Genomic DNA, 57,142 nt, shown 5'->3' with positions numbered 1-57,142 from the left:
AGCCTGAGCGCCAAGTCTGGTGGTGTCGGGCTCGAGCTGCTGCGTGATCACCTAAAGGCCTGCATGGGCTATGAACAAACGTCTGAAAGCAGCTTTAGTGCTCGCCGGCGACACCTTGAGGCGCTACGTCATGCCAGTGCTGCCCTCGAGCATGGGCGTGCCCAATTGACCCTGGCCGGCGCTGGCGAGTTGTTGGCCGAGGATTTGCGCCAGGCTCAGCAGTCGCTGGGTGAAATCACCGGTGCTTTCAGCTCTGACGATCTGTTGGGGCGAATTTTCTCCAGCTTCTGTATCGGTAAGTAGCCCTCCTGTTATTCACAGACAGGCCATTCGTGCCTGTCTGCTCCCTCCTTTTCTGAAAGAAACCTCCAGTGCCGAGCGGACGTCGTCTGCTTGAGCGCAATTCCTGTACCCGAATTTCAAGCAAACGGCGCTTTTCTGTGGATTAAGCCCTGTGAATAACCGCAGCTAAGGTCAGTTGATAACAGGGGTCGAAAACTGAACATAACCGCCTCTGTGGATAACCACCCCTTTCATCCACAGGCTTAAACCGGTTATCCAAGGGCCTCATTGGTACATGAACACAGGGTTTTAAATCTCTGTACATATTGAAAACAAAGGGCTACATAGATCTATCCACAGATAGTGGCCTGCATAGAAATAAACATAAAAACAAAGATTTAATAAATTTCTTTCTTTTTAATTTCTATAACTCCGAGTTTTCCACAGCTGGTTAATTTTTGTGCAAAGGGTTCTTTAGGAAGGGCGAAGTCCCTATACTTGTCGACCAGGTCCAAAAACCTGGGCTCAAACTATTCCTGAATTACCTACTTAAGCAGGCACGAGGTGCGTGGTGGATTTCCCTTCCCGTTTTGAAGTGATCGTCATCGGCGGCGGTCATGCCGGTACCGAGGCAGCACTGGCCTCAGCACGTATGGGGGTTAAAACCCTGTTGCTGACGCACAACGTGGAAACCCTCGGTGCCATGAGTTGCAACCCGGCCATTGGCGGAATCGGCAAAAGCCACCTGGTCAAGGAAATCGACGCCCTTGGCGGTGCGATGGCCATGGCTACCGATAAGGGCGGTATCCAGTTTCGCGTACTGAACAGCCGCAAAGGCCCGGCCGTGCGAGCAACCCGCGCGCAGGCAGACCGGGTTCTGTACAAGGCCGCTGTCCGCGAAATCCTGGAAAACCAGCCGAACCTGTGGATATTTCAACAGGCCGCTGACGATCTGATCGTCGAGCAGGAACAAGTCCGTGGTGTTGTCACCCAAATGGGTCTGCGTTTCTTCGCCGATTCCGTGGTGTTGACCACCGGCACGTTCCTTGGTGGACTTATCCACATCGGGTTGCAGAATTTTTCCGGTGGTCGCGCCGGTGATCCACCATCGATCGCGTTGGCTCACCGACTGCGTGAACTGCCTTTGCGTGTGGGGCGTTTGAAAACCGGTACTCCGCCACGTATCGACGGCCGGTCTGTGGATTTCTCGGTGATGGCCGAACAACCGGGCGATACGCCGATCCCGGTGATGTCGTTCATGGGCAACAAGGAACAGCATCCACGGCAAGTCAGTTGCTGGATTACCCACACGAATGCGCGCACCCACGAAATCATTGCCGCGAACCTCGACCGTTCGCCGATGTATTCCGCTGCCGGTGAGATCGAAGGCATCGGCCCGCGTTATTGCCCGTCGATCGAAGACAAGATCCATCGCTTTGCCGACAAGGAAAGCCATCAGGTTTTCATCGAACCGGAAGGCCTGACGACAAACGAGCTGTATCCGAACGGGATATCCACATCCCTGCCGTTCGACGTGCAATTGCAGATCGTGCAATCGATCCGCGGCATGGAAAACGCGCACATCGTGCGGCCGGGCTACGCGATCGAGTACGACTACTTCGATCCACGGGATTTGAAATACAGCCTGGAAACCAAAGTCATCGGCGGCCTGTTTTTCGCCGGGCAAATCAACGGCACCACCGGATACGAAGAAGCCGGCGCCCAGGGTTTGCTGGCCGGGACCAACGCTGCACTGCGTGCGCAAGGCAAAGAGGCCTGGTGCCCGCGTCGCGACGAGGCCTACATCGGCGTGTTGGTCGACGACCTGATTACCCTCGGTACCCAAGAGCCGTACCGGATGTTCACCTCCCGTGCCGAATACCGTCTGATTCTGCGTGAAGACAACGCCGACCTGCGCTTGACCGAAAAAGGTCGCGAACTGGGCCTGGTGGATGACGTGCGCTGGGCGGCTTTCTGCAAAAAGCGCGAAAGCATCGAACTGGAAGAGCAGCGCCTGAAAAGCACCTGGGTACGCCCGGGCACCGAACAGGGCGATGCCATTGCCGAAAAATTCGGCACGCCACTGACTCACGAATACAACCTGCTCAACCTCTTGAGTCGTCCGGAAATCGACTACGCTGGTCTGATTGCCGTGACCGGTGGCGGCGCAGAAGATCCACAGGTTGCCGAGCAGGTCGAGATCAAGACCAAGTACGCCGGTTACATCGATCGCCAACAGGATGAAATCGCCCGCTTGCGCGCCAGCGAAGACACCAAACTGCCTGTGGATATCGATTACACGAACATTTCCGGTCTCTCCAAGGAGATCCAGAGCAAACTCGGTGCGACCCGTCCAGAGACTTTGGGCCAGGCCTCGCGTATCCCGGGCGTAACGCCGGCAGCCATTTCGCTGTTGATGATTCATTTGAAAAAACGCGGCGCGGGCCGTCAGTTGGAGCAAAGCGCTTGAGTTCGTTGGTCACTTCGCAACACGCAGAAGAGTTATCCACAGGTGCCCGCCAACTTGGCGTCACGCTGACAGAAACCCAGCACGCGCAACTGCTGGGTTATCTGGCCCTGTTGATCAAATGGAACAAGGCTTACAACCTCACTGCCGTACGTGATCCGGACGAAATGGTCTCCCGTCACCTGCTCGACAGTCTGAGCGTGATGTCATTCATCGAAAACGGACGCTGGCTCGACGTCGGCAGTGGCGGCGGCATGCCTGGCATTCCGCTGGCCATTCTGTTTCCCGAGTCCCAGGTGACCTGCCTGGACAGCAATGGCAAGAAAACCCGCTTCCTGACCCAGGTCAAACTCGAACTCAAACTGGATAACCTGCAAGTTATCCACAGTCGCGTCGAAGCCTTCCAGCCTGCCCAGCCGTTCAACGGGATCATTTCCCGGGCGTTCAGCAGCATGGAGAACTTCAGCAACTGGACTCGCCACCTCGGCGATAGCGAAACACGCTGGCTGGCAATGAAGGGCGTTCATCCGGCCGATGAGCTGGTAGCATTGCCGGCAGACTTCCACCTCGATAGCGAACACGCCCTGGCCGTACCTGGTTGCCAAGGCCAACGCCATCTGCTGATACTGCGCCGCACGGCATGATTGGGAACACAAGCAAGAATGGCTAAGGTATTCGCGATTGCGAACCAAAAGGGTGGCGTGGGCAAAACCACCACCTGCATCAACCTCGCAGCATCCCTGGTCGCAACCAAGCGCCGGGTGCTGTTGATCGACCTTGATCCACAGGGCAACGCCACCATGGGTAGCGGTGTGGATAAACATGGCCTGGAAAACTCGGTCTACGACCTGCTGATCGGCGAATGTGATCTGGCCCAGGCCATGCACTTCTCCGAACACGGTGGTTACCAGCTGTTGCCGGCCAACCGCGACCTCACCGCGGCCGAAGTGGTGCTGCTGGAAATGCAGATGAAGGAAAGTCGCCTGCGCAGTGCGCTGGCGCCGATCCGGGAAAACTACGATTACATCCTGATCGACTGCCCGCCGTCGCTGTCGATGCTGACCTTGAACGCACTGGTTGCCGCCGACGGGGTAATTATCCCCATGCAGTGCGAGTACTTCGCACTCGAAGGTTTGAGCGACCTTGTGGATAACATCAAGCGTATCGCTGAATTGCTGAACCCGAACCTCAAGGTCGAAGGCCTGCTGCGGACGATGTACGACCCGCGCCTGAGCCTGATGAACGATGTCTCGGCGCAGCTCAAGGAACACTTCGGCGAACAGCTCTACGACACTGTCATTCCGCGCAACATCCGTCTGGCCGAAGCGCCGAGCTACGGCATGCCGGCGCTGGCGTACGACAAAGCATCGCGAGGCGCCGTTGCCTATCTGGCATTGGCGGGCGAAATGGTTCGTCGTCAACGCAAAAACTCACGCATCGCCGCTGCTCAGGCAACTTAAGGAATCCCCATGGCCGTCAAGAAACGAGGTCTCGGACGTGGACTGGATGCTCTGTTGAGTGGTCCGACTGTCAGTTCGCTGGAAGAACAAGCGGCGCAAGCCGATCAGCGTGAGCTGCAACACCTTCCCCTGGATCTGCTCCAGCGCGGCAAATACCAGCCGCGTCGTGACATGGATCCGCAGGCGCTCGAAGAGCTGGCGCAGTCGATCAAGGCCCAGGGTGTCATGCAGCCCATTGTGGTGCGCCCGATCGGCAGCGGCCGCTTCGAGATCATTGCCGGCGAACGCCGCTGGCGCGCCAGCCAGCAAGCCGGGAAGGAAACCATCCCGGCGATGGTTCGCGATGTACCCGATGAAACCGCGATCGCCATCGCCCTGATCGAGAACATCCAGCGCGAAGACCTGAATCCGATCGAAGAAGCGGTGGCCCTGCAGCGTTTGCAGCAGGAGTTCCAGCTGACCCAGCAACAGGTGGCCGAAGCTGTGGGCAAGTCACGGGTGACCGTGGCTAACCTGCTGCGCCTGATTTCCTTGCCGGAAGTTATCAAGACCATGTTGTCCCACGGCGACCTGGAAATGGGTCATGCCCGAGCTTTGCTCGGTTTGCCGGAAATTCAACAGGTTGAAGGGGCGCGACATGTTGTCGCACGCGGGCTGACCGTGCGCCAGACCGAGGCACTGGTTCGCCAGTGGTTGAGTGGCAAACCGGAGCCTGTTGAAGCGGCAAAACCGGACCCGGATATCGCCCGCCTCGAGCAACGCCTGGCCGAGCGCCTAGGCTCTGCGGTGCAGATCCGCCACGGAAAGAAGGGTAAGGGACAACTGGTGATCGGCTACAACTCTCTTGATGAGCTTCAAGGTGTGCTTGCACACATCCGCTGAAACAATTCCTCATGTAGCGTGAAGGCGGAAATCACTACCTGACAGTTGAATAGGGGCAGAACCGCCCCTATACTCTGCGCGCATTTTGTCGGCACAAATTATGCCAAGTTATTGAATTCTGGCAGCCGACCATTGGGGAGTAAAAGTGATGGAAACCCGCACGCCAAACCGCCTGCCCTTCCATCGCCTGGCAGTTTTTCCGGTGTTAATGGCTCAATTTGTCGTTCTGCTCATTGCCGCTTTGGCGCTCTGGCAACGGTATGGAGTCGTTGCCGGGTACTCGGGACTCTGCGGAGGCCTGATAGCCTTGCTTCCCAATATTTATTTCGCTCACAGGGCATTTCGGTTTACCGGCGCCCGGGCAGCTCAAGCCATCGTCCGGTCTTTTTATGCCGGCGAGGCGGGCAAACTGATTTTGACGGCGGTGCTTTTTGCATTGACGTTCGCAGGTGTGAAGCCATTGGCGCCGCTGGCTGTATTCGGCGTCTTTGTGCTGACCCAACTGGTCAGCTGGTTCGCTCCCCTGCTGATGAGAACAAGACTTTCGAGACCTTAGGGCGTTTGAGGCAACCATGGCAGAAACAACCGCTTCGGGCTATATCCAGCACCACTTGCAGAACCTGACCTTCGGTCAGCTCCCTAACGGCGGCTGGGGCTTTGCCCACACCGCAGCAGAAGCCAAGGAAATGGGCTTCTGGGCTTTCCACGTCGATACTCTCGGCTGGTCGGTCGCATTGGGTCTGATCTTCGTTCTTCTTTTCCGCATGGCGGCAAAGAAAGCGACTTCGGGTCAGCCTGGTGCTTTGCAGAACTTCGTTGAAGTATTGGTCGAATTCGTCGATGGCAGCGTGAAAGACAGCTTCCATGGCCGAAGCCCGGTGATTGCACCTCTGGCACTGACCATCTTCGTCTGGGTGTTCCTGATGAACGCCGTCGACCTGGTACCGGTCGACTGGATTCCTCAACTGGCCATCCTGATCTCCGGCGACCACCACATCCCGTTCCGCGCCGTGTCGACCACCGACCCGAACGCGACCCTGGCCATGGCCTTCACGGTGTTCGCGCTGATCATTTTCTACAGCATCAAGATCAAGGGCCTCGGCGGCTTCATCGGCGAGCTGACCCTGCACCCGTTCGGCAGCAAGAACATCTTCCTTCAGGCCCTGCTGATCCCGGTGAACTTCCTGCTGGAATTCGTGACCCTGATCGCCAAGCCGATCTCCCTGGCTCTGCGTCTGTTCGGCAACATGTATGCCGGCGAGCTGGTCTTCATTCTGATTGCTGTGATGTTCGGCAGCGGTCTGCTCTGGCTTAGTGGCCTGGGCATCGTTCTGCAGTGGGCGTGGGCTGTGTTCCACATCCTGATCATCACCCTGCAGGCGTTCATCTTCATGATGCTGACCATCGTCTACCTGTCGATGGCACACGAAGAAAACCATTAAGGCCAGTCTCGACTAGTCTGATGTCCCTCCCCGTTAAACGGGAGGGGGCTCTTAACGGGGCCTCTGAAACGATTTGTTTTACCGCTTTAAATTAAAAAAACCTAAACCATACGACGTAAAAGTCGGGAGGAAAGATGGAAACTGTAGTTGGTCTAACCGCTATCGCTGTTGCACTGTTGATCGGCCTGGGCGCACTGGGTACCGCAATTGGTTTCGGCCTGCTGGGCGGCAAGTTCCTGGAAGGCGCAGCGCGTCAGCCAGAAATGGTTCCAATGCTGCAAGTTAAAATGTTCATCGTTGCCGGTCTGCTCGACGCCGTAACCATGATCGGTGTTGGTATCGCTCTGTTCTTCACCTTTGCGAACCCGTTCGTTGGTCAAATCGCTGGCTGATTACTCGGATCTTCCGGGTAATTTGGTGTGATGGACAACGTAACTGCGAGGTGTTGGCGTGAACATTAATGCGACCCTGATTGGCCAGTCCGTTGCGTTCCTGATTTTTGTACTGTTCTGCATGAAGTTCGTATGGCCTCCGGTCATTGCGGCATTGCATGAACGTCAAAAGAAGATCGCTGATGGTCTGGACGCTGCCAGCCGAGCAGCTCGCGACCTGGAGTTGGCCCAAGAGAAAGCGGGTCAGCAACTGCGCGAAGCGAAAGCTCAGGCAGCTGAAATCATCGAGCAAGCCAAGAAACGCGGTAATCAGATTGTCGAAGAGGCTGTTGAAAAAGCCCGTGTCGACGCTGACCGTGTGAAGGTTCAGGCTCAGGCCGAGATCGAACAGGAACTGAACAGTGTCAAAGACATGCTGCGTGCCCAGGTGGGCTTGCTGGCAGTCGAAGGCGCCGAGAAGATCCTGGGTGCCACAATCGATCAAAACGCGCACGCAAAGCTGGTTAACCAACTGGCTGCTGAAATCTAAGCGAGGGCGATCATGGCAGAACTGACCACGTTGGCCCGACCTTACGCTAAGGCGGCCTTCGAGCACGCTCAGGCCCACCAGCAACTGGCCAATTGGTCAGCCATGCTCGGCCTGGCTGCAGCGGTGTCGCAAGACGACACCCTGCAGCGCGTGCTCAAGGCCCCGCGACTGACGAGCGCAGAAAAGGCCACCACGTTCATTGACGTGTGTGGCGACAAGTTTGATGCCAAGGCACAGAACTTCATCAATGTCGTTGCCGAAAACGACCGTCTCCTGCTATTGCCGGAGATCGCCGCTCTTTTCGACCTGTACAAGGCCGAGCAAGAGAAGTCGGTAGACGTTGAAGTGACCAGTGCTTTTGCATTGAACCAAGAACAGCAAGACAAACTCGCCAAGGTTCTCAGTGCACGACTCAACCGGGAAGTGCGCCTGCAAGTTGCGGAGGACGCTGCCCTTATTGGTGGTGTCGTCATCCGCGCCGGCGACCTGGTTATCGATGGCTCGATTCGCGGCAAAATCGCGAAACTGGCCGAAGCATTGAAATCTTGAGTTTGAAGGGGCAGCAGAGCAATGCAGCAACTCAATCCTTCCGAAATAAGTGAAATTATCAAGGGCCGCATCGACAAGCTCGATGTGACCTCCCAAGCCCGTAACGAAGGCACTGTCGTCAGCGTATCTGACGGTATCGTGCGGATTCACGGTCTGGCCGACGTAATGTACGGCGAGATGATCGAGTTTCCGGGCGGCGTCTTCGGTATGGCCCTCAACCTGGAGCAAGACTCCGTAGGTGCCGTTGTATTGGGCGCTTACCAGTCTCTGGCTGAAGGCATGAGCGCCAAGTGCACCGGCCGCATCCTCGAAGTTCCGGTTGGTAAGGAACTGCTGGGTCGCGTAGTCGACGCACTGGGTAACCCGGTTGACGGCAAAGGTCCACTGGGCAACACCCAGACCGACGCGGTCGAGAAAGTTGCTCCAGGCGTGATCTGGCGTAAGTCGGTAGACCAGCCTGTACAGACTGGCTACAAGGCTGTCGATGCCATGATCCCTGTCGGCCGTGGCCAGCGTGAGCTGATCATCGGTGACCGTCAGATCGGTAAAACCGCTCTGGCGATCGACGCGATCATCAACCAGAAGAACAGCGGCATTTTCTGCGTCTACGTAGCCATCGGTCAGAAACAATCGACCATCGCCAACGTGGTTCGCAAGCTGGAAGAAAACGGCGCCCTGGCCAACACGATCATCGTGGCTGCCAGTGCTTCGGAATCTCCTGCGCTGCAATTCCTGGCACCGTACTCCGGTTGCACCATGGGTGAATTCTTCCGCGACCGCGGTGAAGACGCGCTGATCGTTTATGACGATCTGTCCAAGCAAGCAGTGGCTTACCGCCAGATTTCCCTGCTGCTGCGCCGTCCACCAGGCCGTGAAGCTTACCCAGGCGACGTGTTCTATCTCCACTCCCGTCTGCTGGAGCGCGCATCCCGCGTTTCGGAAGAATACGTAGAGAAGTTCACCAACGGCGCAGTGACCGGCAAAACCGGTTCCCTGACCGCACTGCCGATCATCGAAACCCAGGCTGGCGACGTTTCCGCGTTCGTTCCGACCAACGTGATTTCCATCACCGACGGTCAGATCTTCCTGGAATCGGCCATGTTCAACTCGGGCATCCGTCCTGCAGTGAACGCCGGTGTTTCGGTATCCCGTGTGGGTGGTGCCGCTCAGACCAAGATCATCAAGAAGCTGTCCGGTGGTATCCGTACCGCTCTGGCTCAGTACCGTGAACTGGCGGCATTCGCCCAGTTCGCTTCTGACCTGGACGAAGCGACCCGTAAGCAACTTGAGCATGGTCAGCGCGTTACCGAGCTGATGAAGCAGAAGCAATACGCACCAATGTCGATCGCTGACATGGCGCTGTCGCTGTATGCCGCTGAGCGTGGGTTCCTGACTGACGTTGAAATCGCCAAGATCGGCAGCTTTGAACAAGCGCTGATTGCTTTCTTCAACCGCGATCACGCCGATTTGATGGCGAAGATCAACGTGAAAGGTGACTTCAATGACGAAATCGACGCTGGCATGAAAGCCGGTATCGAGAAGTTCAAGGCCACCCAAACCTGGTAAGCCGCAGCGGGAGCCGCAAGGCTCCCGCTTGCTAACCTGATAGGTGTTACATGGCAGGCGCAAAAGAGATTCGCAGTAAGATTGCGAGCATCAAAAGCACGCAAAAGATTACCAGCGCCATGGAAAAAGTGGCGGTCAGTAAAATGCGCAAGGCACAAATGCGCATGGCTGCTAGCCGTCCTTACGCGGAGCGCATCCGCCAGGTTATTGGCCATCTGGCCAACGCTAACCCGGAATATCGCCACCCGTTCATGATCGACCGTGAAGTAAAGCGAGTTGGTTATGTCGTAGTGAGCAGTGACCGTGGTCTGTGTGGTGGCTTGAACACCAACCTGTTCAAGGCTCTGGTCAAGGACATGGCGGTAAACCGCGAAAACGGCGTCGAGATCGATCTGTGTGTAGTTGGTAGCAAGGGTGCGGCTTTCTTCCGCAACTTCGGCGGTAACGTCGTAGCAGCTATCAGCCACCTGGGTGAAGAGCCGTCGATCAATGACCTGATCGGCAGCGTCAAGGTGATGCTGGATGCCTACCTGGACGGCCGTATTGACCGCCTGTCCGTGGTGTCCAACAAGTTCATCAACACCATGACACAACAGCCTACCGTGGAGCAGTTGATTCCACTGGTGGCAACCCCGGATCAAGAACTCAAGCACCACTGGGACTATCTCTACGAACCGGACGCCAAAGAGCTGCTTGACGGCTTGATGGTCCGTTACGTGGAGTCGCAGGTCTACCAGGCGGTGGTCGAGAACAACGCGGCTGAACAGGCTGCGCGGATGATCGCGATGAAGAACGCTACCGACAACGCCGGTGATTTGATCAGCGATTTGCAGCTGGTCTACAACAAGGCGCGTCAGGCTGCGATCACCCAAGAGATCTCGGAAATCGTCGGCGGCGCTGCCGCGGTTTAACGGTTCAAATATTCAGAGGATCCAGCTATGAGTAGCGGACGTATCGTTCAAATCATCGGCGCCGTTATCGACGTGGAATTTCCACGCGACAGCGTACCGAGCATCTACAACGCGCTGACTGTACAGAGCGCGGCCGGGACCACCCTGGAAGTTCAGCAACAGCTGGGCGACGGCGTGGTTCGTACCATTGCGATGGGTTCCACCGAAGGCTTGAAGCGCGGTCTGGACGTTGTCGACTCTGGCGCAGCCATCTCCGTACCGGTCGGTAAAGCGACCCTGGGCCGGATCATGGACGTCCTCGGTAACCCGATCGACGAAGCTGGTCCGATCGACACCGAAGAGCGTTGGGGCATTCACCGTCCAGCGCCTTCGTTCGCTGAACAGGCAGGCGGCAACGACCTGCTGGAAACCGGCATCAAGGTTATCGACCTGGTTTGCCCGTTCGCCAAAGGCGGTAAAGTCGGTCTGTTCGGTGGTGCCGGCGTAGGCAAAACCGTAAACATGATGGAACTGATCCGTAACATCGCCATCGAGCATAGCGGTTATTCCGTGTTCGCCGGTGTGGGTGAGCGTACTCGTGAGGGTAACGACTTCTACCACGAGATGAAGGACTCCAACGTTCTGGACAAAGTGGCACTGGTTTACGGTCAGATGAACGAGCCGCCGGGTAACCGTCTGCGCGTAGCACTGACCGGCCTGACCATGGCCGAGAAGTTCCGTGACGAAGGTAACGACGTTCTGCTGTTCGTCGACAACATCTATCGTTACACCCTGGCCGGTACTGAAGTATCCGCACTGCTGGGCCGTATGCCTTCTGCAGTAGGTTACCAGCCGACCCTGGCTGAAGAGATGGGCGTTCTGCAAGAACGTATCACTTCGACCAAGGAAGGTTCGATCACTTCGATCCAAGCGGTATACGTACCTGCGGACGACTTGACCGACCCGTCGCCAGCGACCACCTTCGCCCACTTGGACGCTACCGTCGTTCTGTCCCGTGACATCGCTTCCCTGGGTATCTACCCGGCGGTCGATCCACTCGACTCGACTTCGCGCCAGCTGGACCCGAACGTAATCGGCCAGGACCACTACGACACCGCTCGCGGCGTTCAGTACGTTCTGCAGCGTTACAAAGAACTGAAGGACATCATTGCGATCCTGGGTATGGACGAGCTGTCGGAAGCCGACAAGCAGTTGGTAAACCGTGCTCGTAAGATCCAGCGCTTCTTGTCGCAGCCGTTCTTCGTGGCTGAAGTCTTCACCGGTGCATCGGGTAAATACGTTTCCCTGAAAGACACCATTGCTGGCTTCAAAGGCATCCTCAACGGTGACTACGACCACCTGCCAGAACAAGCGTTCTACATGGTTGGCGGCATCGAAGAAGCGATCGAGAAAGCCAAGAAACTGTAATCCCGGCGCCCGGCAACGGGCGCTAATTTAGGTTGAGGCAATCAGATGGCTATGACAGTCCATTGCGATATCGTCAGCGCGGAAGGAGAAATCTTTTCCGGTCTGGTCGAGATGGTGATTGCGCACGGTGCACTGGGTGATCTTGGTATCGCCCTGGGTCACGCGCCGCTGATCACTAATCTGAAGCCAGGTCCGATCCGCCTGGTCAAGCAGGGCGGGGAAGAGGAGGTGTATTACATCTCCGGTGGTTTCCTCGAGGTTCAGCCGAACATGGTCAAGGTTCTTGCCGACACCGTGCAACGTGCTGCCGACCTGGACGAAGCCGCAGCTTTGGAAGCCGTTAAGGCTGCCGAGAAAGCCCTGCATGAGCGAGGCGCGGAATTCGATTACGGTTCTGCTGCTGCTCGACTGGCCGAGGCTGCAGCTCAGCTGCGCACCGTCCAGCAGATCCGCAAGAAGTTCGGCCATTAAGGCAGCGCTTGTTGTGTGATTGATAAAAAAGGGTAGCCTCGGCTACCCTTTTTCTTTTTCGACATTTTATAACCTTGGTCGCAGTCGCTGACCACCCTGGATTGGTAGCCAGTCATGTCCCTTGAAATCGTTATTCTCGCTGCTGGCCAAGGCACGCGCATGCGTTCTGCCTTGCCGAAAGTCTTGCACCCGATTGCCGGCAATTCGATGCTCGGCCATGTTATCCACAGCGCCCGGCAACTTGATCCACAGCGCATCCATGTCGTGATTGGTCATGGTGCCGACGCCGTGCGCGAACGTCTGGCCGCTGACGACCTGAACTTCGTCCTGCAGGACAAGCAACTGGGCACCGGGCATGCCGTGGCCCAGGCTGTTCCTTTCATCAAATCCGACACCGTGCTGGTTCTTTACGGTGACGTGCCGTTGATTGAAGTGGAAACCCTGCAACGCCTGCTGACTCAGGTAGTGCCAGGACAGATGGGCCTGCTGACTGTCGAACTCGACGATGCGACCGGTTATGGCCGCATCGTGCGTGACGTTGACGGTAAAGTCGCTGCCATCGTTGAACACAAGGATGCCAACGAAGCGCAACGCGCGATCCGCGAAGGCAACACCGGCATCCTCGCTGTTCCTGCCGATCGCTTGGCCGACTGGACGAGCCGCCTGTCGAACAACAATGTTCAGGGTGAGTATTACCTGACTGACGTGATCGAAATGGCGGTCAACGATGGTCTGGTAGTGGCTACCGAACAACCCCACGACGCCATGGAAGTGCAGGGCGCCAACGACCGCAAGCAGCTTTCCGAACTCGAGCGTCACTATCAACTGCGCGCCGGCCGTCGTTTGATGGCCCAAGGTGTGACCCTGCGCGACCCGGCACGTTTCGATGTACGCGGCGAAGTCACCGTTGGCCGCGACGTGCTGATCGATATCAACGTGATCCTCGAAGGCAAGGTCGTCATCGAAGACGATGTGGTGATCGGCCCGAACTGCGTGATCAAGGACAGCACCCTGCGCAAAGGCGTGATCATCAAGGCCAACAGCCATATCGAGGGTGCCATTCTGGGTGAAGGCAGCGATGCCGGCCCGTTCGCCCGTCTGCGTCCAGGCACCGTGCTGGAAGCCCGCGCGCATGTGGGTAACTTCGTCGAGCTGAAAAACGCTCACCTGGGCGAAGGCGCCAAGGCCGGTCACCTGTCTTATCTGGGCGATGCCGAGGTGGGCGCGCGCTCCAACATCGGTGCTGGCACCATCACCTGCAACTACGATGGCGCCAACAAGTGGAAAACCGTGTTGGGCGAAGATGTGTTCATCGGTTCCAACAACTCGTTGGTGGCGCCTGTGGATATCCTTGCCGGTGCAACGACAGCGGCCGGTTCGACTATCACCTCGACTGTGGATAAATCCCAGTTGGCCATCGGACGTGCTCGCCAGAAGAACATCGACGGCTGGAAGCGGCCGGAGAAGATCAAGAAGAGCTGAGTTATCCACAACTCCCTTGTAGGAGCGAGCTTGCTCCGGGCGGCGTTCCGACGATGAATTTGAGAGCGGCGCATTTTTCCAGAAAGAATGCATCATCGTTCACGCCCATCGCGAGCAAGCTCGCTCCTACAAGTTATCCACAGCTCTTTTTATCGCATGGCGCTTGACGAAGTTTCGCTGATAGGTTTTGATTGCTTCCGCTATCTTTCGAAACGAAACTTATCAGCTCATGTCGAAGCGCAACACACCTCAGCGTCGCCACAACATCCTCGCCTTGCTCAATGAGCAGGGCGAAGTCAGTGTGGACGAGTTGGCCAAGCGCTTCGAAACGTCGGAAGTTACGATTCGCAAGGATCTGGCAGCACTTGAAAGCAATGGTCTGTTGCTGCGTCGTTACGGCGGGGCGATCACCATGCCTCAGGAGCTGGTCGCAGACCTTGGTCAGCCGGTTTCCATATACAAGCAAGCCATCGCCCGTGCCGCCGTCGCGCGGATTCGCGAGCATGCGCGCATCATTATCGACAGTGGCAGTACTACCGCCGCCATGATCCCGGAACTCGGACAGCAACCCGGTCTGGTGGTAATGACCAACTCGCTGCATGTCGCCAATGCCCTGAGCGAACTTGAGCACGAACCGGTGCTGTTGATGACTGGTGGCACCTGGGACCCGCATTCCGAGTCCTTTCAGGGGCAGGTTGCCGAGCAGGTACTACGCTCCTACGACTTCGACCAGCTGTTCATCGGCGCTGATGGCATCGATCTGGTTCGCGGTACAACCACCTTCAACGAACTGCTCGGACTGAGCCGGGTCATGGCCGAAGTCGCCCGCGAAGTGGTCGTGATGGTGGAGGCCGACAAGATCGGCCGCAAGATTCCCAACCTGGAGCTGCCCTGGAGCAGTGTCCATACCCTAATTACGGATGAACGCCTGCCGCTTGAGGCTCGCGATCAGATTCAGGCCCGCGGCATCAATTTGATTTGCGCGGCTGTCAGTCAGGAGAAATAGCATGTGTGGAATTGTCGGCGCAGTCGCAGAACGTAACATCACCGCCATCCTCGTCGAAGGCCTGAAGCGCCTCGAATACCGTGGGTATGACAGCGCTGGCGTGGCGGTCTACACCAACGATGAAAAACTCGAGCGCCTGCGTCGCCCGGGCAAGGTCAGTGAGCTGGAGCAGGCATTGGCCACCGAGCCGCTGGTCGGTCGTCTGGGCATCGCCCACACCCGCTGGGCCACCCACGGTGCACCGTGCGAGCGTAATGCTCACCCGCATTTCTCCGGTGACCTGGCGGTGGTGCACAACGGCATCATCGAAAACCACGAAGCCCTGCGTGAACAACTCAAAGCCCTGGGCTATGTGTTCACTTCGGACACCGACACTGAAGTCATCTCCCACCTGCTGAACCACAAACTCAAGGATCTGCGCGATCTGACTGTGGCCCTCAAGGCAACCGTCAAAGAGTTGCACGGTGCTTACGGCCTGGCAGTGATCAGCGCGCAGCAACCGGATCGCCTGGTCGCAGCCCGCAGCGGCAGCCCGTTGGTGATCGGCCTGGGCCTGGGGGAAAACTTCCTGGCGTCCGACCAGTTGGCCCTGCGTCAGGTCACCGACCGCTTCATGTACCTGGAAGAAGGCGACATCGCCGAAATCCGCCGCGACAGCGTGCAGATCTGGGACGTTGACGGCCAGGCTGTCGAGCGCGAATCCGTGCAGTATCGTGACGGTGCCGAAGCCGCTGAAAAGGGCGAGTTCCGTCACTTCATGCTCAAGGAAATCCACGAGCAACCGTCCGTGGTGCAGCGCACCCTGGAAGGTCGCCTGAGCCAGAACCAGGTACTGGTACAGGCATTCGGCCCACAGGCGGCCGAGCTGTTCGCCAAAGTGCGTAACGTACAGATCGTCGCGTGTGGCACCAGCTACCACGCCGGCATGGTCGCGCGTTACTGGCTCGAAGAGCTGGCCGGCATTCCTTGCCAGGTCGAAGTCGCCAGCGAATTCCGTTACCGCAAGGTGGTGGTGCAGCCGGACACCTTGTTCGTGACCATTTCCCAGTCCGGCGAAACCGCCGACACCCTGGCCGCGCTGCGCAACGCCAAGGAGCTGGGCTTCCTCGCCAGCCTGGCGATCTGCAACGTCGGTATCAGCTCGCTGGTGCGTGAATCCGATCTGACCCTGTTGACCCAGGCCGGTCGCGAAATCGGTGTGGCTTCGACCAAAGCCTTCACCACGCAATTGGTTGGCCTGTTGTTGCTGACGCTTTCCCTGGGCCAGGTTCGTGGCACCTTGGCCAAAGGCGTCGAAGCGACGCTGGTCGAAGAACTGCGTCGTTTGCCGACCCGTCTGGGCGAAGCGCTGGCCATGGACAGCACCGTGGAAAAAATCTCCGAGCTGTTCGCCGAGAAACACCACACGCTGTTCCTCGGCCGTGGCGCGCAGTTCCCGGTAGCGATGGAAGGGGCACTCAAGCTCAAGGAAATCTCCTACATCCACGCTGAAGCCTATCCGGCCGGCGAGCTGAAACACGGCCCGTTGGCGCTTGTGGATAACGACATGCCAGTGGTGACCGTGGCGCCGAACAACGAACTGCTGGAGAAGTTGAAGTCCAACCTCCAGGAAGTTCGCGCCCGCGGTGGCCAGTTGATCGTCTTCGCAGACGAGAAGGCCGGCATGACCAACGGTGAAGGCACCCACGTGGTGCACATGCCACACATCCACGACATCCTGTCGCCGATTCTCTACACCATCCCGCTGCAACTGCTGTCGTACTACGTCGCCGTACTCAAAGGCACCGACGTTGACCAGCCGCGCAATTTGGCGAAGTCGGTAACTGTGGAATAAGTTATCCACAGGTGATTTAAGCTGTTTTTGATTAAAAGTTTTTTGAGATCATCAGCTTAATGTGGTTGACGGGGCGACAAGCTCGCCCCGTCACAGCTCAGTCTTTTCACATTCGACAGTTGAACTATCTTGACGTGGATTTTGTTGTCGTGGGTGTGAGAAATACACTGAGTGATAATCGTGCTAGGGCCCGTCGAAAACCTTCCAATTTAGATAAGTCCCCTCTTGTCCTATGGGTAATGACGCCATAGGCGTAGGGGAGTAATCCTTCCAGCCAATCTCTCGGGTGGATGACTATGTTGTTCTCTAATGTTGATACGACCCAATCTGGTAGCCACGACACATCACGGTCCGAGAAGTTAACTTCGCCGGCGATCAGCAATGCGAGCGTAATACGCAGCGAAGACTTTTCTTTCACTAATCGCTCTTGCAGCGCTTGGCAAGCTTCGGGGTTATCCAGTATCGAGCGAAGATCGTCGGGTTTGCTTAGTTTCAACGAGGCTGGAAGCAGCGCAGACAACGCTGGTAACGTGTCCGCCCAGCGTTTTCGTACCTCTTGATCAATCCCTGCGAAATCCAGTGCCGGGGGGATTGGCGGTGTGTGCTGGATAACAGTAGGCACCAAATAGCGCAGACGAAGACTCATGATGTCCATAAAAAGTCGGTCACTGGCGCATAACGACTCCACGGCAAGTACGGTGTCCAGTTTAGTTGATGGCGGCGGTCCAATAATGAACGTTGCATTGCGTCGGTGGGGCAGGTAATGAACGTCGCCCCAGCTATTGTTTAGGCAGTGGGCGAGCCAAGCTTGGGGCGTAGAACCGTTAAGTGGGGCCAGGTTCATTGGGACGCCAAAACCATTGAACACCACGTGACCAAGGGGATTGAGGCGGCTCTTCAATAGTTGATGGAAGTCGTGTTCAAACACGATCGGGGCATAACCGTACTGAGTGTAAAGGTCGACAATAATGACGTCGTAACGGTCGGGGTTGACGACTAGGAATTGCTCGGCATCGGCGATCTCGCTGTCAAAGTCGATATGCGCTGCCATTCGGTTCCGATTTTCGAGGCTGCGCACCAGTGCTGTCTCGTCCAGATCAATAGCCATTAGACTGGCCACCCTGGTGCTGGCTGCGATCGGTGCCAGTCCTACACCGTCTGAAAGTCCTAGCATCAGAACCGAGATGCGATTCTTAGCTGGATCCCCCAGAAAACCGATACAGCCCATGTCATCATAATATTGACCGCAGAAGATCTGTTCGTGTCGAGCAGATCCAAGACGATCCTTGAGCTCCGGCATCATGTAAGGCCACTCCGTTTGAAAGGGCAGGAGTACGGCGACGCACGTTAGTGCGCAAACGCGTTTGGGTATTTGTCCAGATATGCATTATTGAGTTGCGTATCTTGGGAGCGCATGAAAAGTTTAAAGTCCGGTACTAGAAGGACCAGCAGTGATAACACCAACACCATGACGCCTAGCAGCGTAATTGTCAGGGGGACTCCCAAGTAGGTGATCAGGGCGTTCATCGCGAAACTGCCCAAGGGGCTAGCCGCTGCAGACAGAAATGAAACCGTGGCAAAAATCCGGTTGCGATGGAGCTTGGGGGTCGCCAGCAATCTCACCGCAGAGGTAGGAATATTGATTAACATCAGGCCGATGCCGCCGCAGAAAAAGGCCGCTGGTACGATGAACGACGATGAAATAGTGCCAACCACCACAAGGTTGCCTCCCAGTAGTGCAAAACCTGCGGAGACGCACATGTCACGGGGGACCCGTTCGGATAACCACCCGATGATTTTGTAACTTCCTGCCAAAATGCCCAGTCCGAAGCACGAATCCAGAAGGCCAATGTAAGTGACCGGATATTGGATAACGTCCTTTACGTACAGTGGGATCAAGATAGTGAAAAATGGAAACAGCGCGAAATTGATCAGCATCGCAATAATGGCCAAGTAAAATTCGACTTTCACGCCATAAACCACCTTGAAGCCTGAATAGATCATGCTGAAGCCACTTGCACGTGGTGTTTTTTCGCATGGGTCAACCGCACCGATGTGGCTCGGGATGGTTGCAATCAATGCCCCTGCGATGAGAATTGCAAAAAAATCGGTGACAAAAGCGATAGTGATACCGAACTCGTAAATCAACCCACTGGCCAGTACCGGCCCCAGAAGAATAGAAAAAGACGACATCACACTTTTGGTACGAAAGGCCAAGGAGACTTTATCGTCATCTGTAAACAAAGGAATAATCGACGCCTGGAGAGGGTCGCGCACGCCGACGATCGCACTGCTGAGCATCATCAGGGCGCCAACCGTCCAAGGGTTGAATGTCCCCGTGGCAGACAACAGAACCATCAATAACACTGTGAGAAAGCTGATCCATGAGGTTAGTTTGATGATGAGTATTTTGTTGTACTTATCGCCTAGCCATCCCAGCAAAGGTTTGGCTAACACCTCCGCCGCGATGGAACAGGCAATCATGTTGGCAAAATAGAGCGCAGAGCCTGTTTCTTGCAGAGCCCACCAAGCCACTGCCAGTTGATTGCAACGTCCACCCAAAACCATCAGAAAAAAACTGAATTGCACTTTCAGTAGACGTCGGTCGATGTCGGGTAAACTCCACTTAACACCTGCAAACTTTGCGCTCATTGACGTACCTTTGATCCGGATAAGGCGACTACGCCAGTAGGTTGTTCAAGAAACGACGGGGAGAGTTTCATCCGGGTAGATAGCCAGATAGCGCTCGACGCCACCCTCAAGACAATAGAGTTCTGCATCCTGATTGATGCTGCGAACTGCCAGTAAGGCTGCCTTGCTCCTGACACCGGATTTGCAATAAAAAACGATACGGCGGGCAGGGTCGAGTTCTCCCAGGCGCTTGATGATGTCTTTAAGCGGTATTAGTTTGCCGCCCAGCGAGCGTTGCTGATGCTCACTGACGTCGCGCACATCGACCAATTGAAATGGCGTATATGTCGCTATCCAGTCATGCAATGTGTCGGGTGATAGCCAGTCGCTCTCGCGCCATGCGGGGATAGATGTGGCGCCAAGCGTATTCCCAAGGGTCCCCGCACGTATTTTTTTGTCGATGTTCAATAGATGGAAAGTGTTGTCTAGGCAGTCGATAGACAACAATTGTCCGCTTAAGGGCTCACCGGCATCGAGAATGAGCTTTAGTACTTCATTGGCCTGAAGGCAACCAAGCAAGCCAGGTACGACACCAAGAACGCCCGCTTCCGAGCAGCTTTGTGTCAAGTGCGGTGGTGGCGGTGTTTCGAACAGATCTCGGAAGCAAGGCCCCCTTTGGTGAGTGTGCTGGTTGTAATAGTTAAATACCGACACCTGTCCTTCGAATTGACTGATCGCTGCATAGACCATAGGTTTTTCGCACTCGATACAGGCGTCACTGATGAGGTATTTAGCCTCGAAGTTATCAGTGGCATCGACGATAATGTCGTAATCCGCCAGCAGTGACAGGACATTGTCCGTATTCAGCGTCGTGACAATGGTGTGGACGACGATTTCCGGGTTCAACTGATTGATGCGACGCTTGGCCGCAAGTACTTTCAGGTCGCCCACATCGGCAATCGTATAGAGAATTTGTCGGTGTAAATTACTCACGTCGACGATGTCGTCATCAACGATACCGATCGTCCCGACGCCGGCACCTGCCAGGTACAAAAGTACCGGGCAGCCTAGTCCCCCTGCGCCGACTACTAACACTTTACTGTCTATGAGGCTTTGTTGCCCCTGAACGCCGATCTCACTAAGGATGACTTGGCGAGCATAACGGGTGGTATCTGTCTTCAGTTTGCATTGCATTTCAGCCACCTGCCACTGCGTTAACCAGAATTAAGTGCGCATTACTATTCAATGGACAATGGCGGTGATGCTCACTGGCCACGGGTATGCCGTCGACAAACAACCCAACGAATGGCAGCGGGTACAAATCCTCAGAGAAGACCGGGCCAATAAGACCGGGAAAACGTGCGGTTAATTTTCTCAGTACATCGTTAATACACAAACCTTCAGTGACGTATGTTTTATGTTGATCGGTATAGGGCATGAACTGTCGGGGAAAGTGTATGACTACCATGGGTCATCCTTGAATGGTGTCAGTTGTCAGATCATTGGAGAACGAATCCAGTCTGGAGGTGATCAGTTTTCCAATTTCGGACAACTCGGTCGAAGTTTTGAGAGTAGCCAGACTTTTGAGGAAATACTGGTGCAAATAGTCGAGTCGTTCAGGACGAGCTCGCTCGGAACCGCTGGCCAGCAACCGCCGATGGTAATTCACGGCGCTAACCGCAAACAGGCAAGCCAGTAAGACACCTCTAGGATTCTTGTCGCCGGTTCCGGATGGCAGTATGTAGTTGTTAGAACTACCCTTAAGTTGGAAGTCATAAATCTCGGCGATCAGGCTGGACCAGATATGAGAGAGTTCATGCACCAGCAACTCTTCAAGGTCCGTAATAGTTGTAAACGCAGCTTCGCCCAGAAACATTTGTTGCGGTAGTACAGGATTGGTTAGGCTAACTTGTTCGTTAGTCAACTTATATATTTTGATCGGTAAGTCCAACAAATTTGTCCATTCCGGAAGCAAGGCTTTCAGGTTACTCTTTGCCTCGGTCAGCATATACAGTTCTGCTTTACCCAACGGTTGATGGGGCGGAAACGTTGGTGCGCCCTCGACGTGTCGGTTATACAAATTCGTGGCGAAGTCTGGTTGCAAATAGTCGGTTAAAGGTAATTCGCTTCCTTCGATATTTTTACGTACAACCGCGACAAGCGTTAGAAGTTTCATGCTATTGAATACAGGGTTTACAAATGGTAAACCGCCTATTTCAAATAGTATCTCTGATGGCGACATTTTTTATACCTTCCTTGTCCATGGTTGCAGTTTTAGAAAGCTTTCCAAGTCTAGGCTCTTTATTCTGTAGGCGGAAAAGTTAGCTATGGCGCTGTCTATTTGGTTCTCTGAGATAGCGAGTGCTAACAAAGCCTCCCTCAGACGATTTAGTGTTCGATTCCCGTACCACATGTTTTTCAGATACGTTAGTAAATCGTGTTCCTGTTCTTGCGTAATTATCTGTTCAGTCGTCCAATGTCTTAAAAACTGTCTGATATGTATAAGTGGTTCGCTGAGTGGAAGAAAAGGCTCTTGTGCTTGATGTATCAGGGTTACCTCATCGTCGGACATGTCTTGGTCGCTGGCGAATAGTCGATACACTTCACCAAAGCCTTTCATTCCAAGCGTATCCATTTCACAGGCGCGAATGGCTCCCATGGACGATAATCCCCAGATGCGCCAACCAGCGTTCATTGCGTCCAGTATCTCGGCATGACCGACTGCCGGGTGCGCATGGAACACGCCATCGACAATTGCAAGGTTTGAAGGGGGGGAATACACCATTAGCCGTTCGATATCACCGCGCTTGATTGGAGGACGCAATACCAGTCCGCCACTGCACAGTAATTGACTATCTATCCCATGTAAGGAGGGACCAGCAAACAGCGTGCATATCTCAAGCGCTTTGTTTGACATATGTAAGTAACCTCGGACCAACTCTTTTCAAACCAGGTTCAAAGACTTCAAGCCCCGGAATAATTATTCTGACCACAGAAATGTCTTCTGCCGCTTCACTGAGCAGGACTCTTAGTACGGTGCTGAGTCCGACACGCTGCAATCGCTCAATTAGTAACTCCCAAGCCGATTCGATCGTAGGTATTGCGGCTTCTTGGCAATCGATGGAGGAATAATCGATCATCTGATCTCGGGAGGTGGCCACGTTACGCAAGCGTGAAATGGCCTGAAGTTCAACCGAACGCCCCTTCTTCTCGAAGTATTTGACGCGATCGATAATGTCGTCTCGTCCTCCGTGGATGTGGCTTAAACGACTTTGGGCCGCCTCGCAGATGGCCCTGATCAATGCGATTTCCTTAATGGGATGCAACCCTGAGCCCGTGGCCACAGAGATAGGAGAATGGGAGGACTCTTCCATGATAAAAGCCTGAAAGTAGGCCAGGCCAAAACAGTTCTCTGTATAACGAATCGACAGATTTAATCCCGCATCATTGATCTTAATAATAAGAGCATCAATTTCTGTGCTGTAGCTGTCCAGATTGACGAGACGTGAACGGTCATGTACGTGGTTAAAGGCTTGAATATCGCGTTCCATGAGCTCACAAACAGCGTGTACCGAGGCCTCCTCTAAGTCATTACCAGACGCCAAGCCACTTGAGCTTTCCCCGAAGAGTCGTTGCCCTGGGTTTTCGGGGTAGGGGATGAATACCAGTTCTGCTGGTGCAAGTACTTTTTGTTTCCGTAATATATCTTCTACTTCGATAGCCATGATTAGCGAGTCGGGGGCTACGGAGAAACCATACAGCATGCAGAATTGATTGAATTCTATTCGTCCTTCGTGGCTTTTGATGAGTTGTCTTGGTGTGCTCCTTAACAGTTTCAGTTGCGCGGTGTTGTATTGTGCAAGGCTGAACTCGATGGCTTCCATGTACGCGCCTATCTTAGCCTCTACTGGTCTTAGACCCTTGCCAGCGTTTACGCAAAGAGATCCCTTAAGTGCATCGGGTCGTATGCTGGCGAACACCGGAATGCCGATTCGGTCCAGCCAGGTTGTGTCTGTTACTCGGGTAATTCCCAAGCGAGGGGCTAAATCGTTGATGATAATTTTTAAAGTTTCTTCGGCATTGCGACGACGAAGGCTAGAACTTAACCTGTGCATAAATTATTACACCACCATTAATGAGAGGTATAAGCAAGTTCCATGTTCGGTTTGAAAATAAAAGGGGAGGGAATAGCTTCCCTCCCTTTTTTTCAGGCTGCGATTTTAATATCTTCAGGCAGACTCAACACATTGTTGTTCGACTGATGCGCCACAAAACCGGCGTGCATCAGGCTTTCATCGTTGAGAAGCTTGGAGAATTTTTCTGCAGTTTCTACATCAAGTTCTAGGTCGAGTGTTTCATTGTTTGATGTGGTATTCATTTTCTTTGTCCTATCACTAATATTACGTTTCGGAAATATCGTTTTGCAGCGGCTATGATTTTTCGCCGGCATTACAGCTGGCGTCAAACTATTTGCATGGTGATTGGGTTGAAGTTTTGTTTTTACGGATACAACTTACACAGCCTAGTAAATTTTCTTACAGTAACTGGCTACGTTAGAGTCCATTCCGCTGAAGACCTCGCAGAGGTGAGCAACGAGCGACTGAGGACCAGATTACCTACTCCAGGCCGGCTTAAGTCCCAAAGGCTTGACGCCAGAAAATATGATTTGAATCAATAATTAACCTCCCCCCGTTTCGAGGGAGGCTTTTTCAGGCGTCGCATCAGATGCTTGTCTTGTTCTTTCGGTGTTACAGCAATCTCTTGAGCACGAATGTGGGTCGCGCTCACCAGCTAACTGCTGTTTAACGATCTCCATCACAGCAGCCGTCATCGCTGCGGTTGAGACACCGCACATAAGGATTCCGTTGGCCGGCTCCAGTGGACTGGACAGCCGCTATTGCTCGAAAGCCCACGGTCGATAGGTCACGCCGGAAAAATACAGTGATTTCGCGAAGCTTTCGAATTCGCGCAGCAGCACGAACAACGCGGCCCAAATGGTCATTTGCATAAGGTTGCTAACCAGCATTACCACCATCCCGCTGCAACTGCTGTCCTACTACGTCGCCGTGCTCAAAGGCACCGACGTTGACCAGCCGCGCAACCTGGCGAAGTCGGTCAATGTGGAATAAGTTATCCACAGGTGAAAAACCCCCTCTTCAGGGTAATGCTGTTCAGTTAAGGAAATTGTAGGAGCGAGTTTGCTCGCGATGGACTCAAGAGCGCCGCGTTTAGCCAGTAAATACGCGTTATCGTTGGCGACCATCGCGAGCAAGCTCGTTCCTACAGAGGACCACATTCGCTTAACTGAACAGCATTACCCTCTTCAGGGGGGTCTGTTTCTAGGCGGTCGTAATTCGACGCCGCCGCCGCGTATCCAGCAAATGGACCATCACACAGGCATACAAAGTCACCAGAATGAACAGGCCCATGCGGATGGCGAAGGCGGTGTAGACGTCCTTGCCCGCGGCACTGTCCTGTACCGATTGGCCGAGCAGAATGATCAGGGTCGCCAGGCTGTTGAGCCAGAAACTCGGTGGTTGTCGGGTCCGGGCCAGGCCGTAGAGTTTTCTGGCCACCAGCAAGCCGAACAGCAACATCCACAGAAAGAACATCCACAGGTTGACGAACAGGCTCAGCGCGCACCAGAAAAGAATCGCCATAAGGCCACCGAGCAGGGTCGAGCCGAGCAATTCCTGGCCGGCGGTGCGGGCGCTGGTCGCGCAGCTTTGTTGGCCTAGGCTGACGGCTTTCATGATGATCGGCAGGTAGCTGGCCGGGTCGACCATGGCCAGCAGGAAGGTCGGCAGCACCACCAGCGTGGCACGCAGGGCCAGCCAACTGCTTTCGGTTGGAGAAAGGCTCGGGCCGGGCTTTGCCGCGGGGGCACTGGCGGGGTCGGGAAACAGCCAATGGCTGATGGTCAGCGTTGTCACGGCCAGGAACAGCCCCTTGACCAGGGCCACGATCACCTCAAGCGCCAGGGCGAATTCGGCGGTTCCGGCCGAGCTGATCAAGGTCAGGCCCACCACCAGGAAAGTCGCCACCAGCGGGTTGCCGCCGCGCAGGCCATACCCGAAGGCCATGAACAGGCACAGTCCGACCAGCAGCACACCACTGAACGGGTAGTAACGCAGCAGGGGAATGAGCAGCAGGCCGGTCCCGGTGGTCAACATCAGGATCAGGATCAGACCCAGGCTGGCCTTGAACGGCAACGGTCGGTTCATCGCTGCCAGCATCATCAGCGCCAGCATCGGCGCGAGGAACGGGATGGGCAGGGCCAGACCGAAGCTCGCCGCCAGGCACAGTGCCGTACCGAAGCCCAGGCGCAGGGCGCGCTGGACCCGGGCCGGACGCTCAATACGCATAGGACATCCAGCTCATCAGGCGCAGGAACAGGCGACCCGGAATATTCAGCGGGTTACCTTCACTCGGGAACGCCATGACTTCTGCTTGCCCGCCGGACCGGATGCCCTGCGGGCTGGTCAACTCACCGGGTTCGAACTCGATGATGACCGGAAAGCGCTGGGCAGGGCGTAGCCAATCGCGGCTGTTCTCCACTTTTGGCAGGCTGCCCGGTTGGGTGGTCTGGCCGATATCGACGCCATAGCCGACGCTGCGCACATGACCTTGGTAAATTTTCCCGGGCAGGGCGTCGAGGACGATGGACACCGGCGTCCCGGGCTGGACACTTCCCAGGTTGTTTTCGGTCATATCGGCGCTGATCCACACATCGTGGATGGCAATCAGGGTCATCACCGGCGCACCGGCAGCGGCAAACTGGCCGACATCGGTGCGCAAATCGGTGATCAGGCCGGCCGAGCGTGCGTGGACCTTGGTATTGCTCAAGTCCAGCTCGGCTTTTTCAAGGTTGCTGGCGGCGCTGAGCAACTGGGCGTTTTCGCCTTCATTACCGCCCTGTTGTTCCCGTGCACGTTGCACTTCGGCCTTGGCCGCGGCGACCTGGCTGATGGACTCTTCCAGGGTGGCGCGGGATATTTCCAGGCGTCGCAACGAGATGGTGCCCGGGTCTTCGCGGTACAGGCGTTCAAGCCGCTGGATGTCCTGGCGTGCCTTGAGTTCGTTGGCCTGGGACGCGCGCAGGGACGCTTGCTTGGAGTCGACGCCGGCGGTGTTGGCGCCCACCTGGCGACGGGTCGACTCAAGGTCGGCGCGGGCGCGATCGACGGCAATCTGGTATTGCTCGGGACTGACTTCAAACAGCAACTCACCGGCCTTGACGTCCTGGTTGTTGCGTACATGCACCTTGGTCACCCGGCCGGATACCTCAGCCGCCACCGGCACAACGAAGGCCTGCACCCGTGCCTGTTGCGTGTAGGGCGTATAACGGTCGGCCATCAGGTACCAGACCAGACTCAGGATGATCAGCAGCACCACCCAGTTGATCGCTTTTCTGGCTGGGTCGGCGGCCGGGGCCGAGGCGTTCTCGGCGGCCGGTTGTTGGCTGTCAGTCATGGGCACTTTCCTTCGGTTCGTCGAGCAGATCGCCCCAATCGGTCCGTTGTTGCATCTGTTGGCGGGTGGCCGGGTCGATCATCGGCTGGTCGCTGTACCAGCCGCCGCCCAGGGCCTTGTACAGGGCGATCAGGCTGTTGACGGCGGTGCCACGGTTGACCAGGTAGATATCCTGTTGGGCAAACAGGGCGCGCTGGGCATCCAGCACGCGTTGGAAGTCTGAATAGCCTTCGCGGTATTGGGCATTGGCCAGGGTCACCGAACGTTCGGCGGCTACCGAGGCTTCGCTGAGGATCTGGTCACGCTCCAACGCTTTGATCAAACCGGTAGCGGCATCGTCAGCCTCGCGCGCCGCCTGGCGCACGCTGTCCTGGTAGATAACGATCAGCTGCTGCAGGCGGGCATCCTGCACGCGGACGTTGTTGGTGATCCGGCCATGATCGAAGACGTCCCAGCGCAGGCTGGGGCCGGCCACCATGTCGAGGGTATTGGGCGCACCGTTGAGCGAACTGGCGGACCAGACGATGCTGCCCAGCAGGCTGATGGAGGGGTACAGGTCGGTCTCGGCCACACCGATCAACGCCGACTGCGCCGCCACTTGCAGCTCGGCAGCGCGTACATCGGGGCGCCGCACCAGCAGGTTGGCCGGCACATCCTGCAAGACCGCTGTATCGAGCAGTGGCACCACTCCGGTGTTGCGATTGAGGTCCGGGATCGAGCCGGGTGGTTGGCCGATCAGGGTGGACAACGCATTGCGCAAGCTGGCCACCTGGCTTTCGAAATCCGGGATGGTGCTCAGGGTGCCCAGGTACTGGGTTTTGGCTTGTTGCAGATCGAGTTCGGCTTCGGCCCCGCTGTTGAACAGGCGCTCGGTGATCTCGTAGCTGCGCTTTTGCAATTTGGCGTTACTGCGGGCGATTTGCAGGCGCGCCTCGGCGGTGCGCAAGGCGTAGTAGTTTTGCGCCAGTTGCGCGTGCAACAACACCAGGGCATTTTCATAGTTGGCCTGGGCGGCAAACCAGGAGGCGTCGGCCGACTCGATGGCACGGCTGAAACGCCCCCAGAAATCCAGCTCCCAACCGATGTCGAAGCCGACGCTGTGCTGCCAGAAATGCGTGTCCTGGGGGTTGGCGCCGCCCGACTGTCGACGATTCAAGTACAGGCTGTCGGCGCTGGCTTGTTGCAATTGCGGGTAGCGTCCACTCAGGGCGATGCCCAATTGCGCGCGAGACTCCATGACCCGCAGGCCAGCGATCTGCAGGTCGGCGTTGTGGGCATCGGCTTCGGCGATCAAATGGTCCAGCACCGGATCGTTGAACACGCGCCACCATTGGCGGCTGTCAGGTTGCGCTTGTTGTTGGCCGGCAATCTCCAGGGCCGGGCTGTTCCAGTGGTCGACCCAAGGCTGGGCCGGTGACTGAAAATCCGGCCCCAGTTGCACACAGCCGCTCAGTACGACGGTGCCACAGAGCAGCAGCCGGCTGACGCGAGCAGGGCGAGGCATCAAGCGCACACTCCTCAGAGGGGACGCTGATCGTTCATTGCCTCTATCTTCGGTGTCTCGTTCAACGCCTCGATCTCGGGTGTCTCGTTCATTACCTCGGCAGACGGTTGATCCTGGACCCATTGCCAGAACAGTTGGTAGCCCACCGCCAGCGCAACCGGACCGATGAACAAACCAATGAAACCGCCGCTCACCATGCCGCCCAGGGCGCCAATCAGAATCACCGGCATCGGGACATCGACGCCGCGGCCCAACATCAATGGCTTGAGGACGTTGTCGGCCATCCCGGCAATCAGGCTGTAGATGCCAAACACGATGGTGGCCAGGCTGGTCCCTTCGGTGGCGAAGACATACGCGATCACCGGAAGGGTTACCAGCAGTACTGGCAATTGCATGATCCCCATCAGCAGCGCAACCATCGCCAGCAGGCCGGCACCGGGGACACCCATGAGCACGAAGCCCACGCCCACCAGCAACATCTGAATGAACGCGATGCCTACCACGCCCTGGGCGACCGCGCGGATGGTGGCAGTGCACAGCTCGGTAATGCGTGGGCCACGCTCAGGTCCGGAAAGGCGCGAGGTGATGGCCAGGGCGCTTCTTTCGCCGTTTTCGCCATAGGCCATGAGCACGCCGGCAATGATCAGGGCGCCGATGAACAACAGAAAGCCCACGCCAACGTCGGCCATTTTGCCCAACAAGGTCAGGCCGACGGACTTGATATAGGGCATCACCTTCATCACCACGCTGCTCATGTCGGTGGCAGCCTGCATCCAGTAGCCGTAGAGCGGCTTGCCAATGAGCGGCAGGGAAGCGATTTTTTCGCTGGGGAGCGGAATCTGCATCGTATCGGACTTGAGGATCGCCAGGGTGCCCTGGACCGATTCACTGATCGAGGTGCCCAGCAAGTAGATCGGTACCATCAGCAAAGCCAGGGCGACCACCACGATCAGAGTGGCGGCACGACCGTCCTTGTTGACCAGCTTGCGCTTGATGAGCGCATGCAGTGGATACAGGGTGATGGCCAGAATCAGCGCCCAGAGCATGAGGTTGAGGAACGGGTGGAAGATCTGGAAGCAGAACAGCACCAGCACGGTAATCAGCCCGGCGCGTATCAGTACATCGAGCAAACCACCGGACAGTGCTCTTGCGGAAATGTTTGTGCGCAACATTCTCGAACTCCTTGCGGTGTCACCAGGTTAGCCAGCTAGTTGAAGTTCACTCTTCCCTACGGAGTGACTCTTGAAAGCAAGATCGATGGACAGACGTCCAAGCGTTAACAACTAACGCCTTATTTCACGTAGGGAAGATTTCAACGAGGTACCTACTAATACTCAATAGGTAACAGGGTGGCTTGTAGTATAGGAGCAGTCGTATATTCCGCCTGTTTATGCAGGCTGGAATTCTGCCGTTGTGGATATCGTCCGCTGACGAGCCCATGCCTGGAAATGGGTTGGGAGCCAAGCCAGTGGCTCTTTTTCCCTGTCAGGCATCAGCCGTTGCAGCGGGCGGGTCCGGATAATTGCGAACAGTCGCACCTGTCGCAAGAAAATAATCCTCATTAATTATCAATAATCCCCGGTCTGCTCTTTGAGGTTTGTGCCACGCTTGGTTTTTACAGCGCAGGCGCTAGAGTGCAGTAGCCCATTGATTTACTTGATGGTCGGACGCCAAACTTTGTTATTGCACACTTGCGTTTAACATCCCGGCCTTTTATTGCGATTTATCTATCTGAAATGAGGACAGTGCCATGGACCGCTTCCAGGAAATGCAGGTCTTCGCTGCCGTCGCCCAGGAACAGGGTTTTTCGGCGGCGGCGCGGCGTCTGGGGCTGTCGGCGGCCAGCGTCACCCGAGCGGTGGCGGCGCTGGAGAAGCGTATTGGCACGCAACTGCTCACACGTACCACGCGCAGCGTGTATTTGAGCGAGGCCGGTCAGCGATATCTGGAGGACTGTCGGAGAATTCTCGCCGAGGTGCAGGAAGCCGAGGATTCGGCAGCGGGCAGCCATATCCATCCTCGTGGGCAATTGACCATCACCGCACCGGTCTTGTTTGGCGAGCTGTTTGTCACACCGTTGATGGTGAACTACCTGATGCAATTCCCCGAAGTCTGCATCAACGCGCTGCTGGTGGACCGGGTAGTGAGCGTGGTCGAGGAGGGCGTCGATGTGGCCATCCGCATTGGCGAGCTCCCCGACAGCAACCAGCATGCGATCCGCGTGGGTGAGGTGCGGCGGGTGATCTGCGCATCGCCACAGTATCTGGCCAGCCATGGTCGGCCCAGGCATCCACAGGAGCTGGCTGTGGCGCCGATCATTGCGACATCCGCCATAGGCCAATTGCGGAGTTGGCCATTCATTGAAGACGGCGAAACCTTGAGTGTCCGGGCTGAACCACGACTGGTGGTGACAGCGAATCAGGCGGCCATCACGGCAGCCTGTCTGGGGTTGGGCTTCACGCGGGTACTGTCTTATCAAGTCGCGAGCAAGGTGGCTGCCGGAGAGCTGGAAATCATTTTGGCCGACTTTGAACTGCCGCCGTTGCCCATCCATGTGGTCTATCAGGGCGGGCGTAAAGCGCCGGCCCGGGTGCGCAGCTTTGTTGATTTCGCGGTGAAGACCCTGCGCGAGCATCCGGCGCTCAAGTGTTGAGTTATTTCACCCAATGAAATAATTGATTGCGTTTTATGGTGATTCTGTTGTTTTGGTTGAAGGTAGAGTATGCGCCTCATCGGTGCTGGTCTTCCTGAGCAGCACCACTCACCCGAGGTGTCGACCATGCAAGCGATCAAACTCTACAACTTCCCACGTTCCGGCCACGCTCATCGTGTCGAGTTGATGCTGTCCCTGCTGAAATTGCCGATCGAACTGATCTTCGTTGACCTCGCCAAGGGCGAGCACAAGCAACCGGCGTTCCTGGCGCTCAATGCATTCGGCCAAGTGCCGGTGATTGATGACCAGGGTGTGGTGTTGGCCGATTCCAACGCGATTCTGGTGTATCTGGCGCAAAAATACGGCAACGGTCGCTGGCTGCCGGCTGATCCGGTGGGTGCGGCCAAGGTCCAGCGCTGGTTGTCGGTGGCTGCCGGTCCGATTGCCTTCGGCCCTGCCCGGGCACGTTTGATCACTGTGTTTGGCGCGCCTTACAACGCTGAAGAAGTGATTGCCTACGCCCATACCGTGCTCAAAGTGATCGATCACGAACTGGCTAATACGCCGTATCTGGCCGGCACTGAACCGACGATAGCCGACGTCGCCGCCTACAGCTACATCGCCCATGCGCCTGAGGGCAATGTGTCGCTGGACGAGTACGCAAACATTCGCGCCTGGCTGGCCCGCATCGAAGCCTTGCCAGGTTTTGTCGGCATGCCGCGCACCGTTGCCGGTCTGCAAAAAACCGCCTGATGTTGGTGGCCCGGTATTGCCGGGCCACTCCGTTCTGCGCCACTGGCGCAAGGGAGCAGCCGTATGGACCGTTCACCCTGGCATGCCGGCGAGAAGCAATTGCAGGCGCATGTGGGCGTTGCCGAGCGAATGGAGGTGTTCGGTCGTAAGGTGATTCGCAGTGAGATGCCGGACCAGCACCGCACGTTCTATCAGCAATTGCCGTTCATGCTGTACGGGGTGGTGGGTGCCGACGGTCATCCCTGGGCCAGCATCCTTGAAGGTGAGCCTGGTTTCGCCCACTCGCCAGAACCGGGCTTGCTGCAATTTCGCAGCCTGCCTGCCGTTGACGATCCTGCGCAGGTGAGCGACGGCTCGGCCATTGGCTTGTTGGGTATCGAGCTGCACACTCGCCGTCGCAACCGCATCAATGGCCATGTCCGCGCCATGTCTACGGGTGGTTTCGCCGTGACGGTAGACCAGTCCTTCGGCAATTGCCCGCAGTACATTCAGTTGCGCCAGTTTCGCTCGGTGCCGCTGGCCGATCCTTCGACACGTGCCGCCGAGCATTTCAACGAACTGGATGATGCGGCCAAAGCCATGATCGCCGAGGCGGACACGTTCTTCGTTGCCAGTTATGTGGATGTCGACGGTGAACGTTCGGTGGATGTGTCTCACCGTGGTGGGCAGAGCGGTTTCGTACGCGTGGAAGGCAATCGCCTGACCATTCCGGACTTCGCCGGCAACCTGCACTTCAACACCTTGGGCAACCTGCTGCTCAACCCCCGGGCCGGATTGCTGTTCATCGATTTCAATAGCGGTGATTTGCTGCAGCTCAGCGGACGCACTGAAATCATCCTGGAGGGCCCTCAGGTCGAGGCGTTCCAGGGAGCCGAGCGTCTGTGGACAATCGATGTCGAGCAGGTGGTACGTCGCCCCGCCGCCCTGGCCTTGCGCTGGCGCTTCGATGGCGTGTCACCCACCAGTTTGCTCACCGGCACATGGGAGCAGGCCACGGCGCGTTTGCAGGCCAAAGCCCTGGGTGATCAATGGCGGCCGTTGCGGGTGGCGCGGATTGAAGCGCAAAGCCACAACATTCGCTCGATTTACCTGGAGCCTGCCGACGGAGCCGGGTTGCCACTGTTCCAGGCCGGGCAGCATTTGCCCCTGCGTTTCAACATTGACGGTGAAGTGCACATCCGCACCTACAGTTTATCGAGCGCGCCGTCCGATGATTTTTTCCGCATCAGCGTGAAGCGTGACGGGCGGGTGTCTACTCATTTGCATGAGCAGATTCGTGTTGGCGATCTATTGGAAGCGCGGGCGCCGCAAGGGCATTTCACCGTCGCACCCCATGAGCGTCGGCCTTTGGTGTTGCTGGCGGCCGGGGTCGGTATCACGCCGCTGTTGTCGATGTTGCGGGAGGTGGTTTACCAGGGATTGCGCACCCGCCGTATCCGCCCGACATGGTTCATCCAGAGTTCGCGCACACTGGCTGACCAGCCATTTCGCCGGGAGCTGGATCGCTTGCTCGAAGACGCCGGTGACGCAGTGCGGGTGGTGCGTTTGCTCAGCCAACCGGAAGCCGAGGCGATGCAAGGAGAGGACTTCGACCTCAGTGGACGGATCGACGTCGCGCTGCTCAAGGATCTGCTGACAGTCGAGGACTACGATCAGCTGGATTTTGTCGTCTGTGGCCCCGGAAGTTTTACCCAGGCGTTGTACGACGGCTTGCGTGAACTGGACATTCGCGATTCGCGGATTCACGCCGAAACCTTCGGTCCGTCCACCTTGCGTCGGCGACCGGACCCCGATGCGGTGGTCATCGAGCAACCGCCAGCCGCCACCACGTCGGTGCCCGTGGTGTTCCAGCGCTCGGCCAAGGAAGCGCGCTGGCAGCCGGAGGGCGGCAGCTTGCTGGAGTTGGCGGAAAGCCGTGGCCTGCGCCCGGAATTCAGTTGTCGCGGTGGCTCATGCGGCACCTGCAAGACGCGATTGGTCAGCGGTCAGGTGCATTACCCACTGCCGCCAGCGGAGGTGCCGGATGACGGACAGGTGCTGATTTGCTGTGCGATTCCGGCGCAAGGGGCGCAGCCGTTGGTGCTCGATATCTGAAGATCGCTGCAGGCCAACATTGCCCGCCGGTCGATGGCTGGGTAGGGTAGTGAGCAGAACGAAAAAGGGCCGCAATGGCCCTTTCTGCATTTCAGGAACAGGCGTTTTAATGGTTTTTTTCACTCGCTCGATGGTCTTGCTGATGGCGCTGGCGCTCACCACCGGATGCGAAAGACAGGGTGCACCGCCGCTGGATCAACAGCTTTACGTCTGGCAGCGGCAGTGGACGCCGGCCCACGACGCTGCCCTCAGGGACAGCCGCGCCGACTTTTCGACGTTGCGGGTGCTGGCCTTGCAGGCTTTCCCCAACGCAGGCTGGAGTCGGGCCCGAATTGACCCGGCACTGCTCAAGCGTGATGGCCGGCCGGTGATTGCGGTGGTTCGCCTGGATGGGCAGCTCAAGGAGCTGGATCAGGACGAGGTCACTGCGCAGATCCAGCAGGTGATCAGCGATTGGCAGGGACAGGGGTTGAACCTCACCGGCGTGGAAATCGACCACGACGCCGGTAATGCCCGGCTACCGGCGTACCGCGAGTTTCTCGCGCATTTGCGCGAAGCGTTGCCGTCTTCGCTGCCGCTGAGCATCACGGCGTTGCCGTCCTGGCTCGGCAGCCGCGAGCTGCCAGCGCTGTTATCCACAGTCGACAGCAGCGTGCTGCAGGTGCACGCGGTGAGCGATCCGCGTCGCGGTTTATTTGATGCCGATCAGGCCCGGCAATGGGCGAAGACCTGGAGCCGCGTCACAACAAAACCTTTCTTTCTGGCGCTGCCGGCTTATGGCGTGGCGTTGCTGCCGTCGGTGGGCGGCGCGCCTGTGGTGGAAAGCGAAGTGACGGTGGAGCGTGCAGGCCAGCGTCGGGAATTACTCGCCGACCCGCAGACGTTGCGCACCCTCGGCACCGAGTTGCGTGCCGATCCACCGAAACATCTGGCGGGCCTGATCTGGTTTCGCCTGCCATTGGCCAACGACCGCCGGGCCTGGAGCTTGACCACCTTGCGCGCCGTGGTGCGTGGTGATGTCCTCAGCAGTCAATTGATACTGCAACTCTCGGCTGACAATGGCCTCTATGACATTGGCATCGGCAACCGGGGCAATCTCGACAGTACCTGGCCCGAACGTCTGACCCTGGCGGTCAGTGATTGTGAAGGGGCCGATGCCCTGGCCGGTTACGCGTTGCAACAGAGCCCGGATCTGCTTACTTTCACCCGCCTGCGCGACGGTCGAATACCGGCCGGCGGACAACGTGCCATTGGTTGGGCTCGTTGCGCACACATTGATCAAGGAGGTTCGAATGTTCACCCGTAACTGGCCGCGTCATTTGCTTTGCCTGAGCCTCAGCCTGCCATTGGGTTCGGCACTGGCCTGCGGCCCGGACTTCCCCATGCGTCTGCTGGATAACCGAGGCCAGTCGCTGGCGGAACTGCCGGAAGGCAACTTCCGCTTCGAGATCAGCCGCCTCGGCCACGCCATCAACGGGTTGAAGAACGTGACCGCTGGCGCCAGCTACGCGGATGAACCTGACCCGGTAGCGCTGCGCGATCAGGCCGAGCAGGCCGGACTTTCCGCTGAGCAACAAGTGTTGGTGAAACACCTGCGCAGCCTGACGGATGCCCGCCAGGTTGAAACCCAAGGGGCGCAACTGCCGCCCGAACTCAAATTGTACCTGGCGGGTGCCGTGGCATTTGGCGCGGGTGATCCTGCCTTGGCCGCCGGGTATTTCAAGAAAGTGCTGGCTTTGCCCGCCGAGCAAAGGGCCTCGCGCAGTACCTGGGCGGCTTACTCGCTGGGGCGTGCATTGTTCGCTATGAGCGTCGAAGCCGATGCGGCCCCGGATCTGCTCGAACAATCGCGCAAGGCCTTTGAGCAAACCCGGCAGCTGAGCATCGACGGCTTCAGCGATCCACTGGAACTGGGCGTCGCCAGCCTCGGCGAAGAAGCCCGGGTGGTGCGCACCGCCGGCGACTGGAACCGCGCCATCGAGCTGTACGCGACGCAGAATCTGCATGGCTCCGCGGTGGGCTACACCTCGTTGAAGCTGTTGATGGCGGGCCTGATGACGCTGCCGGAGGATCAAGTGGCCGAGTTGCTCAAGGGGCAGCCCGTGCAGCAGTTGGTGACCGCGTCGCTGATCAGCCGGTTGGGTTGGTCGTTTGGCGACCAACCTGCCAACGAACAAAAAATGATCAAGCTGCTGCAAAACAGCACCCGCGGCAGTCTCGAAAACGCCGATCGTCTGGCGGCGATGAATTATCAACAGGGCGATTACGCCAGCGCCAAGGCTTTCCTCGAACATGCCGGCGATGGCGGGTTGGCCTGGTGGTTGCGGGCAAAACTGGCGGTGCGCGAGGGCGATAAAACCGCGGCCGCCGCAGCCTATGCCAAAGCGGCCCAGGCCTTCCCGCAGAATGAGTCCTGGGGCGAGCGACGGACCCCGGACTACGATTACGAAACGCTTCAGCCCAAATGCCGGGTCGAGGGTGAAAGTGCGATCCTGGCCCTGCAACGCGGGGATTACCTGCAAGCCTTCGATCAGCTGTATCGCAGCCAAAGCATTTACTGGTTCGATGCCGCCACCGTAGCCGAGCGCGTGTTGACCCTCGAAGAACTCAAGCACTACGTCGACACTCAAGTACCGGCACCGCCGCCGCTCAGCCAGCAGGACCGCGACAACTACGTGCCCTTGCCGGTGGCGGCGAGCCTGCGCAATCTGCTGGGGCGGCGTTTGTTGCGCGAGGGGCATTACGAGCAAGCACCGGCGTACTTCGACAATGACGGCTTGCGGCACAAGGCCAAACTGTATGGCGAGCAACGTATGGCGGCTGATTCAGCCTGGTGGCCGACCCGTCGCGCCGCTGCGCTGTTCAATGCGGCCTGGACGGCCCGCGAGTGGGGCATGGACATCCTGGGCTACGAAATGGCGCCGGATTACGCCACGTTCGGCGGTAACTATATGCTTGAAAACGCCGAACTGAAGGTCGGTCCATTGGTGGCCGAGGACGAAGTGAAGCGTCAGCAAGCCAGTGCTGCCCAGCCTGATCAGCGTTACCACTATCGCTTCGTGGCCACGGCGCTGGCGAGCAAGGCGGCGGATAACTTGCCTCACACCAGTCAGGCGTTTGCCGCGGTGCTGTGTGAGGCGTCGGGGTGGAACAGCAGCCTCGAGGAGCAACGCGCGATTTATCAGCGTTATGTCAGAGAAGGGCCATACGTGGAATGGGCCGCTGATTTCGGCCACCAGTGCCCGTATCCCGACTTTGAAAACGCCAACAAGCGCTACGTGACCCAAGTCACCGACGCTGCGCGTTCGGCGTTGCGCCCGTACAAGACGCCGTTGCAGGTTGGTAGCGTACTGGCGGTCGCGGCAGGCGCGCTGTTGATGTTCACGCGTCGCCGCCGCAAGGCGCAGTGAGGTTCAAGCCTGTTGCACAAAGGTCAGCCGCACGGCGAAACCGATCAACAGGCTGCCGAACAACCATTGTTGCAGGCGCTGGGCCGAAGGGCTGCGTTGCAGCCAACGGCCCAGTGCCGCACCGACCAGGGCGTAAGCACTGTCGAACAGCAAACCGACACCGACCAGCACCACGCCCAACGTCGCAAATTGCCCGAGCACCGGTCCGGCCTGTGGGTTGATGAATTGCGGTAGCAGCACCGAGCAGAACAACAGTGCCTTGGGGTTGAGCAGGTTGGTCAACAGTCCGCGTCGGATGGCTGCGCCCCAGCGCGGTTTTTCGCCGGTTGTGTCAGTGCCGGTCAAGCTCGGCAGCATCGTGGTTCGCAGGCACTGAATGCCGATCCACAGCAAGTACGCGGCGCCTGCCAGGCGCACCACATCGAAGGTCCAGGGCGCCGCCTTGAACAGTGCTGCCAGCCCCAGTGCCGCCAATGCCACATGACAACCCCGGGCGATGCCCAAACCCACGGCCGTGGCCAGCGCGGCACCTTTGCCCTGGCGGGCACCGGTCTGCAACAGCAGGATCATGTCAGGCCCCGGCAACAGATAGACCACCGCCAGTGCCATGAAAAACAGCCAGAGTCCTTCCACGTTGCACCCCATTCGTTGTCGATTCGGTGGTGCCAGTCTAGGGCTGAAGGGCAGGGCAGGTGCTTGCGTTGTCGGCTTCTATCGGGCGCCGTATTGGCATAATCTGCCACTTTCTTTCGCTCGAACCATCTGGATCTGCCAAACCATGAAACTCGACGCCTATGACCGCAAGATTCTCGCCGCGCTGCAACGGGATGGACGCCTGAGCAATGTGCAACTGGCAGACGAGATCGGCCTGTCGGCGTCACCCTGCTTGCGCCGGGTGCGGATGCTTGAAGACGCGGGGGTGATTCGCGGCTACCAGGCCAATCTGGATCGCGATGAGGTGGGGTTAGGGCTGACGGTGTTTGTCGGAGTCAAGGTCGAGCGTCATAACGACGAACAAGCCGAAAGCTTTCGCTTGGCGGTGACGGCATTACCCGAGGTGATTTCGGCGTTTCTGGTGTCAGGGGAGTCGGATTTTCTGCTGCAGGTGGTGGTGCCGGACTTGCGTGCCTATGACCGGTTTCTCACCGGGCGTTTGTTGAAGCTGCCGGGAGTGAGCGATATCCGCAGCAATTTTGCGATTCATACGGTGAAGGCGCCGGGGGCGTTGCCGTTGGAGCATTTGCCGCTCTAGACCGAGTCGTCTGCATCGTCGGAACGCCGCCCGGAGCAAGCTCGCTCCCACAGGTACAACGCAAACCTTGTGGGAGCGAGCCTGCTCGCGAATGCGATAGATCAGTCACTGCAACTCTTCAGGTCTTACATCTGCGTCGCCATCCCCTCCACATCCATCGCCGCCTGGCGCAAGGCCTCGGAGCGGGTCGGGTGTGGGTGGCAGGTCAGGGCGATGTCTTCGGCCGAGGCGCTGAACTCCATGGCCACGCAATACTCGCCAATCATTTCACTGACGCTCGGGCCGACCAGATGCACGCCCAGGACTTCGTCCGTGCGCTCATCGGCCAGCACTTTGGCGAAGCCTTCGGTTTCGTGGTTGATCTTCGCCCGGCTGTTGGCGGTGAAGGGAAACTTGCCGACCTTGTACGCGCGGCCTTCAGCCTTGAGCTGCTCTTCGGTCTTGCCGACACTGGCCAGTTCCGGTCTGGTGTAGACCACACTGGGGATCAGGTCGTAGTTGACCTCGCCTGCCTTGCCGACGATCTGCTCGACGCAGGCCATGGCTTCGTCCTCGGCCTTGTGGGCGAGCATGGGACCCGAAGTCACGTCACCAATCACCCAGACCCCGGCGGCTTCGGTTCGATGACCCTTGTTGGCGAGCATGCCGCGTTTGTCCGTCGCGAGGCCGACATTCTCCAGGCCCAGGCCCTGGGTATAAGGCCGGCGCCCGATGGCCACCAGTACGTAATCGGCTTCCAGCAACTCGGCAGCACCGCCTGCGGCAGGCTCGATGCTGAGCTGCACACCGGAGGCGGAGGTGGTGGCGCTGGTCACTTTTGAACTCAATTTGAAACTCAAGCCTTGCTTGCTCAGGGAACGCTGCAGGGTTTTGCCGGCTTCGATGTCCACGCCGGGGCAGATCCGGTCGAGAAACTCGACCACCGTTACCTGCGCCCCCAGGCGCCGCCATACCGAACCCAGCTCAAGACCGATCACGCCAGCGCCGATCACCACCAGATGCTTGGGCACTTCGGTCAGCGCCAGGGCGCCGGTGGAGTCGAGTATGCGTTTGTTATCGATGTCCACGCCGGGCAGGGGCGTGGGCTCGGAACCGGTGGCGATGATGATGTCCTTGGCGCTCAGTTCGGTCTTGCCACCGGCGCTATCGGTCACCGTGACTTTGCCCGGCCCGTCGATGTGGCCCCAGCCCTTGATCCAGTCGACTTTGTTTTTGCGGAAAAGAAACTCGATGCCCTTGGTCAGCCCGGTAACGCTTTCATCCTTTTGCTTCATCATTTGGGCGAGGTTGAGGCTGGGTTTGACGTCGATCCCCAGGTTGGCAAATTCCGCGCCCATGGCCGCGTCGTACAGTTCGGAGGCATGCAGTAATGCCTTGGATGGCATGCAGCCGACGTTCAGGCAGGTGCCGCCGAGTGTGGCGCGTCCTTCCACGCAGGCCGCCTTCAGACCCAGTTGTCCGGCGCGGATCGCTGCGTTGTAACCGCCCGGGCCTGCGCCGAGTATCACGACGTCATAAGTGCTCATGGATGTACTCCTGGATCGAAAGGGGAAGGATCGGTAAAAGTAGTTCCCGGATAAAATTACGAACGTAATATGTGCGTTCTGCCGCATTTCGGTCAAGGCTTCAGGTAAGCGACAGGTTGGGCATCTTTAGATGGCGCGCTTGAATACGGAAATTTCACCATTTCCGTTATATCGTAACGAATTGTCCTGTAAGCGAAGACACTCTGGGGTGGTATGCAAGTCGATCTCGATGTTGATGAAGCGCCGTTAGCCGGGTTGCCGCGCTTTCAGCAGGCGTTCATTCAAGGGCGGCGTTTGCGGCGGTTCGCCATCGGTGCGGGCGTATTCGCGACGGTGGGTGTGCTGCTGGCGCTTTTTGCCGGGCTGTTTTTCTCGCAAACACTGTGGCCGGCGTTGCTGCTGAACCTGAGCGCTGCGTCTGTGGTGTTGATGGCCGGTTTGCAATCGGCCTGGTGGGTAACCCAGTGGCGTGTCCGCGCCATGAATCCCGTAGTGCCGGTGGTGGTTGTCGACGAGTCTGTCGCACCCTCGGGGTGGTATGAACGTTTGCTGGACCGGATCAGCCGGCAATCGCAGCACCTGGTCGGGCAAATCGGTGCGCCAACGTTGTGGCTTGGCTGCTGGGCATTGTTGGCGGTATTGGGCATCGAACAAGCCTGGAACCTCACGTTGCCCCCGGCAGCGCTGGGCCTGTCGGCCAATGTCGGGGCGGCGTGCTTCTTGTTGTTGGCGTTTGGCCTGTTGGTGATGGAACGCCATCTGGCGCAGGAAAACACCGCGCAATGGCCTGAAGCCGCTACGTTGGCGCAATTGATCCGTGTGGCGATCATCTGCCTGGTGCTCGGTGCTTTTTGTCTGTTGTTTGCCGATGAAACCTCGTTATGGCCTGTACGTCTGGCAGTGTTGATCGGTCTGCTGCCGGGGCTGGTGGCGGCGGAGCTGTTGCTGCGCGCGCTGTTGTCATTGTTCAGCCCGCGCCGCGAACGTCTTGAGCCGGAGCTACTGGCGCGCAGTTTTGTCGCCGACATGCTGCGCTGGCCACCACAGCCTTTGCTGGCGTTGCAGCACGAATTGCATAACCGCTTCGGCATCGACCTGCGGCAGATCTGGGCCTTCTCTTACATGCGTCGGGCGTTCCTGCCGGTGTTGGCAGTGGTTTCGCTGGTTGGCTGGTCGCTGACCGGCATTCACCAAATTGCCCTGCAAGAGCGTGGAATCTACGAGCGCTTCGGCAAGCCGGTGGAGGTGTTCGGCCCAGGTTTGCATATGGGCTTGCCATGGCCATTGGGCCGGGTGTTGAGCGTCGAGAATGGCGTGGTTCACGAATTGGCCACCAGTGTTGGCGAAACTTCGCCCCCTGCTCAGGCCGACCCCGCCGAAGGTCCGGCCCCGGCGATTGCCAACCGCTTGTGGGACGCCAGCCATGTGAACGACAAATCCCAGGTGATTGCCAGCAGCCGAGCCGACAAGCAGAGCTTTCAGATCGTCAACATGGACGTGCGCTTCGTCTATCGCATCGGTCTGAGCGATCAGGCGGCGTTGTCTGCGACCTATAACAGCGCCGATGTGCCGATGTTGATTCGCAGCACTGCCAGCCGAGTCCTGGTTCACGACTTCGCCTCGCGCACCCTCGATGGTTTGCTGGGTGAGGACAGGGTAGGGCTGGCCGAAGAGATCGGCCGCGCGGTGCAGGCGGACCTGCAAAAACTCGATAGCGGCGTGGAAATTCTCGCCACGGTGGTCGAAGCAATTCACCCTCCGGCCGGTGCAGCCAATGCCTATCACGGCGTGCAAGCGGCGCAGATTGGCGCGCAAGCCTTGATCGCCCGTGAACGCGGCGCCGCCGCCGAGGCCACCAATCAGGCGCAGTTGCAGGCCAGCATCGCCCGCGATCAGGCGACAGCCAGCGCCCGTGAGATCAATGCTGGTGCCGAGGCCGCGGACCTGAAATTCAACGCCGAGCAAAAAGCCTATGCCAGCGCTGGCCAGGCCTTCGTGCTGGAGCAGTATTTCAGCCAGTTGTCCCAGGGTTTGGCCAACGCCAAATTGCTGGTTCTCGATCATCGACTGGGCGGCAGCAGCAACGCGCCAACCATCGACCTCCGTACGTTCACGCTGCCGGTTGACCCTGCGCCGTCGCGTAAAACCGCTCAGCCAGGAGCTGCCAATTGAGCCAGTCCCATACTCACGATCACGATGACCACGCCGGCCACGATCACGGTCATGGCGGGCATCACCACCACGGCCATCACCATCATCACGGCGATCCGCAAGAGGCCGGTCCATTCCCATGGCGCCGGATGGGGTGGGCGGCATTGCTGGTGGCGTTTGCAGTCGCCGCCGCGAGCCTGGTGCAGGTGCGTTCAGGGGAAGCCACGGTGATCACACGCTTCGGCAACCCTTCACGAGTCTTGCTGGAACCGGGACTTGGCTGGCGCTGGCCGGCACCGTTCGAGGCGGCGATCCCGGTGGATCTACGGCTGCGCACCACGTCCAGCGGCTTGCAGGATGTCGGCACGCGTGACGGTTTGCGTATCATCGTTCAGGCCTACGTGGCGTGGCAGGTGCAGGGTGATCCGGACAACGTGCAACGTTTCATGCGCGCAGTGCAGAACCAGCCCGATGAAGCCGCAAGGCAGATTCGAACCTTTGTCGGCTCCGCACTGGAAACCACCGCCAGCAGTTTTGACCTGGCGAATCTGGTGAACACCGATGCCAGCCAGGTGCGCATCGCCGATTTCGAAGCACAGCTGCGCAAGCAAATCGATCAGCAACTGCTCACCACTTATGGCGTGCGCGTGTTGCAGGTCGGTATCGAACGATTGACGCTGCCGTCGGTGACGCTCACCGCGACGGTCGACCGGATGCGTGCCGAGCGTGAAACCATCGCTACTGAGCGCACGGCGATCGGCAAGCGTGAAGCCGCGCAAATTCGTTCCGCCGCCGAACGTGATGCGCGGATCGTGCAGGCCGATGCCACAGTGAAAGCGGCAGATATCGAAGCGCAATCGCGCGTCGAAGCGGCGCAGATTTATGGTCGTGCCTATGCAGGATCGCCGCAGCTCTACAACCTGCTGCGCTCGCTCGATACCCTGGGCACGGTGGTGACGCCAGGGACCAAGCTGATTCTGCGCACCGATGCCGCACCGTTCCGGGTGTTGGTTGATGGTCCGCCGAGCCTCGATAACAAGTCCGGATCGCAGCCATGAGTTTGGTTCCACGTGGAACAAATGAGTTGAGCAGCCCCTGGATTCAGGCCGGGCGCTTGGCGTTTCTGGCTTTGTATGCGGTGACGGTGTTGGCGGCATTGGCGTGGGCGTTTTCCAATGTGCGGCAGATCGATCCACAAAATCGCGCGGTGGTTTTGCATTTCGGCGCGCTGGATCGCATTCAGAATGCCGGGTTGTTATTGGCCTGGCCGCAACCCTTCGAGCAGGTGATTTTGTTGCCGGCGGCGGACCGGGTGATCGAGCGGCGAGTGGACAGTCTGTTGCGCAGTGGTGCCGCGATGCAGGCAGATCGCGTGGCCAGTTTTGCCACGCCCATCAGCGATGCCCTCGCAGGCTCAGGCTACCTGTTAACGGGTGATGCGGGTGTGGTGCAACTCGATGTGCGGGTTTTCTACAAAGTCACCGAGCCCTATGCGTTCGTGCTTCAGGGCGAACACGTGTTGCCGGCGCTGGATCGACTGGTAACCCGCAGCGCGGTCGCGCTCACGGCTGCACGGGATCTGGACACTATCCTGGTTGCTCGCCCGGAATTGATCGGCGCCGATAGCCAGGCGGCGGAAAGACGCGAGCGCTTGCGTGGTGATCTGGTGCAGGGCATCAATCAACGGCTGGCCGAACTCACTGCAACCGGGCAAGGCTTGGGGATCGAAGTGGCGCGGGTCGATGTGCAATCGAGTCTGCCAAGTCCTGCGGTGAACGCTTTCAACGCGGTACTGACGGCCAGCCAGCAAGCCGATAAGGCTGTCGCCAATGCGCGCACCGAAGCGGAGAAGCTGACGCAGACCGCCAACGAGCAAGCCGACCGTACGCTGCAAGTGGCCCATGCCCAGGCGAGTGAACGACTGGCCAAGGCGTCGGCTGATACGGCCACCGTGTTAAGCCTGGCCAAGGCGCAACTGCAAGGTACCGACCCGCAAATGCTGCTGCGGATTTACCGCGAGCGGATGCCGAAAATTCTCGGTCAGGCCGGATCGGTCACGACGGTTGATCCCAAAGACGATTCCCGCCTGATCATTCAGGGAGCTGCACAATGACCGCTCAAACCGCCGCCGTGCCGAGCCTGTTGTCTTCGACCGAACAGCGCCGCGCCGCGCGCCAGTTGACCCTGGCCATGCTCGCATTGGGCCTGCTTGCGCTGGGCCTGATCTGGCGTTGGCTGGCGCCGGAGCAGACTGGCGTCAGTCAGCTGCTGCTGGGTTTTGCGTCACTGCTGGTTGCCGTGCCGGTCATGCGCTCGGCCTGGTACAGCTTGCGATATCCGAGCCTGCACGGCATCACCGATCAATTGATTGCCCTGGCCATGCTGGGTGCCTGGGCTACCGGAGATCTGCTGACGGCGGCGCTGTTGCCGATCATCATGATCTTCGGCCACGTGCTGGAAGAGCGCAGCGTGATCGGCTCCCAGGAAGCGATTCACGCCCTCGGCAAACTGACCCGCAGCCACGCACGCAAAGTGCAGGTGGACGGCTCCATCATCGAAGTCGACAACGGCACGCTCAAGGCGGGCGATCTGGTCGAGGTGCGGGCCGGGGACCGGGTGCCGGCGGATGGCCGGGTATTGTCCGGTCAGGCCAGTCTCGATACGGCCTCCATTACCGGCGAATCGGTGCCGATGGAGGCGGGCGTCGGCATGTCGGTGTTCGGTGGCGCAATTAACCTCGACGGTTTGCTGCGAATCGAAGTGACCCGTACCGGCCATGAGTCGACCCTCGGAAAAGTCATCGCCCTGATGCAAAACGCCGAGCGCTCGAAGCCGCCGATCACTCGTCTACTGGAGCGTTACGCCGGCAGCTATATGGTGCTGGTGTTGCTGCTGGCGGCGGTGACCTGGTTCATCACCAACAACGCTCAAGCGATGCTCGCGGTGTTGGTGGCAGCCTGTCCTTGTGCGCTGGTGTTGTCGGCACCGGCGACGGCTATTGCCGGGGTGGCGGTCGCGGCACGCCACGGGATTCTGATCCGCAGCTCCGCGTTCCTTGAAGAGTTGGCGGACCTGACCTCGCTGGTAGTCGACAAAACCGGGACGCTGACATTCGGCACCTTGCGCCTGCAATCCATCGACAGTCCGCTGGAGGATCGCAGCCATGTGCTCAAGCTCGCCGCCAGCCTCGGCTCGGCCAGCAGTCACCCGGTCAGCCGCGCGCTCGCGGGGTTGGTGACCCAGGAGCATTTCCTGCTGCTTTCCGACATTCGTGAACGCCAGGGTCTCGGTGTGGTGGCGATGACCGGGCAGGGTGAAGCAGCGCTCGGCCGGCCGGAGTTGTTCGCGCAACTGGGCATCAGTACGACGGCGGTTCCCGATCACGACGGTCCGATTGCCGGGCTGGCGCTCAACGGGGAGTTTCTTGCCTGGCTGTTGCTGGCCGACAGCGTCAAACCCGAGGCACAGTTTGCCTTGAGCGAACTGCGTGAGCTGGGATTGGGTCGTCAGTTGTTGCTCACCGGTGACCGGCACAGCGTCGCGCAAACGCTGGCCCGGGATGTCGGGATCAGTGATGTCGAAGCGCAAGCCTTGCCCGAAGACAAACTCAACCGCGTGCTCAAGGAGATCGACAGCGGCTTCCGGCCGATGGTGGTTGGCGATGGCATCAACGATTCACTCGCGCTCAAGGCTGGAGTGGTCGGTGTGGCGATGGGCGCCGGCGGTGCGGACATCGCCCTGGCTTCCGCCGACATTGTGCTGATTGGCAGTGACCTGCGCCGCCTCGGCACCTGCGTGCGCTTGAGTCGTCAGTGCCGCCAGACGTTGCAGGTCAATGTGATCATCGGACTGGGCTGGACCCTGGCGATCGTAGCCTTCGCTGCGTTCGGCTGGCTTGGCGCTGCCGGGGCGATGATTGCGGCGTTGCTGCATAACCTCAGCACCTTGCTGGTGTTGGGCAATGCCGGTCGTTTGCTGCGGTTCCAGGAGCCGTTGCTCAAGCTCAAGGACGAAACCTGAAGGCGAACGCTCTAAACCGGGCAATGACGGTGCTTCAACTTTTTAGAACTGTGCGCCCGGTTCGTAGTCATTGGAGATGAGGGCACATCATTTTTGTGCGTTCGCGGCGGCAGGTGTAGGCGTCGCGAATCATTGAAAACGGCTATTAATTCGATAGCCAGCTATTTTTCAAAGATGGTCTACCCTCTGTTTAGACGTCTGAAACAAGGGGGATTCTTCATGCTCGCGCATCTTCCACCGGCCTTACAGAATCTGCAGTTACCGCTTCGCCTGAGACTCTGGGATGGCCATGAATTCAATCTGGGGCCGACGCCCAGTGTCACGATTGTGGTCAAGGACCCACAAATGGTCACCCAGTTTACCCATCCAAGCCTGGATGCCCTTGGCGCTGCTTATGTCGAAGGCAAACTGGAACTGGAAGGCTCCATCAGCGATGTGATCCGCGTCTGCGATGAGTGGAGCCAGGCGTTGCTGGACGAAGGCGACGACAATCAGCCTGTTCGTAGCGCCCACGACAAAGAGACAGACGCCAAGGCGATTTCCTACCACTACGACCTTTCCAACGCGTTCTATCAGCTATGGCTCGACAGCGACATGGCGTACTCCTGCGCTTACTTCGAGACCGGCAGTGAAAGCCTCGAGCAGGCCCAGCAAGCCAAGTTCCGTCATTTGTGCCGCAAGCTGCGCCTGCAGCCCGGCGAATACTTGCTGGATGTGGGTTGCGGTTGGGGCGGTTTGGCGCGTTATGCGGCGCGAGAATTTGGCGCGAAAGTGTTCGGTATCACCCTCAGCAAAGAGCAGTTGGCCCTGGCCCGGGAACGCGTAAAAGCGGAGGGCCTGGAGGACCTGGTCGAACTGCAACTGCTCGACTATCGCGACCTGCCGCAGGATGGCCGTTTCGACAAAGTGGTCAGCGTCGGCATGTTCGAACACGTTGGCCACGCCAATCTTGCCGAGTACTGCAAGACCCTGTTCGACGCGGTGAAAGAGGGCGGCCTGGTGATGAACCACGGGATCACCGCCAAATACACCGATGGCCGTCCGGTGGGGCGCGGTGCCGGTGATTTCATCGGGAAATATGTGTTCCCCAACGGCGAGCTGCCGCATCTGTCGATGATCTCTGCCGAGATCAGTGAGGCGGGGCTGGAAATCGTCGATGTCGAGAGTTTGCGCCTGCACTACGCTCGCACGCTCGATCACTGGAGCGAACGCCTGGAAGACAATCTCGAGGCGGCCTCCAAACTGGTGCCGGAACAGGTCCTGCGCATCTGGCGGCTGTACCTGGCCGGTTGTGCCTACGCGTTCGCTCGCGGCTGGATCAACCTGCACCAGATTCTCGCAGTGAAGGCCCACGCCGATGGCAGTCATGAACTGCCATGGACCCGTGACGATATCTACCTCTAGAGAATCGGCGAAATAAGCCGGGCGACCCGCATGCCGACCTGTTGGACGCGGCGGGTCTCCCGGCCTTCTTCCTTGGCGATTTCGTGGGCGTTGGCAAAGTCATCGTTGAGCATCTGTTCCACCTCGGCGGCGAATGCGCGGTCGACAGTCAGCAACATCACTTCGAAATTCAGCCGGAACGAACGGTTGTCCATGTTGGCACTGCCGATGGCACTGATTTCGCTGTCGATCAATACCACTTTCTGATGCAGGAACCCGGGTTGGTAGCGGAACACCCGCACACCCGCGCGCACCGCTTCGAAGGCGTAGAGGCTGGAGGCGGCGTAGACGATTCGGTGGTCGGGCCTGGACGGCAACAGCAGACGCACATCCAGGCCGCGCAGTACCGCCAGGCGCAATGCTGCGAACACGGCTTCATCGGGGATGAAATACGGGCTGGTGATCCAGACCCTTTGCGTCGCCGCATGGATCGCTTCGACAAAGAACAATGAACAGGTTTCATAGGCATCGGCCGGACCGCTGGCGAGTAACTGGCAGAGCACGCCGTCTTCCGGATAGACCTCCGGCAAGATCAGCGGCGGCAGTGCACGAGCCACCCAGAACCAGTCTTCGGCGAAAGACTCCTGCATGCACGCCACCACCGGTCCGCGCACTTGCACGTGGGTATCGCGCCAGGGCGCCAGGGGCGGTTTCTCGCCCATGTATTCGTCACCGACGTTGTGCCCGCCGACGAAGCCCAGGATGCCGTCCACCACCACGATCTTGCGGTGGTTGCGGAAGTTCACCTGAAAGCGGTTGAGCCAGCCACTGCGGGTGGCGAAGGCTTTGACCTCGACCCCGCCATCACGCAAGGCCTGCACATAGCCGTGGGGTAGGGAATGGCTGCCGATTCGGTCATATAACAGGTAAATCGCCACGCCTTCGGCGGCTTTCTTCAACAGCAGGTTTTGCAGGCGCTGGCCGAGGCGGTCGTCGTGAACGATGAAAAACTGGATCAGCACGGCTTCTTTCGCCTGGCTGATGGCATCGAAAATGGCCTCGAACGTGTTCTGACCGTTGATCAAGAGACGCATTTGGTTGTTGGCCAGACAGGGCATGTGTCCGAGCTTGGGCATCGCTCTGAGTGAGGCGTATGCAGAAGAAGCGCGGGCGGTGAGCGCCTCTTCTATCCAGGGTCGCCAGTTGAGTTCGGAAACGGCCTTGCGCATTTCTTCGTTGGCCTGCCGTCGGGCCTTGATGTAGCCATCGAAGGTGCTGCGGCCGAACATCAGGTACGGGATCAGCGTGAAGTAAGGGATGAAAAACAGCGACAGCGCCCAGGCGATCGAGCCTTGAGCGGTACGGACGGTCAACACGGCGTGTATGGCCGCGATCAGGCCCAGCGAGTGCAGCAGGGCGATGGTATAACCGAAAATATGCGGTCCGAAATAATCCATGGGGGCTGCCTTGCTCCTGAAGATTCAGTGCTTAACAGACCATGTTCCGTGCAGAATGTCGCTAATTAATTGGCCCATGAACCGAAGCCTGCGGCTGACGTCTAACGGCCACTACTGATCAGGAGTTACTCGATGAACGTTCGTCTGCTGGGTTTGGCCATGGCACTGGGTTTGGCACTTCCTGTGGCGGCTCACGCGCAAATGCTGCAACCAGGATTGTGGGAGCTGACTACGAGCAACATGAAGGTCGATGAACAGAACATGCCGGACCTGCAATTGATCCTCGGTCAGCTCCAGAGCCAGATGACCCCTCAGCAGCGTGCAATGCTGGAAAAACAGGGCATCACCATGGGCGGTAAAGGGATCCGGGCGTGCCTGACCCCGGAACAGGTCAAGACCGACAACATTCCGTTGACCGATCCGCAGTCGGGCTGCAAGCAGGAAATCACCGACCGCTCCGGCAATCAGTGGAAGTTCCGTTTCAGCTGCCCGAAAGCCCAGGGTGCGGGCGTGGCGACATTCCTCAGTGATCGCGAGTTCACCACCAAGGTCAACGGAACGTTCAACGCCACCGGCATTCAGCAGAAGGGCAGCCTCGAATCCCGCGCCGTCTGGCTGGGGCAGGATTGCGGTACTGTGAAGCCAAGAGCTTAAAAGAGCTTCGTCGGAACGCCGCCCGGAGCAGGCTCGCTCCCACAGGGGATTGGTGATCGACACACAATCAATGTGGGAGCGAGCCTGCTCGCGAAGGCGTCCGCACGGCCTTCCTAAATCTCGGGCCGACTCAACCATTCACACGCCGCCTCGACAGGCATCCGGCCAAAATCTTCCCCCGTTCGGCTGCGCACACTGACAAATCCCCCAGCTTGTTCTTTCTCGCCCACCACCACCAGATACGGCACGGTCTGGCTGTGCTGGCGAATCTTGTAGTGAACCTTTTCGTTACGCAGGTCGGCCCTGGCGCGTACGCCCCGTTGGCGCAAGGACTCGGTCACCGCTTGTGCATAAGTCGCCTGGCGATCATCCATGCTCACAACGACCACGTGGGGTGGAACGCGCCACTGTTGCAGTTCCTGATGGCTGGACCAGCAGGTGCCGTAGATACGTTGTTGTAACGTGCCGTTGATGTGGTCGAGGGTAAACGCCTGCAAGACTTTGGTGGTGGGGACATGCGGTCCATGGCTCTGGTACTCGGTGTCCCCCAGCCGGTATAGCGACACTGCTTCGCGCACCGGCCGGCGACGGATCGAGTGATTGGTCGCTGCCAGTGATTGCATGCGCGCTTCGATGAGGGGCAGGTCTGCCGCGGTCAGCGGTGGCTCGACGGCAAACTCGTAAAAGAACCCGTCGCCCAATTCCTTGCCCGCACGCATTTGCGCATGTGGGTGGAGTTGCTTGACCGCCATCGCCAGCATCAAGGCACAGGAGCGGCGCAAGATCTCCAGGCCGTCCGGCTCCCGGGGGGTGACAATGCTGACCCGGGCATCCGCCTCGATCATGTATTCACAGTCCACCAGCACACCATTGACTCGGCCCGCTACAGCCGCGCTGGCCAGTTCGGGGCCGATGCTGGCAGCCACCTCGTGCACGGACAGCGGCTGGTCGTACTCACGCAATGAACCGTCGGACAGGGTGATCTGGATCATGGTCGGCGTACTCAGGTGCTTCTAACGAGCTTTATCGCATAAACCGTAGGGGCAAACATTAAGACGTTTGTCGTGCCAGGCAATTTGTCCTGACACGATGGCTGTTTTTGGCCTCCCGCGTCAGAACTCGTTTTGCAGGGCTTTGTAGCCGCGCACCAGGTCGACGTTGGTGCGCGCCACGTCTTCGGAAAACTCCGAGGCACTGACGCTCACCGGCGGATATTGCGAGAGGTCGGTGTTGGGGCCGATCCGCGTGGTGGAGGGCACGTAGAAGGCTTCAGGCAGGTCACGACCATCGACCACCGAGTTGTGCCGCACCACGCAACCGTCACCGACCACGCAGTTGAACAGCACGCTGTTGAAGCCAATGAACACTCGATTGCCCACGGTGCAGGGACCATGCACGATCGAGCGGTGGGCGATGGAACTGAACTCGCCGATGGTGACCGCCGCACCGGATTTGGAGTGGATCACCACGCCGTCCTGGATGTTCGAGTTGGCGCCGATGGTGATCGGCTGCATGTCGCCTGACTCATCGACTTCGTCAGCACGGATCACGGCATAGGGCCCGACGAACACGTTCTCGCCGATCACCACTTTGCCGCAGATGATCGCCGTCTTGTCGACGTAGGCCGACTCGGCAATCAGCGGTAAATCTCCGGAAGGGTTCTTGCGGATCATGGCTTGCTCAGAGCGTTGTACAGGGTGTTGAGGTTGTACTCGAACAATCCGGTGAAGGTGCTGGCCGGACCGCTCGCCGCGAGGGCATCGGAGTACAGCGTGCCGCCGATCTGCGCGCCGCTTTCATCCGCGATCTGCTTGAGCAGGCGCGCGTCCTTGATGTTCTCCATAAACACCGCCTTGACCTTGGCCTGACGAATCTGGGTGATCAGTGCGGCCACTTCGGCGGCTGAAGGTTCGCGCTCGGTGGAGAGACCTTGAGGCGCCATGAACTCGATGTCGTAGGCCTGGCCGAGATAACCGAAGGCGTCATGGGACGTCACGACCTTGCCGTTGCCCGGTGGCAGCGAGCCGAGCTTGGCCTTGGCTTCGGCAAGCAGGGCGTAGACCTGTTTCAGGTACATCCGGCTGTTGCGCTCATAGTCGGCTGTGTTCGCCGGGTCAGCGGCGATCAGCGCCTTGGTAATGTTAGCGATGTACAACTCGGTGTTCGCCAGGTTGTGCCAGGCATGCGGGTCGGGAACGGTTTCACCGTCTTCATCCAGGCTACGCGGTATGACGCCGTGGCTTGCGCTGATGACCGGTGCTTTGGTCTCGGTGCTCGTCACCAGGCGATCCAGCCAAGGCTCGAAACCCAGACCGTTCTTGATGATGAGCCTGGCCTTGAGCAGCGCTTTGGCGTCGTCCGGTGTCGGCTCGTAGGTATGGGCATCCGCGTCCGGGCCGACCATATTGGTGATCTGGATATGATCCTTGCCGACCTGGCGGGTCATGTCGGCAAGGATGCTGAAGCTGGTGACCACCTGGAGTTTTTCGGCGGCAGACAGCGACATCGACACCATCAAGCTGAACAGCACGAGTAAAGCGCGCATCGGGTAACACCTCATTGGGATGTGAGCAAAGGCGGGCGGCGCAGCAAGCCGTGCACCGGCCCGAACACCACGGACAACAGATATCCACCGCCGGCCACCAGCACGATTGCCGGGCCACTGGGCAGTGAGTAATAGAACGAGATCAATAAACCCAGCCACACCGAGAGGCTGCCGATCAAGGCAGCGACGACGATCAGCACCGGCAGGCGGCGGCTCCAGAAACGTGCCGCGGCGGCAGGCAACATCATCAGGCCGACTACCATCAACGCGCCGATCGCCTGGAATCCGATGACCAGATTCAACACCACCAGCGTCAGGAAAACGCCGTGGGCCAGTGGACCGAGTCGGCTGACGGTCTGCAGAAAAAGCGGGTCGAGGGTGTCGAGCAGCAGTGGTTTGTAGATCAGTGTCATGGCAATCAGGCTCAGGCCCGAGACCCAAAGCATGCCGGTCAAGGTCGGGCCGTCGACAGCCAAAGCCGAGCCAAACAGCAGGTGCAACAGGTCCAGGCGTTTGCCGGTGATGCCGAGAATCAGCACGCCACCGGCCAGGGAAATCGGGTAGATCGCCGCGAGGCTGGCGTCTTCTCGCAGGCCGGTGCGTCGGGTAATCCAGGCCGCGAGGCCGGCCATGCTCAGGCCGGCACCGAGGCCGCCAATGGTCAATGCCGGGAGGCTCAACCCGGCAAACCAGAAACCCAGCGCCGCCCCGGGAAGGATGCCGTGGGCGACGGCATCGCCGATCAGACTCATGCGCCGCAGGATCAGAAACACCCCAAGTGGTGCCGTGCTACACGCCAACACCAGTCCGCCAAGCAGCGCCCGACGCATGAAGACGAACTCCTGGAACGGTTGCCAAAGATGGGCGGCAGCGATCATCAGGCCACCTGTGCCTGTGGTTGTTGGCGGATCAGTTCGGTGCTCGGGCCGAATGCACAACCGCTGTTTTTGATCAGCAACGTGTATGGGATGTGCTCGCTGACAGCGGCCAGGTCATGGCATACGATCACCAGTGTCCGGCCTTCGAGGTGCCAATCGTGTATGTGCTTCCAGAGCAATGCCTGGCCGAGTTCATCGAGGGCCGCGTGGGGTTCATCGAGCAACAACACGGGTGCGTCGGTCAGGCTCAATCGGGCGAGCAGGGCGCGTTGCAATTCGCCGCCGGAGAGGGCCATCAAGGGTCGATCTTCCAGGCCGTTCAGGCGCCAGTTTTCGAGGACGGTTTTCAGTCGTTGGCTACGGATATCTGGTGACTGTTTGTTGCCCCAGAAACCGGCGGCGACCAATGCCTGAAGGCTGATCGGAAATTGTCTGTCCAGGTGTTGTTGCTGGGGCAGAAACGACACACCGCCCTTGATTGGAACACTCAGTCGCACCTTCCCGGCCAACGGTTTTTGCAAGCCGGCGATGACCTTCAACAGGCTGCTTTTCCCGGAGCCGTTCGCACCGATGATGGCGGTCAGGCTGCCCTTCGACAGTTCGAAGTCCAGCGCGGGTGTGAGTGGCTGTCCCGGGGCGCCCCAGCGCAAAGCGTGGCAAGCAATCATGCGACCTCCCAGTTGAAACGGCTTTCGGCGACGGCGTCGTGGGCGTGCAGGCTTTCGGCGTGAGTGACTCGAATATGGAAGGCGTTGATGCCTGTGGAGCCTTTCAGGGCCAGATTCAAACGGCGTGCGGCGTCCTCGCAGAACATCAGGTTCTGACCATTGGCCAGGGCGAAGGCCTGTTCGTCGGCGCGTTTTACCGCTGTTTGAACGGCGGTGCCGAGTGCGGCTTCGGCGTCATTGATGACGGCGATCAGAGGAAACTCGTCCAAAAAATCAGCCAGTCGTACGCACAATTTTGCGCTGCTGCGTTGGCTGTGAGGTGTAGCGACGATGCCGTCGGTGGAGCCGAGCCACGCTAAAACGTCGGCGTGTTGCAGTGACTTGTTGGCGAAATCATCGACGAACTGCTGCTGGATCAACTGTCGAGAAAGGGCTGCGGAACAGGGGCAGGTTGAGGAATAAGGCACATCGATTTTTAGTTCCACGTGGAACATTGCGTTTTTCAAACGTGCTTCGATGATGACCGGATAGCTTTTCCAGCCAGCCAGTGGACTGATCAGCGCCGGCCTTTTCAGCAACAAATCGGCATGAATGGTTAGGTGTGCGCTGCTGGACAACCCTTCATGGCTCTCAAGAAAACGCTGCAGAACCCGCCTCAATAAAGCCGGAGAAAGGTTTTCCTGCTCCAGCGATTCAAGCGCCAAATAGAGCCGTGACATATGAATGCCGCGCGCGCTGCCATCGTCGAGGCTCACGCCGGCATCGACCTTTGCATTCAATCGTTGGCCATCAAACAAAACAGGTAGAGCAATGCCGCACATGCCCACCCACTCCAGTGGCAGGGCTTGGCGTGAGGCCTGCGCGGCGATATCCGGCAGAGTCAGCGCATTCATGAGCAGGTCCATCGTGGGAGTTGATTTGGTATGTTATAGTATAACAATACAATCGACGATGCCTTTTTCATGAACAGGCCTTCATCATGCACAGACGCCACTTGCTCAACCTGATTCTGGCCAGTGCGGCCTTCGCTTTACCCTTCGGCGCGGCGGCTACGCAAATTCGTAACGCACGGCTTTGGCGCTCGGATGGGAAGCTCAGGCTGGTGTTCGATCTGAGCGGACCCGTGCAGTACAAGACCTTCTCACTGAGTACCCCGGAGCGCCTGATCATCGACCTCAGTGGCGCCGGCCTCAGCAGCGACTTCAGTCAGTTGGCCCTGGGTGATGGCGTGATCCGTTCGATTCGCTCCGGGCATTTCGGCAAAGGTGATACGCGGATCGTCCTCGACCTCAGCGAGCCGGTACAGCTCAACAGCTTCCTGCTGCCGCCCCAGGATGGGCAAGGGCACCGGCTGGTACTCGATCTGAAAACCAGCGCACCGTTGCCATCGTCGTCGCCAGCGGAGCCAGCAGTGGCCATAGCCAAGGCCCATCCCATGCGCGACGTCATCGTGGTGGTCGATCCCGGTCATGGCGGCAAGGATCCGGGGGCGATCGGGGCCAAGGGCGAGCGTGAGAAAGATGTGGTGCTGTCCATCGCTCAGTTGCTGGCCAGGCGTCTGAAACGCGAAAAAGGATTCGACGTGAAACTGGTGCGCAATGACGATTTCTTTGTGCCGTTGCGCAAGCGCGTGGACATCGCCCGCAAGCACAATGCCGATATGTTCATCTCGGTGCATGCCGATGCGGCTCCGCGTCTTACGGCATCGGGAGCGTCGGTGTACTGCCTGTCTGAAGGAGGGGCGACCTCTGCCACTGCGCGCTTCATGGCGCAGCAAGAGAATGGCGCGGACCTGCTGGGAGCGACGAGCCTTTTGAATCTCAAGGACAAGGATCCGATGCTCGCCGGGGTCATCCTCGACATGTCGATGAATGCCACCCTCGCCGCCAGTCTGGAGCTGGGCAATACCGTGCTCGGTAGCCTGGCGGGTATCACCACCTTGCATCAGAAGCGTGTGGAGCAGGCGGGGTTCGCGGTGTTGAAGTCGCCGGATGTGCCCTCGATCCTGGTGGAAACCGGCTTCATATCCAATGCCCGCGACAGTCAGCGGCTGGTGACCACACGCCATCAGCAGGCGGTGGCTGACGGTCTGTTCGAAGGGTTGCAGCGCTACTTTCAGAAAAATCCGCCAATCAACAGCTACCTTGCCTGGCAGCAAGAGCAGAAAAACAAGCCGGCCTAACAGCCAGCGATCCGGCTGCAGGTGAACTTGGCGCTGCTGCCGCCGGAGCTGGAAAACCGGTTGATCGTGGTCCAGCCGACGCGTCGGTTGTAACCGACCCAGGTCTCGCCATCGGAAGCGATACCGGTGAAAAACGTCAGCTGGCCGTAGCGGCTGTTGGTCTGTGCCCAATAGCGTTTTCCGGCCGTTTCGAAACCCCGCAGGTAGATGGTGCTGCCGACGGTGTTGACGCTGTAGGCGTTACCATCCGCATCCACACAGGCCAGCAGGTTGGCGCTGCGGGTGCACTTGGCCAGGCTCGGGATCTGGGCTATCGCGTCGGCAGCCACCAGCAGGGAAAGCATGATCAGTGCAGGTTTCAGGACGTTGTGCATGGGGCTTCTCAGGAAAGGAACGCGTTCAGCATCGTATCCTTTGCCCTGCCGGACAAGGGGGGATGGTTTATTTGTAATGTAACAGTATAACATTATACAAGCCCGACACAGCGACCGGGCATCCCTGTGAGGAATATGCAGATGTCCAATCGACTCCCCGTGACCGTTCTCTCCGGCTTTCTTGGTGCCGGAAAAAGTACACTTCTTAATTACATACTACGTAATCGCGATGGATTGCGAGTGGCAGTCATCGTTAACGATATGAGCGAAATCAACGTCGATGGCACCGAAGTTCAACGTGATGTCAGCCTTAATCGGGCTGAAGAACGCTTGGTGGAGATGAGTAACGGGTGTATTTGCTGTACGTTACGTGAAGATTTACTGGAGGAGGTGAGCCAACTCGCCAGGGAGGGTCGCTTCGACTACCTGCTAATCGAATCCACCGGTATTTCCGAACCGCTGCCTGTTGCGGAAACCTTCACCTTCCGCGATGAAAACGGCCAGAGCCTCAACGACATCGCACGTCTCGACACCATGGTCACGGTGGTCGATGGCATGAACTTCCTGCTCGACTACCAGGCTGCCGAAAGCCTGGCTTCCCGAGGAGAAACACTAGGGGAGGAAGACGAACGTTCGATTACCGATCTGTTGATTGAGCAGGTCGAGTTTGCCGATGTGATTTTGCTCAGCAAGATCGACTTGATCAGCAGCCACGAGCGCGAGGAGCTGATCGCCATACTTGAGCGGCTCAACGCCCGGGCGGAAATCATTCCGATGGCGATGGGTGAAATCCCCTTGAACAAGATTCTCAACACCGGTCGTTTTGACTTCGAAAAGGCTGCCCAGGCCCCGGG

52 protein-coding genes and 1 pseudogene (2 of these 53 only partly in view) are annotated in these 57,142 nt (G+C 58.3%); 32 read left to right on the top strand and 21 right to left on the bottom strand.

Annotation, left to right across the window (positions count from 1 at the left end):
• The 17 genes from mnmE to glmS form a co-directional block, all read left to right on the top strand.
• Window positions 1–303, top strand: the 3' portion of a protein-coding gene (gene mnmE / locus KGA83_RS07710; RefSeq protein ID WP_223529359.1) for a tRNA uridine-5-carboxymethylaminomethyl(34) synthesis GTPase MnmE. The gene continues 1,068 nt to the left of window position 1, outside the view; the window shows 303 of its 1,371 coding nt (coding positions 1,069–1,371); the start codon falls outside the window, past its left edge; the stop codon is at window positions 301–303.
• A 550-nt stretch (window positions 304–853) separates the two neighbouring features.
• Window positions 854–2,752 (top strand): tRNA uridine-5-carboxymethylaminomethyl(34) synthesis enzyme MnmG, encoded by a 1,899-nt coding sequence (gene mnmG / locus KGA83_RS07705; protein WP_108218794.1) that lies wholly within the window; start codon window positions 854–856, stop codon window positions 2,750–2,752.
• Window positions 2,749–3,393 carry a 16S rRNA (guanine(527)-N(7))-methyltransferase RsmG gene (gene rsmG, locus KGA83_RS07700; protein WP_007969895.1) on the top strand — a complete coding sequence of 215 codons (645 nt, stop codon included), beginning with the start codon at window positions 2,749–2,751 and terminating at the stop codon, window positions 3,391–3,393. The genes mnmG and rsmG overlap by 4 nt, the downstream gene beginning before the upstream one ends.
• A gap of 18 nt (window positions 3,394–3,411) precedes the next feature.
• Complete coding sequence (locus tag KGA83_RS07695) at window positions 3,412–4,209, top strand: ParA family protein (protein ID WP_007969897.1); 798 nt, start codon at window positions 3,412–3,414, stop codon at window positions 4,207–4,209.
• Window positions 4,210–4,218: 9 nt separating this feature from the next.
• Window positions 4,219–5,091, top strand: coding sequence for a ParB/RepB/Spo0J family partition protein (locus tag KGA83_RS07690; protein WP_108218795.1), 873 nt, complete (start codon window positions 4,219–4,221; stop codon window positions 5,089–5,091).
• 148 nt (window positions 5,092–5,239) lie between these two features.
• Window positions 5,240–5,647, top strand: a complete 408-nt coding sequence (locus KGA83_RS07685; RefSeq protein ID WP_108218796.1) for a F0F1 ATP synthase subunit I — start codon at window positions 5,240–5,242, stop codon at window positions 5,645–5,647.
• 16 nt (window positions 5,648–5,663) lie between these two features.
• Complete coding sequence (gene atpB, locus KGA83_RS07680; protein WP_108218797.1) at window positions 5,664–6,533, top strand: F0F1 ATP synthase subunit A; 870 nt, start codon at window positions 5,664–5,666, stop codon at window positions 6,531–6,533.
• 134 nt (window positions 6,534–6,667) lie between these two features.
• Window positions 6,668–6,925 (top strand): F0F1 ATP synthase subunit C, encoded by a 258-nt coding sequence (atpE, locus tag KGA83_RS07675; RefSeq protein ID WP_003097235.1) that lies wholly within the window; start codon window positions 6,668–6,670, stop codon window positions 6,923–6,925.
• A 58-nt stretch (window positions 6,926–6,983) separates the two neighbouring features.
• Window positions 6,984–7,454 carry a F0F1 ATP synthase subunit B gene (locus KGA83_RS07670; RefSeq protein WP_108218798.1) on the top strand — a complete coding sequence of 157 codons (471 nt, stop codon included), beginning with the start codon at window positions 6,984–6,986 and terminating at the stop codon, window positions 7,452–7,454.
• A gap of 12 nt (window positions 7,455–7,466) precedes the next feature.
• Entirely contained in the window at window positions 7,467–8,003 is a 537-nt protein-coding gene (locus KGA83_RS07665; RefSeq protein ID WP_108218799.1) for a F0F1 ATP synthase subunit delta, read from the top strand.
• Between the two features lie 21 nt (window positions 8,004–8,024).
• A complete protein-coding gene (gene atpA / locus KGA83_RS07660) occupies window positions 8,025–9,569 on the top strand; it encodes a F0F1 ATP synthase subunit alpha (RefSeq protein WP_108218800.1) in 1,545 nt (514 codons plus the stop codon).
• A gap of 50 nt (window positions 9,570–9,619) precedes the next feature.
• Window positions 9,620–10,480: a F0F1 ATP synthase subunit gamma gene (atpG, locus tag KGA83_RS07655; protein ID WP_007934344.1), complete on the top strand. Its 861-nt coding sequence runs from the start codon at window positions 9,620–9,622 to the stop codon at window positions 10,478–10,480.
• Window positions 10,481–10,507: 27 nt separating this feature from the next.
• On the top strand, window positions 10,508–11,887 hold the full coding sequence (gene atpD, locus KGA83_RS07650; RefSeq protein WP_108218801.1) for a F0F1 ATP synthase subunit beta: 1,380 nt from the start codon (window positions 10,508–10,510) through the stop codon (window positions 11,885–11,887).
• 45 nt (window positions 11,888–11,932) lie between these two features.
• Window positions 11,933–12,358, top strand: a complete 426-nt coding sequence (locus KGA83_RS07645) for a F0F1 ATP synthase subunit epsilon (RefSeq protein ID WP_007985046.1) — start codon at window positions 11,933–11,935, stop codon at window positions 12,356–12,358.
• Window positions 12,359–12,472: 114 nt separating this feature from the next.
• Window positions 12,473–13,840, top strand: a complete 1,368-nt coding sequence (gene glmU / locus KGA83_RS07640; protein WP_108218802.1) for a bifunctional UDP-N-acetylglucosamine diphosphorylase/glucosamine-1-phosphate N-acetyltransferase GlmU — start codon at window positions 12,473–12,475, stop codon at window positions 13,838–13,840.
• A 229-nt stretch (window positions 13,841–14,069) separates the two neighbouring features.
• On the top strand, window positions 14,070–14,846 hold the full coding sequence (locus tag KGA83_RS07635; protein WP_108218803.1) for a DeoR family transcriptional regulator: 777 nt from the start codon (window positions 14,070–14,072) through the stop codon (window positions 14,844–14,846).
• Between the two features lies 1 nt (window position 14,847).
• Window positions 14,848–16,680, top strand: a complete 1,833-nt coding sequence (glmS, locus tag KGA83_RS07630; protein ID WP_108218804.1) for a glutamine--fructose-6-phosphate transaminase (isomerizing) — start codon at window positions 14,848–14,850, stop codon at window positions 16,678–16,680.
• A 124-nt stretch (window positions 16,681–16,804) separates the two neighbouring features.
• Here the strand turns inward: glmS and KGA83_RS07625 are convergent, their stop codons facing one another.
• The 7 genes from KGA83_RS07625 to KGA83_RS07595 form a co-directional block, all read right to left on the bottom strand.
• A complete protein-coding gene (locus KGA83_RS07625) occupies window positions 16,805–17,983 on the bottom strand; it encodes a spermidine synthase (RefSeq protein ID WP_223529357.1) in 1,179 nt (392 codons plus the stop codon).
• Window positions 17,984–18,027: 44 nt separating this feature from the next.
• Complete coding sequence (locus KGA83_RS07620) at window positions 18,028–19,332, bottom strand: MFS transporter (protein ID WP_223529354.1); 1,305 nt, start codon at window positions 19,330–19,332, stop codon at window positions 18,028–18,030.
• Between the two features lie 45 nt (window positions 19,333–19,377).
• Window positions 19,378–20,505: a HesA/MoeB/ThiF family protein gene (gene moeB / locus KGA83_RS07615; RefSeq protein WP_223529351.1), complete on the bottom strand. Its 1,128-nt coding sequence runs from the start codon at window positions 20,503–20,505 to the stop codon at window positions 19,378–19,380.
• 277 nt (window positions 20,506–20,782) lie between these two features.
• Window positions 20,783–21,553 (bottom strand): hypothetical protein, encoded by a 771-nt coding sequence (locus KGA83_RS07610; RefSeq protein ID WP_150757427.1) that lies wholly within the window; start codon window positions 21,551–21,553, stop codon window positions 20,783–20,785.
• Between the two features lie 3 nt (window positions 21,554–21,556).
• A complete protein-coding gene (locus KGA83_RS07605; RefSeq protein WP_223529348.1) occupies window positions 21,557–22,228 on the bottom strand; it encodes a TfuA-like protein in 672 nt (223 codons plus the stop codon).
• Window positions 22,209–23,426, bottom strand: a complete 1,218-nt coding sequence (locus tag KGA83_RS07600) for a YcaO-like family protein (RefSeq protein WP_223529345.1) — start codon at window positions 23,424–23,426, stop codon at window positions 22,209–22,211. Before KGA83_RS07600 ends, KGA83_RS07605 begins: the two co-directional genes overlap by 20 nt.
• Before the next feature lie 92 nt (window positions 23,427–23,518).
• On the bottom strand, window positions 23,519–23,689 hold the full coding sequence (locus KGA83_RS07595) for a hypothetical protein (RefSeq protein ID WP_223529342.1): 171 nt from the start codon (window positions 23,687–23,689) through the stop codon (window positions 23,519–23,521).
• A gap of 652 nt (window positions 23,690–24,341) precedes the next feature.
• Here KGA83_RS07595 and KGA83_RS30045 point away from each other — a divergent pair.
• Window positions 24,342–24,440 (top strand): annotated as a pseudogene (locus tag KGA83_RS30045) (hypothetical protein); the annotation flags it as partial.
• A gap of 210 nt (window positions 24,441–24,650) precedes the next feature.
• On the opposite strand, the gene KGA83_RS07590 reads toward KGA83_RS30045, so the two are convergent.
• From KGA83_RS07590 to KGA83_RS07575, 4 genes are read right to left on the bottom strand one after another with little or no spacing between them, the layout of a single operon-like run.
• The gene (locus KGA83_RS07590; protein ID WP_223529339.1) at window positions 24,651–25,676 is read right to left on the bottom strand and encodes a DUF2955 domain-containing protein; all 1,026 of its coding nucleotides are present in this window, start codon (window positions 25,674–25,676) and stop codon (window positions 24,651–24,653) included.
• Window positions 25,666–26,784, bottom strand: coding sequence for an HlyD family secretion protein (locus KGA83_RS07585; RefSeq protein WP_223529336.1), 1,119 nt, complete (start codon window positions 26,782–26,784; stop codon window positions 25,666–25,668). The genes KGA83_RS07590 and KGA83_RS07585 overlap by 11 nt, the downstream gene beginning before the upstream one ends.
• Complete coding sequence (locus KGA83_RS07580) at window positions 26,777–28,288, bottom strand: efflux transporter outer membrane subunit (RefSeq protein WP_223529333.1); 1,512 nt, start codon at window positions 28,286–28,288, stop codon at window positions 26,777–26,779. Before KGA83_RS07580 ends, KGA83_RS07585 begins: the two co-directional genes overlap by 8 nt.
• A gap of 14 nt (window positions 28,289–28,302) precedes the next feature.
• Window positions 28,303–29,460, bottom strand: a complete 1,158-nt coding sequence (locus tag KGA83_RS07575) for an AI-2E family transporter (protein ID WP_223529330.1) — start codon at window positions 29,458–29,460, stop codon at window positions 28,303–28,305.
• A 578-nt stretch (window positions 29,461–30,038) separates the two neighbouring features.
• Here KGA83_RS07575 and KGA83_RS07570 point away from each other — a divergent pair.
• From KGA83_RS07570 to KGA83_RS07550, 5 genes are all read left to right on the top strand, one after another.
• Window positions 30,039–30,941 carry a LysR family transcriptional regulator gene (locus KGA83_RS07570; protein WP_108218810.1) on the top strand — a complete coding sequence of 301 codons (903 nt, stop codon included), beginning with the start codon at window positions 30,039–30,041 and terminating at the stop codon, window positions 30,939–30,941.
• A gap of 126 nt (window positions 30,942–31,067) precedes the next feature.
• Complete coding sequence (locus tag KGA83_RS07565) at window positions 31,068–31,694, top strand: glutathione S-transferase family protein (RefSeq protein WP_108218880.1); 627 nt, start codon at window positions 31,068–31,070, stop codon at window positions 31,692–31,694.
• A 63-nt stretch (window positions 31,695–31,757) separates the two neighbouring features.
• Window positions 31,758–33,788 (top strand): pyridoxamine 5'-phosphate oxidase family protein, encoded by a 2,031-nt coding sequence (locus KGA83_RS07560; protein ID WP_223529327.1) that lies wholly within the window; start codon window positions 31,758–31,760, stop codon window positions 33,786–33,788.
• Window positions 33,789–33,897: 109 nt separating this feature from the next.
• Complete coding sequence (locus KGA83_RS07555; RefSeq protein WP_108218812.1) at window positions 33,898–35,094, top strand: DUF3142 domain-containing protein; 1,197 nt, start codon at window positions 33,898–33,900, stop codon at window positions 35,092–35,094.
• Complete coding sequence (locus KGA83_RS07550; protein WP_223529321.1) at window positions 35,081–37,198, top strand: hypothetical protein; 2,118 nt, start codon at window positions 35,081–35,083, stop codon at window positions 37,196–37,198. Before KGA83_RS07555 ends, KGA83_RS07550 begins: the two co-directional genes overlap by 14 nt.
• Before the next feature lie 3 nt (window positions 37,199–37,201).
• Here the strand turns inward: KGA83_RS07550 and KGA83_RS07545 are convergent, their stop codons facing one another.
• Window positions 37,202–37,831: a LysE family translocator gene (locus KGA83_RS07545; RefSeq protein WP_223529316.1), complete on the bottom strand. Its 630-nt coding sequence runs from the start codon at window positions 37,829–37,831 to the stop codon at window positions 37,202–37,204.
• Window positions 37,832–37,976: 145 nt separating this feature from the next.
• On the opposite strand from KGA83_RS07545, the gene KGA83_RS07540 reads away from it, so the two are divergent.
• Window positions 37,977–38,450 carry an Lrp/AsnC family transcriptional regulator gene (locus KGA83_RS07540; RefSeq protein WP_108218814.1) on the top strand — a complete coding sequence of 158 codons (474 nt, stop codon included), beginning with the start codon at window positions 37,977–37,979 and terminating at the stop codon, window positions 38,448–38,450.
• Window positions 38,451–38,575: 125 nt separating this feature from the next.
• On the opposite strand, the gene lpdA is transcribed toward KGA83_RS07540, so the two are convergent.
• The gene (lpdA, locus tag KGA83_RS07535; RefSeq protein ID WP_223529314.1) at window positions 38,576–39,976 is read right to left on the bottom strand and encodes a dihydrolipoyl dehydrogenase; all 1,401 of its coding nucleotides are present in this window, start codon (window positions 39,974–39,976) and stop codon (window positions 38,576–38,578) included.
• A 213-nt stretch (window positions 39,977–40,189) separates the two neighbouring features.
• Between lpdA and hflK (KGA83_RS07530) the strand changes: the two genes are divergently transcribed.
• The 5 genes from hflK (KGA83_RS07530) to cfaB all read left to right on the top strand — a co-directional run bounded on the left by hflK (KGA83_RS07530) (window position 40,190) and on the right by cfaB (window position 47,551).
• Entirely contained in the window at window positions 40,190–42,148 is a 1,959-nt protein-coding gene (gene hflK / locus KGA83_RS07530) for a protease modulator HflK (RefSeq protein ID WP_108218816.1), read from the top strand.
• Window positions 42,145–43,185 (top strand): protease modulator HflC, encoded by a 1,041-nt coding sequence (gene hflC, locus KGA83_RS07525; protein ID WP_108218817.1) that lies wholly within the window; start codon window positions 42,145–42,147, stop codon window positions 43,183–43,185. The genes hflK (KGA83_RS07530) and hflC overlap by 4 nt, the downstream gene beginning before the upstream one ends.
• Window positions 43,182–44,240, top strand: a complete 1,059-nt coding sequence (gene hflK, locus KGA83_RS07520) for a protease modulator HflK (protein ID WP_223529312.1) — start codon at window positions 43,182–43,184, stop codon at window positions 44,238–44,240. The genes hflC and hflK (KGA83_RS07520) overlap by 4 nt, the downstream gene beginning before the upstream one ends.
• The gene (locus tag KGA83_RS07515) at window positions 44,237–46,147 is read left to right on the top strand and encodes a cation-translocating P-type ATPase (RefSeq protein ID WP_223529310.1); all 1,911 of its coding nucleotides are present in this window, start codon (window positions 44,237–44,239) and stop codon (window positions 46,145–46,147) included. The genes hflK (KGA83_RS07520) and KGA83_RS07515 overlap by 4 nt, the downstream gene beginning before the upstream one ends.
• Window positions 46,148–46,366: 219 nt before the next feature.
• Window positions 46,367–47,551, top strand: coding sequence for a C17 cyclopropane fatty acid synthase CfaB (gene cfaB / locus KGA83_RS07510; RefSeq protein ID WP_108218820.1), 1,185 nt, complete (start codon window positions 46,367–46,369; stop codon window positions 47,549–47,551).
• Here cfaB and cls read toward each other — a convergent pair.
• Window positions 47,548–48,987, bottom strand: coding sequence for a cardiolipin synthase (gene cls, locus KGA83_RS07505; RefSeq protein WP_108218821.1), 1,440 nt, complete (start codon window positions 48,985–48,987; stop codon window positions 47,548–47,550). The two genes, cfaB and cls, sit on opposite strands and share 4 nt — an antisense overlap.
• Before the next feature lie 132 nt (window positions 48,988–49,119).
• Between cls and KGA83_RS07500 the strand changes: the two genes are divergently transcribed.
• Window positions 49,120–49,641, top strand: coding sequence for a DUF3617 domain-containing protein (locus KGA83_RS07500; RefSeq protein ID WP_108218822.1), 522 nt, complete (start codon window positions 49,120–49,122; stop codon window positions 49,639–49,641).
• A 113-nt stretch (window positions 49,642–49,754) separates the two neighbouring features.
• On the opposite strand, the gene KGA83_RS07495 is transcribed toward KGA83_RS07500, so the two are convergent.
• The 6 genes from KGA83_RS07495 to folE2 form a co-directional block, all read right to left on the bottom strand.
• Window positions 49,755–50,633 carry a His/Gly/Thr/Pro-type tRNA ligase C-terminal domain-containing protein gene (locus KGA83_RS07495; RefSeq protein WP_108218823.1) on the bottom strand — a complete coding sequence of 293 codons (879 nt, stop codon included), beginning with the start codon at window positions 50,631–50,633 and terminating at the stop codon, window positions 49,755–49,757.
• Window positions 50,634–50,753: 120 nt separating this feature from the next.
• Window positions 50,754–51,314 (bottom strand): carbonate dehydratase, encoded by a 561-nt coding sequence (locus KGA83_RS07490; protein ID WP_108218824.1) that lies wholly within the window; start codon window positions 51,312–51,314, stop codon window positions 50,754–50,756.
• Window positions 51,311–52,186, bottom strand: a complete 876-nt coding sequence (locus KGA83_RS07485) for a metal ABC transporter substrate-binding protein (protein WP_223529308.1) — start codon at window positions 52,184–52,186, stop codon at window positions 51,311–51,313. The genes KGA83_RS07490 and KGA83_RS07485 overlap by 4 nt, the downstream gene beginning before the upstream one ends.
• An 11-nt stretch (window positions 52,187–52,197) precedes the next feature.
• The gene (locus tag KGA83_RS07480; RefSeq protein ID WP_223529306.1) at window positions 52,198–53,064 is read right to left on the bottom strand and encodes a metal ABC transporter permease; all 867 of its coding nucleotides are present in this window, start codon (window positions 53,062–53,064) and stop codon (window positions 52,198–52,200) included.
• Window positions 53,064–53,732 (bottom strand): metal ABC transporter ATP-binding protein, encoded by a 669-nt coding sequence (locus KGA83_RS07475; RefSeq protein WP_223529303.1) that lies wholly within the window; start codon window positions 53,730–53,732, stop codon window positions 53,064–53,066. The genes KGA83_RS07480 and KGA83_RS07475 overlap by 1 nt, the downstream gene beginning before the upstream one ends.
• Window positions 53,729–54,625: a GTP cyclohydrolase FolE2 gene (gene folE2 / locus KGA83_RS07470; RefSeq protein WP_108218828.1), complete on the bottom strand. Its 897-nt coding sequence runs from the start codon at window positions 54,623–54,625 to the stop codon at window positions 53,729–53,731. The genes KGA83_RS07475 and folE2 overlap by 4 nt, the downstream gene beginning before the upstream one ends.
• Window positions 54,626–54,711: 86 nt before the next feature.
• On the opposite strand from folE2, the gene KGA83_RS07465 reads away from it, so the two are divergent.
• On the top strand, window positions 54,712–55,914 hold the full coding sequence (locus KGA83_RS07465; RefSeq protein ID WP_223529298.1) for an N-acetylmuramoyl-L-alanine amidase: 1,203 nt from the start codon (window positions 54,712–54,714) through the stop codon (window positions 55,912–55,914).
• Here the strand turns inward: KGA83_RS07465 and KGA83_RS07460 are convergent.
• Entirely contained in the window at window positions 55,911–56,288 is a 378-nt protein-coding gene (locus KGA83_RS07460) for a glutamine synthetase (protein ID WP_108218829.1), read from the bottom strand. The genes KGA83_RS07465 and KGA83_RS07460 overlap by 4 nt on opposite strands.
• Window positions 56,289–56,429: 141 nt before the next feature.
• On the opposite strand from KGA83_RS07460, the gene zigA reads away from it, so the two are divergent.
• Window positions 56,430–57,142, top strand: the 5' portion of a protein-coding gene (zigA, locus tag KGA83_RS07455) for a zinc metallochaperone GTPase ZigA (RefSeq protein WP_108218830.1). Its footprint extends 493 nt past the window's final position; only the first 713 of its 1,206 coding nucleotides appear in the window; its start codon is at window positions 56,430–56,432; its stop codon lies off the right edge, out of view.

The sequence above is a fragment of the Pseudomonas sp. GL-R-19 genome (genome assembly GCF_019956375.1).
Lineage (GTDB): Bacteria > Pseudomonadota > Gammaproteobacteria > Pseudomonadales > Pseudomonadaceae > Aquipseudomonas.
Note: the sequence above shows the minus strand (reverse complement) of the source record. Positions and strands in the feature narration are given on the sequence as shown.

Excerpts from the sequence above, each read along its gene's own strand:
- KGA83_RS07695 (WP_007969897.1), top strand. The coding sequence starts at position 3,412 with ATGGCTAAGGTATTCGCGATTGCGAACCAAAAGGGTGGCGTGGGCAAA.
- KGA83_RS07690 (WP_108218795.1), top strand. The coding sequence starts at position 4,219 with ATGGCCGTCAAGAAACGAGGTCTCGGACGTGGACTGGATGCTCTGTTG.
- KGA83_RS07685 (WP_108218796.1), top strand. The coding sequence starts at position 5,240 with ATGGAAACCCGCACGCCAAACCGCCTGCCCTTCCATCGCCTGGCAGTT.
- atpB (WP_108218797.1), top strand. The coding sequence starts at position 5,664 with ATGGCAGAAACAACCGCTTCGGGCTATATCCAGCACCACTTGCAGAAC.
- atpE (WP_003097235.1), top strand. The coding sequence starts at position 6,668 with ATGGAAACTGTAGTTGGTCTAACCGCTATCGCTGTTGCACTGTTGATC.
- KGA83_RS07665 (WP_108218799.1), top strand. The coding sequence starts at position 7,467 with ATGGCAGAACTGACCACGTTGGCCCGACCTTACGCTAAGGCGGCCTTC.
- atpA (WP_108218800.1), top strand. The coding sequence starts at position 8,025 with ATGCAGCAACTCAATCCTTCCGAAATAAGTGAAATTATCAAGGGCCGC.
- atpG (WP_007934344.1), top strand. The coding sequence starts at position 9,620 with ATGGCAGGCGCAAAAGAGATTCGCAGTAAGATTGCGAGCATCAAAAGC.
- atpD (WP_108218801.1), top strand. The coding sequence starts at position 10,508 with ATGAGTAGCGGACGTATCGTTCAAATCATCGGCGCCGTTATCGACGTG.
- KGA83_RS07645 (WP_007985046.1), top strand. The coding sequence starts at position 11,933 with ATGGCTATGACAGTCCATTGCGATATCGTCAGCGCGGAAGGAGAAATC.
- glmU (WP_108218802.1), top strand. The coding sequence starts at position 12,473 with ATGTCCCTTGAAATCGTTATTCTCGCTGCTGGCCAAGGCACGCGCATG.
- KGA83_RS07635 (WP_108218803.1), top strand. The coding sequence starts at position 14,070 with ATGTCGAAGCGCAACACACCTCAGCGTCGCCACAACATCCTCGCCTTG.
- glmS (WP_108218804.1), top strand. The coding sequence starts at position 14,848 with ATGTGTGGAATTGTCGGCGCAGTCGCAGAACGTAACATCACCGCCATC.
- KGA83_RS07625 (WP_223529357.1), bottom strand. The coding sequence starts at position 17,983 with ATGATGCCGGAGCTCAAGGATCGTCTTGGATCTGCTCGACACGAACAG.
- KGA83_RS07620 (WP_223529354.1), bottom strand. The coding sequence starts at position 19,332 with ATGAGCGCAAAGTTTGCAGGTGTTAAGTGGAGTTTACCCGACATCGAC.
- moeB (WP_223529351.1), bottom strand. The coding sequence starts at position 20,505 with ATGCAATGCAAACTGAAGACAGATACCACCCGTTATGCTCGCCAAGTC.
- KGA83_RS07610 (WP_150757427.1), bottom strand. The coding sequence starts at position 21,553 with ATGTCGCCATCAGAGATACTATTTGAAATAGGCGGTTTACCATTTGTA.
- KGA83_RS07605 (WP_223529348.1), bottom strand. The coding sequence starts at position 22,228 with ATGTCAAACAAAGCGCTTGAGATATGCACGCTGTTTGCTGGTCCCTCC.
- KGA83_RS07600 (WP_223529345.1), bottom strand. The coding sequence starts at position 23,426 with ATGCACAGGTTAAGTTCTAGCCTTCGTCGTCGCAATGCCGAAGAAACT.
- KGA83_RS07595 (WP_223529342.1), bottom strand. The coding sequence starts at position 23,689 with ATGAATACCACATCAAACAATGAAACACTCGACCTAGAACTTGATGTA.
- KGA83_RS07590 (WP_223529339.1), bottom strand. The coding sequence starts at position 25,676 with ATGCGTATTGAGCGTCCGGCCCGGGTCCAGCGCGCCCTGCGCCTGGGC.
- KGA83_RS07585 (WP_223529336.1), bottom strand. The coding sequence starts at position 26,784 with ATGACTGACAGCCAACAACCGGCCGCCGAGAACGCCTCGGCCCCGGCC.
- KGA83_RS07580 (WP_223529333.1), bottom strand. The coding sequence starts at position 28,288 with ATGCCTCGCCCTGCTCGCGTCAGCCGGCTGCTGCTCTGTGGCACCGTC.
- KGA83_RS07575 (WP_223529330.1), bottom strand. The coding sequence starts at position 29,460 with ATGTTGCGCACAAACATTTCCGCAAGAGCACTGTCCGGTGGTTTGCTC.
- KGA83_RS07570 (WP_108218810.1), top strand. The coding sequence starts at position 30,039 with ATGGACCGCTTCCAGGAAATGCAGGTCTTCGCTGCCGTCGCCCAGGAA.
- KGA83_RS07565 (WP_108218880.1), top strand. The coding sequence starts at position 31,068 with ATGCAAGCGATCAAACTCTACAACTTCCCACGTTCCGGCCACGCTCAT.
- KGA83_RS07560 (WP_223529327.1), top strand. The coding sequence starts at position 31,758 with ATGGACCGTTCACCCTGGCATGCCGGCGAGAAGCAATTGCAGGCGCAT.
- KGA83_RS07555 (WP_108218812.1), top strand. The coding sequence starts at position 33,898 with ATGGTTTTTTTCACTCGCTCGATGGTCTTGCTGATGGCGCTGGCGCTC.
- KGA83_RS07550 (WP_223529321.1), top strand. The coding sequence starts at position 35,081 with ATGTTCACCCGTAACTGGCCGCGTCATTTGCTTTGCCTGAGCCTCAGC.
- KGA83_RS07540 (WP_108218814.1), top strand. The coding sequence starts at position 37,977 with ATGAAACTCGACGCCTATGACCGCAAGATTCTCGCCGCGCTGCAACGG.
- lpdA (WP_223529314.1), bottom strand. The coding sequence starts at position 39,976 with ATGAGCACTTATGACGTCGTGATACTCGGCGCAGGCCCGGGCGGTTAC.
- hflK (WP_108218816.1), top strand. The coding sequence starts at position 40,190 with ATGCAAGTCGATCTCGATGTTGATGAAGCGCCGTTAGCCGGGTTGCCG.
- hflK (WP_223529312.1), top strand. The coding sequence starts at position 43,182 with ATGAGTTTGGTTCCACGTGGAACAAATGAGTTGAGCAGCCCCTGGATT.
- KGA83_RS07515 (WP_223529310.1), top strand. The coding sequence starts at position 44,237 with ATGACCGCTCAAACCGCCGCCGTGCCGAGCCTGTTGTCTTCGACCGAA.
- cfaB (WP_108218820.1), top strand. The coding sequence starts at position 46,367 with ATGCTCGCGCATCTTCCACCGGCCTTACAGAATCTGCAGTTACCGCTT.
- cls (WP_108218821.1), bottom strand. The coding sequence starts at position 48,987 with ATGGATTATTTCGGACCGCATATTTTCGGTTATACCATCGCCCTGCTG.
- KGA83_RS07500 (WP_108218822.1), top strand. The coding sequence starts at position 49,120 with ATGAACGTTCGTCTGCTGGGTTTGGCCATGGCACTGGGTTTGGCACTT.
- KGA83_RS07495 (WP_108218823.1), bottom strand. The coding sequence starts at position 50,633 with ATGATCCAGATCACCCTGTCCGACGGTTCATTGCGTGAGTACGACCAG.
- KGA83_RS07490 (WP_108218824.1), bottom strand. The coding sequence starts at position 51,314 with ATGATCCGCAAGAACCCTTCCGGAGATTTACCGCTGATTGCCGAGTCG.
- KGA83_RS07485 (WP_223529308.1), bottom strand. The coding sequence starts at position 52,186 with ATGCGCGCTTTACTCGTGCTGTTCAGCTTGATGGTGTCGATGTCGCTG.
- KGA83_RS07480 (WP_223529306.1), bottom strand. The coding sequence starts at position 53,064 with ATGATCGCTGCCGCCCATCTTTGGCAACCGTTCCAGGAGTTCGTCTTC.
- KGA83_RS07475 (WP_223529303.1), bottom strand. The coding sequence starts at position 53,732 with ATGATTGCTTGCCACGCTTTGCGCTGGGGCGCCCCGGGACAGCCACTC.
- folE2 (WP_108218828.1), bottom strand. The coding sequence starts at position 54,625 with ATGAATGCGCTGACTCTGCCGGATATCGCCGCGCAGGCCTCACGCCAA.
- KGA83_RS07465 (WP_223529298.1), top strand. The coding sequence starts at position 54,712 with ATGCACAGACGCCACTTGCTCAACCTGATTCTGGCCAGTGCGGCCTTC.
- KGA83_RS07460 (WP_108218829.1), bottom strand. The coding sequence starts at position 56,288 with ATGCACAACGTCCTGAAACCTGCACTGATCATGCTTTCCCTGCTGGTG.